The sequence below is a fragment of the Cryptosporangium japonicum genome, from assembly GCF_039524755.1.
GTDB lineage: Bacteria > Actinomycetota > Actinomycetes > Mycobacteriales > Cryptosporangiaceae > Cryptosporangium > Cryptosporangium japonicum.
This window is the reverse complement of record NZ_BAAAGX010000011.1, coordinates 317-55,166: the sequence shown is the minus strand read 5'-3', so window position 1 is coordinate 55,166 and position 54,850 is coordinate 317. Positions and strand designations below refer to the sequence as shown.

Here is a 54,850-nt window from a genome sequence, read left to right as displayed (position 1 = left end):
GCAGCGCCAGGATCACCGTCCCCCCGGCCAGCAGCACCGAGCGGCCCGCGGTGTCCAGCGCCCGTTCGGTCGCCGCGGACCGCGCGGCCCCGGACCGGAGCTCGTGCCGGTAGCGGACGAACACCAGCAGCGCGTAGTCGATGCCGACACCGAGCCCGACCAGGCCCATCATCGCCGTCGCGTAGCTCGGCACGGTCAGCAGGTGCGACAGCAGGATCACCGCGCTCACCGCGCTGCCCACCGCGAGGATCGCGGTCACCAGCGGCAACGTCGCCGCGAGCAGGGACCCGAACAGCGGCACGAGGATGATCAGCGCGGCCAGCAGCCCGAGCCCCTCCGCCGCGCCGCCGGCCTCGTTCGCGGCCCGCACCGAGTCGCCGTTCCACTCGACCCGGTAGCCGTCCAGCGACCGGCCGGTCAGCGCGTCGATCTCGTCGGCCGGGGTCTCGCCGGGCGGGTGGTCCAGCGGCACGGTCGCCAGCACCGTCCGCCCGTCGGCCGAGACCGACCCCGGTGTCGCGAAGGGATCGGCCGCGCCCAGGCCGGCCAGGAAGTCCCCGACCACGGCCCGGTCGAGGGCCCCGGAGCTCCGGTGGACGACCACGGTCACCTCGTCGCGCGCCGGCCGGTCGGCCGCCAGCGCGTCGGCCACCCGCTGCGACTGGCTGCCCGGCAGCGTCGTGTCGTCGGCGAACGCGCTGCCGACCCGCCCGGCGAGCACGGCCAGCGCGCCCACGATCACCACCCACGCGACCAGCGCGGCCCAGTGGTGCCGCAGCGACCACCCGGCGAACCGGCCCAGCACTCTCCGCGTCCGAACCTCGGTCTCCGTCACGACGGCAACGCTAGGTAACCGGCCCGCCGCACCGCATCGCTCCGGGAGCGGCACCCCGATCGCCCGTCGACGTAGCGCCGTACGTCCGGAAGCGACACTTGCCCACCGCGCGCCGGACCGCCGTTACGCTCGGCTGATGACCCCGCGGGAACGACTTCTCGACGCCGCGCTCGCGCTCTTCACGACCGCCGCGGTGACGGTCGCGATCGCCGCCGACCTCGGTTCGCACCGCGGGCCCGACGTCCTCGCGTACGGCACCGCGGTCGCGCTGGGGGCGGTGCTGCTCGTCCGCCGCCGGTTCCCCCGCGAGGTCCTGCTGGTCAGCGCCGCCCTGCTGATCGCGTACTACGTGCGCGACTACCCGCCGATCGGCCTGCCGGTGCCGCTGGGCGCCGCGTTCTACACCGCGGCCGAGGCCGGGTACGCGGGCTGGGCGATCGGCGTCAGTACCGGCCTGCTGTCCATCTCCACGTACGCCCGTCTGCACGACGGTGAGGACCCCGCGTACCTGTTCGGCTACGAGATCCTGGTGACCGGCGCCGCGATGGCCGCCACGATCGCGCTCGGCGACGGCATCCGCTCCCGCCGCCTGCTCCGCGCCGAGCAGCGCGACCGGCTGGCCCGGGAACGCGGCGCCCACGAACAGGCGCTCGCCGGTGCGCTCCAGGCCGAGCGTCTGGAGGTGGCGCGCGACGTCCACGACGCGGTCGGCCACACGCTCACCGTGGTCTCGCTCCACACCGACGTGGCGCTGGAGGCCGTCGACGACGACCCGGCCGCGACCCGGCGCGCGCTGCGGAACGTGCGGGCCGCGTGCGACACCGCGAGCGCGGAGCTCCGGCGCGCGCTCGGCCTGCTCCGGGACGGCACGCCACCGGGCCTGGACGAGCTGCGCGAGCTCGGCGTCGACGTTCCGCCCGACCTCGGACCGCTGCCGCCCACCGTCGAGGCCGCGGTGTTCCGGATCGTCCAGGAGGCGGTGACCAACGCCCGCCGGCACGGCGGTGGGTCGCCGGTCAGCGTCGAGCTGACGACGACCGAGACCAGTGTGGTGGTGGAGGTCCGCGACGGCGGGGACGGGCCGCGGGCGAACCCGGGGTCCGGTTTCGGGCTGGTGGGGCTGCGTGAGCGGGTCGCGCTGCTCGGCGGGCGCACCGAGATCGGTCCGCGGCCCGAGGGCGGGTTCCGGGTGTGGGTGGCGCTGCCGCGATGATCCGGATCGTGCTCGTCGACGACCAGGAGCTGGTGCGTGCCGGGCTGCGTGCGCTGCTCACCCACGACGACGACCTGGTGGTCGTCGGGGAGGCCGCCGACGGCGCGGCCGGCGTCGAGGTGGTGCGCCGGCTGCGCCCGGACGTCGTGCTGATGGACGTGCGGATGCCGGGCGTGGACGGGGTGGCGGCGACCGCGCGGATCACCGCGGAGGTCCCCGGCGTCCGCGTCGTCGTGCTCACCACGTTCGACACCGACGAGCACCTGTTCGACGCGTTGCGCGCGGGCGCCTCCGGGTTCCTGCTCAAGGACATCCGGCCGGGTCCGCTGCGCGAGGCGGTGCGCACGGTCGCCGCCGGGGAGGCGTTGCTGGCTCCGGCGGTGACGCGGCGGGTGATCGCGGCGGCGGCCGTGCACCGGCCCGGCCCGGACACCCGGCTGGACCGGCTCACCGAACGGGAGCGCGAGGTGCTCGCCGAGGTCGCGACCGGGCGGTCGAACGACGAGGTGGCGGCGGTGCTGTTCCTGAGCCCGGCCACCGTGCGCACCTACGTCAGCCGCCTGCTGGCGAAGCTCGGCGCACGGGACCGGGCCGGGCTGGTCGTGCTGGCCTACGAGACCGGCCTCGTGTCCCGCTGACGGCGGTTCTCGATGACCATGGCGGCGGCCCCGAAGATCAGCGCGGCCGCGATCCAGCTCGCGTGCACGCCGAGGATGCCGGCGAGCAACGCCACCTGGGCGACGACGACGAGCAGCACGGCGGCGACCGACGGGCGGCGGCGCGCGGTGCGTCGGCGGGGAATGGCGTAACGGGCAGGGGCGAGTGGCATGGCAACTCCTTCCCAGGGTTGCGTCGGCGACCCGCTCGCGGCGGGGAGGGGGTGGACTGCTGGCCGCGAGCGGGCCGGTCTAGAGGGCGCTCAGCTCGGGCTGGTCGCCGTGGACGGGCAGGATGCGGTCGAGGCGCACGTGCTGCAGCACCCGCCGCACCCGGGGGGTCGGGTGCTGCAGCTCCAGCCGGTTGCCGTCGCGGCGCATCCGCCGGTGGAGGTCGAGCAGGTACGCGATGCCCGCCGCGTCGACCGACGGGCAGTCGCGCAGGTCGAGCGTGAGGACGCTCGGTTCGAGCGCGAGCACCTCCGCCACGGACTCGCGGATGGACGACAGGCCGACGCCGGTGAACGACTCGGCGACGCGTAGCTCGATCACTGGAATACCCATATGACCAGCGTGATCTCCGAGCGTGGAGGTCTCTGGGCAGCCGTGTGACGGTTCTGTGACAATCCCCGCCCGGCTCGGGGAGGCGGGCATTCTGTCGGAGGCTCCGGGGAGGATGGAGCCATGCCGTCAGTGTTGGTGATCGAAGACGACGACCGGATCCGCCTGGCTCTCCTGCTCGCGCTCGAGGAGGAGGGCTTCGAGGCCGACGGCGCCGGCACGGCCGAGGAGGGGCTGCGCCGTCAGCGCCGTTCCCCGGCCGACGTGGTGATCGTCGACCTGATGCTGCCCGGCCTCGACGGGTTCGACGCCATCCGCGAGCTGCGCCGCACCGACGACGTGCCGGTGCTCGTGGTCAGCGCGCGCGACGCCACCCAGGACATCGTCACCGCGCTGGAGGCCGGCGCGGACGACTACGTGGTGAAGCCGGTGCCGATCCTCGAACTCGTCGCCCGGCTGCGTGCGCTGCGCCGGCGGGCCGCGGCCCCGGCGTCCACCGCGGCGGCCTGGACGTTCGGCGAGCTGGCGATCCGCCCCGAGGCCGGCGAGGTGACGCTGGCCGACCGGCCGGTCGCGTTGACCCGCACCGAGTTCCGGCTGCTCTGCGAACTCGCCGAGAACGCCGGGCGGGTGCTCTCCCGCCGCCAGCTGCTGCAGCAGGTCTGGGAGTACGAGATCGGCGACGAGCGGCTGGTGGACGTGCACGTCGGGCGGCTGCGTCAGAAGATCGAGCCGGATCCGCGGCGCCCCCGCCACCTGGTGACGGTGCGGGGCATGGGCTACAAGTTGTCCGGATGACGCTGCGGACGCGGGTCACCGCGGTGTTCGCGGTCGGGGCGCTGCTGCTCTCGGCCGTGATGGCGCTGCTCTCCTACCAGCTGGTGCGGGTGTCGCTCACCGAGGAGCGGGAGCGGGCCGCGGTGCGCGCGGCGTACTACAACGCGTCGGTCGTGCGCGCCGACCTGGCCGCCGACGCGCCCGACGTCGCCGAGATCCTGCGTTCGCTGGAGACCACCGAGAACCGGCAGGTGCTCGTCCAGCGCGACGACGTCTGGTACTCGCGCACCGCCGACGAGGGCCAGACCAGCGCGATCCCGTCCGCGCTGCGCGACCGCGTCCGCGACGGGGAGGCCTCGGTGCAGCGGGTGCGTGCCGGCGGGCGGCCGCTGGTGGTCGTCGGGGTGCCGCTGGCCGACGGCACCGCGTTCTACGAGCTCGATTCGCTGGCCGAGCTGGAGCGCACGTTCTCCACGCTGGCGCTGGTGCTCACCGCGGTGGCGCTGCTGACCGCGCTGGCCGGCGCGGCGCTCGGCCGGTACGCCACCCGGTCGGTGCTGCGGCCGCTCACCCGGGTCGCGGAGGCCTCCGAGCAGATCGCGGCCGGGCAGGTCCGCACCCACCTCGATCCGGCGGCCGAGCCCGACCTGGCCCGCCTCACCGGGTCGTTCAACCGCATGGTCGACGAACTGGCCGACCGGGTGGAACGCGACCGCCGGTTCGCCGCCGACGTCAGCCACGAACTGAAATCCCCGCTGCAGACGCTGGCCGCGGCGGCCTCGGTGCTCCACCGGCGGGCCGCCTCGCTCGACGAGCGCAGCGCCGCCGCGGCCACGCTCGTCGTCGAGGAGGTCGACCGGTTCGGGCGCCTGGTCAACGACCTGCTGGAGCTCGCGCGCGGCGACCGGCCCCTGGAGCGCACCGAGGTCGACGTGGAGGCGATGGCCCGGGAGATCTGCCGTTCCCGCGGCGTCCCGCCGGACGTGGTGCACGCCGACGCGGCCACCTGGTTCGTCGATCGGCGCCGAGTGGAGGGCATCCTGGTGAACCTCGTCGACAACGCGGTCAAGTACGGCGGCGGGCCGGTGGCCGTGCGCATCGGTGACCACGAGCTCGTCGTCGAGGACGAGGGGCCGGGCATCCGCCCCGAGGACCGCGAGACCGTGTTCCACCGGTTCGTGCGCGGTCACACCGCCTCCGACCGTGCCACCGGCAGCGACGGCACCGGCCTCGGGTTGTCGCTGGTCGCCGCGCACGCCGCGGCCCACGGCGGGGCGGCGTCGGTGGAGGACCGCCCCGAGGGCGGCGCGCTGTTCCGGGTGCGGGTGCCATGAGGCGGCTCGTCGTACTTCTCGCGGTGGCGCTCGGCGGCGTGGCCGGCTGCGGCGTCCCGCTCGACTCCGAGCCACGCGCGGCCCAGCCGATGGCCACCGCCGCGGCCACCCCGAGCGGCGGGGCCACCCCCGGCACCGCCACCGAACGCATCTGCCTGGTGCGTGACTCGCAACTCGCGCCGGTACCCCGCCGGGTCACCACCCCGCTCAGCGCCGACGCCCACTTGAAGTTGCTGCTGGCCGGCCCCACCCGGGCCGAACGCAACGAGGGCTACACGAGCGCGTTGACCGGCGCGCCCCTGGTGTCCGGCGCCACCCAGGACGGCGGCCTGGTGACCGTGGAGACCGGCTCCCAGGACCTGGGCCGCGCCGACGATGTCCTGGTGTTCGGCCAGGTCGTCTGCACGTTGTCGTCGAGGCTGCCGGTGGGGGCGGTGGCGTTCGTGCACGACGGGTCGAGGTTGCGGGTCCCACGGGGCGACGGGTCGTTGACGGCGGGTCCACTGACGATCGCCGATTACGCGGGCCTGCTCGCGACGGAGTGAGCTCTCCGGGCGCGGGGCCGCACCACCGCACTAGCCGCACCGCCGCACCCGAGCCCACCGGCTACAACGGCCACATCAACCCCACCGCCGCAACGATGGCCATGGCAGCGGGGCACCACCAGCACCGGCCGCGGAGATGCCATTCGGTCGCGCCAGGGCGCCGACCCAGCGGTCACGCCGACACCATTGGTCACGCCGGAGCCCGCGGCCACGCAGGAGGCACCAGCGGAAACGCGGCCAATAGATCGCCCGTGCACCAGGCGGTGGCGGACCAGGCCCAACCCACCGGGCCTCGGCCCCGGGCGACCCGACCGTGCGGTGGCGACGCCACCCACCCAGCCCCCGCATGAATCGCATTCACTCACCTAAGTGGGCCTTAAACCCGCCAGATCGGTACTTTGACTCCCGATCGGGGTGGTCGTCGAGGGCCTAGCGTCGCTGGTACCCACCGAACGAACCCCAGGAGTCGCGATCGTGCCGTCCGTTCCCGCGCGTGAACAGCGTCCGGCCGGATTTCGTGGTGGCCATCGGCTGCGGCGGTCGCGCCGGCCGGTCAAGCGGCTCGGGGCCGCAGGGGTGCTCGCCACCGTCGCCGCGGTGGCGGTCGCGACGCTGACCGCGGGGCAGGCGCAGGCGGCCGGGTTCGCGGTGGACTACGTGCAGACGGCGCGCTGGGACAGCGGGTACACCGGCACGTACACCCTCACCAACACCAGCGCGGAGGCCGTCGACGGCTGGTCGTTGGAGTTCACGCTGCCGCGGGGGGCGCGTATCACGAGCCTGTGGAACGGTCGCGCGGAGACGACCGGGGCGAAGGTCACGGTGCGCAACGAGACCTGGAACGCCGAGCTGGCGCCGAAGCAGTCGGTGGTGGTCGGGTTCGTCGCCGACGCGGCCGGTGAGCAGCAGGAGCCGCCGGACGGCTGCACGATCAACGGGGTGGCGTGCGGGAACGAGTCGCCGTCGCCGAAGGCGTCCGCCGTGGTCGGGGAGAAGCCCGAGCCGACGCGTCCGCTCGCGACGTCCACCCCGGACGCCCCGGCGGCGGGCGGCACCCCGGAACCGGAGACGGCGGCACCGGAGCCCGCGAACCCGAGCCCGGACCCGGACCCCGGCCCGGACGACCGCGCCACCGAGGCACCGGGCCTGGACGGCACCGAGTTCTCCCCCTACGTCGACGTCCTGCTCCACCCGCCCTTCGACCTGGCCGCGAACGCGGCGACGACCGGCGTGCGGCAGTACACGCTCGCGTTCGTCGTCGGCGCCGGTGGGTGCACGCCCACCTGGGGCGGTGTCCTGCCGGTGGAGGATCCGGGGGTCACCGGCCGGGTCGCCGACCTGCGTGCCGCGGGGGGCGACGTCCGGCTCTCGTTCGGCGGCGCGAACGGCACCGAGCTCGCGACGGTGTGCGACAGCCCCGAGGCGCTGGCCGCCGCCTACCAGCGCGCGATCGACGCCTACGACGCCACCCGGATCGACTTCGACGTCGAGGGCTCCGCGCTCGGCGACACCGCGGCGAACCGGCGGCGGGCCGAGGCCGTGACGATCCTGCGCCGGACGAACCCGACCCTGGACGTCTCGGTCACGCTGCCCGCGCTGCCCCAGGGCCTCACCCAGGGCGGGGTGGACCTGCTCGCCGGCGCCCGCGACGCCGGCGTCGGGTTCGACGCGGTCAACCTGATGGCGATGGACTACGGCGACGCCGCCGCGCCCGACCCGGGCGGGCAGCTGGGGCGCTTCGCGATCGACGCCGTCACCGCGGCCCAGGCCCAGGTCAAGGGCGTCTTCGAGCTCTCCGACGAGGAGGCCTGGGGGCTGCTGGCCGTGACGCCGATGATCGGTGTGAACGACGTCGCCAGCGAGGTGTTCACGGTCGCCGACGCCCGCGAGGTGGGCGCGTTCGCCCGGGAGAAGGGGCTGGCCTCCTACGGGATGTGGTCGGCGACGCGGGACCGGCCGTGCCCCGGCGGGCCGAAGCCCACCGCGGACGCCGCGTGCTCGAGCGTCGAGCAGGAGCCGTTCGACTTCACCCGGGCGTTCACCGGGTGACGCGACGGTCCCCGACCGCGCGGATGTGCGCGTAGCACGTCGCCCTTCGGTCGGGCTGGCTCTACCCCGACGTGATACGTGTCCCCCGTGCCGCGACGGCCCAGGCCTGGTGAGCTGTGCGGTGTGAAACGAATCCTCGGCGCGGTCGCGCTGGCCTCGGCCGGCACCCTGTTCTTCGTCGGCCAATGGGTGGTGCAGTCGGCCTGGACCGAACCGTTCAGCTGGGCCGACAACAACATCAGTGACCTCGGCGAGGTGAGCGCGCCGTGGCACCGGCTGATGAACACCGTGTTCGTGCTCAACGGGGCGCTGGTCGCCACCGGGGCGGTGACGCTGTTCCGGGGCGCCGTCCGGTACCTGCTGCTGGCCGCCGCCGTCGGCTGCGTGCTGGTCGGCCTGGCGCCGGCCGACGTCGACGAGAACACGCACGTCCTCGGGGCCGCGCTGGTGTTCGTGCTCGGCAACCTCGGCCTGATCGCCACCCGGCGCCGGCTGGGCGTCGTCTTCGGGATCGTGGGCCTGATCGCCACCGGGCTGCACGTGACCGGGCACGGGCTCGGGATCGGCGTCGCGGGCATGGAGCGCGTCGCGGTCTACCCGCTGTTCCTCTGGTTCCTGATCGAGGGCGTGGCCCGTCTGCGGAAAAATACCGTTCGTGAGGGATCATGACTGTATGTCCGATGCGCCAGGGATCACGGTGGGTGTCGACGGCTCGGCACCCGCGGCGGCGGCCCTCGACTGGGCGGCGGGGTACGCCCGGGTCCGCGCGCTGCCGCTGGCCGTGGTCACCGGCGTCGGCTGGCCCGGGGAACGGTCGGCATTCGGCGCCCGGCGCATCGCGCAGCTGAAGGACGCGGCCCGGGCCGACGGCGAGCACCTGCTCGCGCGCACGTGCGACGACCTGCGTGCGGAGTTCCCCGAGCTGCCGGTCACCGGGCACGTGAGCGACGAGACCGCCGTCCGGGCCCTGCTCGCGGCGGCGGCGTCGAGCGACACGGTCGTGGTCGGCAGCTGGGGCCTGGATGCGGCGGCGAGCCTGCTGCTCGGGTCGGTGTCGGCCGCGGTCGCGGCCCACGCCCCGGTGCCGGTGGTGGTCGTGCACGACGACCACCGGCCCGGCCCCGACGCGCCGGTCGTCGCCGGCATCGACGGCTCGGCCCAGGACGACGTCACGCTCGGCGCCGCGTTCACCGAAGCCGAACGGTGGGACGCGCCGCTGGTCGTGGCGCACGCGTGGAGCGACGTCAGCGTCGTCGGCATGTTCGGCTCGGCCGCGGTGCCCAGCTGGATCGAGGCACGGCACGAGGCCGACGAGCTGATCGACCACCAGGTCGGCCCGTGGCGCGCGAAGTACCCCGGGGTGCCGGTCGGTGCCGTCGTGGAGCGTGAACAGCCGGCCCGGATGCTGGCCGAACTCTCCGCCACGGCCGGACTGACCGTGGTGGGCGCGCACGGGCGCGGCGGGTTCAGCGGGATGCGGCTCGGGTCGGTGGCCCGGCGGCTCGTGCACCACGCGGACGGCCCGCTGCTCGTGGTCCGCTAGCGCTAGCCGATCACGTCGGTGCGGCGCGGGGTGGCCGGAAGCGCGTCGGTCGTCGACGGCACCCCGATCCGCAGCGCGACCTGGGCCTCACCGAGGTGGTTCAGCACCCGGTGCAGCATCGCCCGGGACGCGGGCACCTCGACCACGTCGGTCATCGGAGACACCGCCAGCCCGGCGGCGGTGGTCTCCAGCAGCGCCGCGCTCATCGCCTCGCCCGCGGCCAGCCAGTCGGCCGGGGTGTCGCCGACCGTCCACAGCACCAGGTACCGGGCGCCGCCGTCGTGGCCGGGGCCGGGGAGCAGACGGTCCGCGCCGTCCGGGAAGAACGACCGGAGCGGCACCGTGCGCGGCGTCGGCACGACCGTGGACTCCGGCCCCACCCCGTCGGCCGACGACGCCGGGCGGTGCGTCCACCGGGCGAGCTCGGCCTGGTAGGCGACGTCGTTCTGGTCGAGTTCCCCGGCGCGCGCCGCGGTCACCTGGAAACGCACGAGCGAGTCGGCGTCGAGCTCGGCGACGTACACGCCCCGGGCTTCGGCGGCGCCGCGCAGCCGGTCGACGAACCCGTCCGGCACCGGCGTGTCGGCGAACGGGCGCCGGTCGGTGTGCCGGTCCGGGATCGCGTTACGCAGCCGGACGTCGGTGGGGTCCGCCGCGCCGGTGAGCGTGATCCGGGCCAGCAGGTCGGGGTCGGCGGCGTCGGGCCGGCGCTCGACGCGCGTCGCGTGGCCCCCGGCGGCCAGCGCCACCAGCGCGTGGTGCAGCGCCAGCCCGCAGCTGACCGTCAGCATCCGGCCCTCGGGGTCGGTCACCGGGAGCAGGCGGGTGCGGTCGGCGCGCAGTTCGAGCACGTCGCCGCGCACCTGCCAGCGCCACGGCTGGGTGTTGAAGATCGACGGGGCGTGCCGGGCGGTCTCCGCCGCGCTCCGCAGGATGGTGCTGGTCATGGCCGGTCCCCTCGGCTGTGGTCGGTCATTCGGTCGGTGTCCCCGGGAGCGCCGGGGCGCAGGTCACCTCGTCGGCCGGGCGGCGCGGGGCCGGCTCGTGGGCCGGTCCGTAGCCGACGCGCAGCACCATCTGCGGGGTGCCGCCCCCGGTCAGCGCGGCGAGCCGGGCCCGTGCGCCGGCCACCTCGATCGGCTGCGAGAACATCGACGCGGTCAGGCCGGACGCGGTGGCGCGCAGCAGCACGTGCTGGAGCGCCCGGCCGGCACGCACGTCGTCGTGGCGGCCGGCCCCGCTGCTGGAGAGCACGGCCAGACACGGGTCGCTCTCGTACCGGCGGCTCGGGGCGCCCAGGCGCGCGCCGTAGTCCCGGCGCCGGAGCCGTTCGCCGGGGTCGGGGCGGCCGGCGACGCGGTCCGCGCGGACCCCGTCGGCCGCCGGACCCCCACGCATCCACCGGCGACGCTCGGCCGCGTACCCCGGGCGGTGTTCGAGCACGTCGTCGGCGGCGGCGATCAGGTCGGCCACCTCGGTCACCGCCGCCGGCCCCAGGACGGTCAACCGGCACGCCTCCGCCGCGGCCGCGTCCACGAGTGCCGCGAGGACGGCGTCGGGCACCGGCTCGTCGCGGTACGGACGCCGGTTGGAGTGCCGCCGCGGGATCGCGTCGATGAGCGCGCGTTCCGCCGGGGTGGCCGGGCGTTCGCCCACCGGACGCACCCGCACCACGACTCCGTCGTCGGGGAACACTTCGGTGACGGCGAGCCGGCCGGACTCGGCGAACCCCAGCCGGACGTTGAACGCCGCCGCGCCCAGGGCCAGCCGGGCGGCCCAGCCGGTCGGGTCGCTCACCGGCGTGGTGCGGGCGGGGTCGGCGAGGATCTCGATTCCGTCGTCACCGGGGCGGAACAGCCAGGGCTGGGAGTTGTGCAGGGAGGGCGCCCGGGTACCGAGTTCGATCAGGTGCCTCATCGTGTTCTCCTCGGATCGATCCCGGCGGGGCGGACGACGGCGACCGGACAGGGCGCGCGCCAGAGCGCCTGGCGGCTCACCGAGCCGTGCAGGATCCCGGCCAGCCCGCCCCGGCCGTGCGCGCCGAGCACCAGCAGGTCCGCGCCCGCGGCCCGGGTGAGCAGCGCGGTCGCCGGGCTCGTCGGCTCGGTGACGGTCCGCACGGCGACGTCCGGGTACTTGTCGGACCAGGTCTCGACCGTGGCCTGGATCGCGGCCTGTTCCGCGCTCCGATGACCCCGGTGCCCGGTCGCGTGCACGACCACGATCTCCGCGGTGCGCCGTGCGGCGGCGTCGAACGCGAAGTCGAGCACGGCCGCGGCCTGCGCGGTGCCGTTCTCCTGGTCGGAGCCGTCGATGCCGACGACGACGCGCCGCACCGGGCCGGGCTCGGCCGGGCCGTCGTTCACGACGACGAGCGGGCACGGCGCCGACGCCGCCAGCTCGACCCCGACCGAACCGACGATCAGCCCGGTGACCGGATCGAGGCGACGGGAACCGATGACCAGCAGTTCGGCGTCGTCGGCCTCGGCCAGCAGCGCCGGCACCGGGGCGCCGAGCGTCAGCGCGGTGCTCACCCGGAGTCCGGGCGCCGCCGTCGCCGCACGGGCCGCCGCGGCGGCGAGCAGCTGCCGGGCGGCCGCCTCGAGCCCGGACCCTTCGAGGCCGGGCACCGGGGCGGTGGAGACGCGCAGCAGCGGCCAGATGAACCCGTGCACGATCCGGAGCTCCCGGTCGCGTCGCGCGGCCTCCGACGCCGCCCACTCCACGGCCCGGTCGGCCCGGCCGGAACCGTCGGTGCCCACCAGCACGTACCTCATCGCGGACCTCCTCTCGCTGCGTCGAGCGTGCCGCCGGGAGGCCGGGGCCGGACAGGGCCGCAGGGCCGCCGCGACCGGGACTTTCGTCCCGGGTGCGGCGCCGGGGAGCCGGTCGGACCGAGGGCCCGGGCGGGCGGGACCTCCGGCCCTGCCGCGGCCCGGCGCGCGGCCCGAACCTGGAGGTGCACCGCTCCACCGACCACCCTCGAAGAGGTGACGTTGCGATGGCCACCACCCACGGACCGGAACGGACCCGGCGGGCGCCGAACCTCCACGCCCCGATCAGGTTTCCCGAGCCGGCCGACGACACCGCGGCGGCGGCTCCGGGCCCGGCCGCCCGGGTCGCGCTGGCCGCCACCCGGATCGTCGTCGGCTGGACGTTCCTCTGGGCGTTCGTCGACAAACTGCTCGGGCTCGGTCACGCCACCCCGGCCGGCCAGGGCTGGCTGGACGGCGGCTCGCCGACGCTGGGCTTCCTGAGCGGCACGACGGGGCCGTTCGCCGGGATCTACCACGACCTCGCCGGCACCGCGTTCGCGAACTGGGCGTTCATGCTGGGTCTGCTGGGGATCGGGGTCGCGATGACCCTCGGGATCGGAATGCGGATCGCCGGGGTCAGCGGCGCGCTGCTCTACGTGCTGATGTGGACCGCGTCGCTGCCGACGACCACGAACCCGGTCACCGACGACCACGTCCTCGGCGCGCTGATCGTGGCGGTGCTGGCGCTGCTGGGCGCCGGCCGGTACTTCGGCCTCGGCGGCTGGTGGCGCGGGACGGCGCTGGTGACGCGGCTCCCCTGGCTCGCCTGACCCTCCCGGGAGAGCGCCCCGGTGCCGTCCGACGGCACCGGGGCGCCGACGTGTGCGCGGCTCAGGTGAGCGGGAGCGTCACCGCCACCGGCCAGGCGACGACGAGCGCACCGACCGGGGCGACGACCCCGAGCGGCGCCCGGTAGCGGCGGAGCACCTCGGTCCAGGCCGCCTGCCACACCATCAGCACCGCGAGCAGCGGCACGACCAGCAGCACGAAGCCGCTGGTCAGACCCCCGACCGCGGCCGCGGTGAGCACCACCGTGACCACCACCGACACGGCGAGCAGCCCGAGCCCGCTGCCCCCGGTGAGGCGCCCGGCGCCGTACGCCAGCACCGTGAAACCCAGCCAGATCAGCCCGAGCAGCCATGGCCGCGGCCCGACCGGCACGGCCTGGACGACACCCACCTGGAGCGGCACCGCGATCGCCGCCCCGGCGTACCCGACGAGCACGACCGCCGCGAGCACCGGCCGCGCCCGCCCGCCCGGTTCCGACGCGACGGAGGAGCCGCGGGTGCGCCACCGGGAGTACCCGGCCAGCGTGAGGCCGACCAGCGTCGTGAACACGATCAGATAGCCCCCGATGGCGAGCGGCACCACGTCCGTCGGCAGCACGGCCGCGATCAGCGCCGCCACCACGGCCGCGGCCCCGCTCACCAGCACGGCGCGCCCCACCCCCGGCGCCCACGCCCGGCCCGGTCCGGACTCCCGGCCCGGTCCGGACTCCCGGGCCGGTCCGGGCTCCCGGGCCGCCGGTTCGTCGCGCGTCGCGGCGTCGCCGAGCACCGACCGGGCCAGCGGCGCGAACCCCAGCAGGAACGCCACCACCAGCAGCCCCGCCCCGGCCAGCCGGCGCAACGGCGACGGCAGCGCGCGGGCACCGTCCACGCCGAACGTCGTGTCCAGCCACCCGACCGTCTCGCGGTGCGTGCGCGGCGACCAGAGGATCGACACGTGCTCCACCCCGGGCACCACCACCTCGCGTCCGCCGCTCACCGCGGCCGCGCGCGCCGACGCGTCGCGGAAGCCCGGGAACTCCGCCGACCCGACCAGCGTCAGCAGCCGCCGCGGCCGGTCGGGACCCACGTCGGACGCCCCGGGCAGCGAGATCGCGACGGTCGCGGCCACGTCGGGATGCGCCGCGCCGTACCGCACGGCGACGCCGGCCCCCATCGAGTGCCCCACCACCGCCACCCGGGACGCGTCGACGTCCGGGCGGCTACGCAGGTGCGCCACCGCCACGTCGAGGTTCCGGGCCAGGCCGGCGTCGTCGCCGAGCGGCCGGGTGTTCGTGCCGTGCCCGGAGAAGTCCAGCAGCACCACGACGTACCCGCGGGCCGCGAGCACGTCCCCGAACTGCGTCATCAGCCGCGCGGACCCGGCGAACCCGTGCGCGACCACCACGCCCGGGTGTCTCCCCTCGGCCGCGGGGTGCACCTCGTCGAGCGGAACACCCCGGACGACGGTGTGCCGCCGCTCCAGGCCGTCGCGGGGCAGCACGCCGATCCCCGCACCGAGAGCCACCAACGCCAGTACCACGAGGACCCGCACGAGAGGCGACCGTAGTGCACGCCACCTAGAGTCAGGACGGTGACGGACCATCGACCACCGGGCATCAGCGCCGGCGAGAAGACCACGCTCCAGGGCTTCCTCGACTACCTGCGCAGCGCGATCGCCGCCAAAGCCGAGGGCGTTCCCGAGCCGCAGGTGCGCACGCCCGGCGTGCCGTCGGGCACGAACCTGCTCGGGCTGATCAAGCACCTCACCGCCGTCGAGCGGTTCTACTTCCTCGGCGAGGAGGTGCGCAGCTGGCCCGCGACCTTCCACCCCACCGCCGACGAGACCGCCGACGCCGTGCTGGCCGGGTACCGGGCCGCGGTGGCCGAGGCGAACGCGGTGATCGACGCGTGCGACGACCTCACCCAGCCGCCGCCCCGGGCCTCCAAGCCCGCGTCGATGCGCTGGCTGCTGACGCACCTGATCGAGGAGACCGGCCGGCACGCCGGTCACGCCGACATCCTCCGCGAGCAGCTGGACGGCGCGACCGGCCGCTAGACCTCCCGATCGGGGTCGCGGTCCTTGACGGTTGATGTCACGATCGGTGAGAACGGCTCGAGCCGTTCACCGAGGAGTGCGATGAGCACGCGATTACGCAGCGACCCCGATCCGGGGAGCGATGACCTGCTGGGACGTGCGGGTCGCTGGGTCTTCGCGAAGGTCTGGCTCGGCTGCCTGCTCTCCGGGTTGTACGCGTTCACCCGTCACATCGGGTGGCCGGAGGCGGTCGTCATCATGTTCGCCGTGTTCGGCGCGATCCTCCTGGCCGTGGCCTCCACGTGGCTGCCGTTCTGGACCCGCGGTCACCTGACCGGCATCGCGCTGCTGGACGTCGCGGCCAGGGTCGTGGTGTGGCTGGGGCTGGTCGTGGCCGTGGTCTGCCTGCTGGTGGGCTCCCCCGCGGTCGGGGCGGTGGCCGGCGCGCTCCTGCTGACCACCGCCTGGCGCACGTTCGGGCCGGCCCAGCCGTCCTCGCCGCGCCCGAGCCGTGACTGACTGGGCGGTCCTCGCCGGGCTCACCGCGGTGGTGGCGGCCGGTGCCTACGCGCAGGCGTCGATCGGGTTCGGGCTCAACCTGCTGCTCGTGCCGTTCGCGCTGCTGCTGGCGCCGCCGCTGGTGCCGCTACCCGCGCTGGTGGTGAACGGCGCGGTGTCCGCGGTCGCCGCCGGGCGGTGGTCGCGGCCAGCGGCGCCGTGCTCACCGTGCTCACGCCGGCCTGCGGCGCGGTGACGGACCCGGCCGCGCTGGCCGCGCTGCGCCGGACCCCGGTGCTCGTGCCCGGCGCCGTGCTCGGCCTGGTGGCCGCCCGGCGCCGGCCCGGCGCGCTCTCCCCGGAGGTCCAACGCCGGGCGACGCTCGCCGTCTCGGCCGCCGCCGCCGTCCTCCTGATCGCCCGCTCCCTGCCCGTCCCGGCCCCGGTCAGGTGGTGATTCGGCCGGTGCTGGAGAACGCGGTGCGGTCGGCCTCGTAGAGCCACATCGTCGGCACGGCGAGGTCGCCGATCTCGTTGAACTTCAGGTGCTTGGTGAGGCCCCGGGCGTCGTACCGGTTGACGAAGTCCAGCATCTGCGCGCGGGTCGTCTTCCCGGCCGCGATGCCGTCGAGCAGGATCGTCGCCGCGTCGTAGGCCTCGGCCGCGTAGCGTCCCGGCTCGGTGCCGAACTTCGCGGTGTAGGCGACGCGGAACTCCGCCGGGATCTCCTTGACCGGCATGTACGGTCCGAACAGCACGGTGCCGGCCGCGGTGTCCCCGGCCGCGGTGAAGAACGCCGGGTCGTCGATCTCGGACGTCCCGATCAGCTTGACGTCCACGCCGCCGGCCTCGGTGAGCGCTTTCCGGAGCTGCCCGGCGAGCGCCGGTGCACCGAGGTAGACCACCGCCGACGACCCGGACCGGGTGATCTTCGCCGCGGTGTCGCCGACCGTGTCCCCGGTGACGCTCTCGGTGCCGACCAGGACGCCCGCCTCCTCCAGGGCGCCGCGGATGTAGCCGGCGAGCTTGCGCCCGTGCCCGGAGCCGTCGTCGGTCAGGTAGACCTTGCCGGCCTTGAGCGTGTCGACCAGGTACCGGCGCGCGAACAGGTTCGGGGAATCCTCGTCGCCGATGACCTGGTGGAAGGACTTCCACTGGGCGAGCGCCTCGGCGTCGCCGACCGGGGTGATCTGCGCGAGGCCGGCCGCGTCGTAGACCTTGCTCGCGGCGGCGAGCTCGGCCGGGCGCAGTGGCCCGATCACGCCGAGCGTGGCGGTGTCACCGGTGACGGTGGTCGCGAACTGCGCGGCCTTCTTCTCGTCGCCGGCGGTGTCGAAGCTGGTCAGCTTCACGTCGCAGTCGGCGCTCCGCTCGTTGTGGTCGGCGACCGCGAGCTCGACGCCGTTGCGGACCCGGAGGCCGAGCTCGGAGCCGTCGCCGGTCGACGCCCCGACGAAGGCCAGCTCGGCGGCGCAGGGTGGCTTGCCGGCGTCGTAGGCGCTGGTGTCGCCGTCGTTCTCGGCCGCGAACAGGCCGCGGAGGAACAGCCCGCCCCCGCAGATCACCAGCACGAGCGTCATCGCCGCGGCGACGATCGCGACGATCCGGCCCGTGCCCAGCCGGTTGCGCGGCCGCGTCGCCCCGGGCGCACCGCCGGCCGCGGCCCCACGCACCCCGGCGCCCGACCCGACCCCGGCCGCACCGCCACCGGCACCGGCACCGGCACCGGGCGAACCGGCACCGGGCGAACCGGCACCGGGCGCGCCCGCACCGGACACCGCCGCGTGGGCCGCGGCACCGTGCGGCCGGGCGATGATCGGCGGCCGCGGCGGCGGAACCACCGGCCCGGAGGCCGCGCCGGGCGGAACCGCACCCGACCCGGCGCCGGAACCAGGTCCGGAAGCGACGCCGGAACCGGGCCCACCGCCGGGCCCACCGCCGGGCGCTCGGCCGGGCGCGCCCGGCACCGGGCCGTGCGCGTCGGAGATCCGGCCCGGGCGAGGCGGCACGCCCCCCGTCCCCGCGCCGGGCGGCGAGACCGGCGTGGCGACCGGCGCGGCGGCGCCGACGATGATCGCGCCCTGCGCCACCACCAGCTCCGGGTTCTCCACCACCGTCGGCGCGATCCCGAGATACTCGCGCAGCAGCGCCGACACCAGCGGGATCCGGCTCGACCCGCCCACCAGCAGCACCGCCGCCAGCCCACCGGCCGGCGTCTCGGCGGCACGCAGCGACTCCAGCGTCGTGCCCACGGTCTGGTTGAGCAGCGGCCGGGCCAGCGCGTCGAGCTGCTCCCGGGAGAGCGGCAGGTCGTCGTCGAGCAGCGGCACGTGGATGTGGACCGACGTGGTGCGCGAGAGCGTCTCCTTGGCCTGGCGCACGTCCTCCCAGAGCAGCCGCGACTCGCGCCGGTCGGACGCGGTCATCGGTGTCTTCAGCCGCTCCCAGACACCGGCGGCCCGGTCCCCGAGCAACGCCCCGAGGTGCTCGAAGATCGCGGCGTCGACGTCGAGCCCGCCGACGTCGTCGAGCCCCTGGTAGGCCACCACGTCGAACCCCATCGGGGTGCGTCGCACGACGGTGGCGTCGAACGTGCCGCCGCCGAAGTCGTAGACGACCATGCTCTGCCCGGGCGCGACCGACACCCGGGGCAGCGCCACGAAGCTGTACGCGGCCGCGACCGGCTCGGGCACCAGGAGCGCCGACGGGATCCCGGCGATCGCGGCCGCCTGGCGCAGCAGGTCGAGCCGGCGGGGTCCCCAGGCCACCGGGTGGGTCAGCACGACCTGCTCGGGCTGGCGCCCCTTGGCCCGGCGCGCCTCGGTCATCACCCGGGAGAGCACCGCGGCCAGCAGCTGCGGCACCGGCACCTCGTGCCCGCCGAGCAGCACCGTGCCGTCGTCGATGCGGCGCTTGGGGTTCGGCTCGAACGCCTCCGGGCGGGTCCGCGCCACGTGGGCGGCGTCCCGGCCGGTGAGGAACTGCCCGTTCTCGTCCAGGCAGACGCCGGAGAGCAGCATCGGGGACCCGTCGAACAGCAGGGATTCGCTCCTGCCGTCGGGATACCGGAGAACACCGACGGTGTTCGACGTTCCGAAGTCGATCCCGATCAAGTATCCGGATAACGGCATACCCGGCAGCTTATCGACTACACGCTGCACTCTTTTCACGGATGCCACAGCAAGTATCAGCCGCGCCTCGTCCGAAAGGGCGCTTGTCCCGGCCGCCCCGAGCACGCACGCTGGACCGGCCACACCCCGACAGTCCGGGCCGTCCAGGGGGAAACGTGCTGGTGCGGGACGTCATGACCAGGTATCCGGCGTGCATCCATCTCGGGGCGGACATCCGACGCGCCGCCGAGCTGGTCAGCGTCTCCCAGATCAGCGAGCTGATGGTGCTCGACCACGACGACGCGTTCGTCGGGGCGCTCAGCGAGGGTGACCTGATCCGGGCGGTGCTGCCGAGCTACGACGAGGCACTGCGCGCGGGCGGGTCGCTCCACGACGCGTTCGGCGACCTCAGCCGCAAGGCGCGCGACCTCGCCGACCGCCCGATCGACCCGCTCGTCGTCCGGGACGCGATCACGCTGCGACCCGACGACGACGTGGCCCGCGCCGCCGTCGTGATGACCGAGAAGCAGATCCGCCGCCTGCCGGTCGTCGAGGGACGCACGCTGCACGGCACGGTGGCCCGCTCGGACATCTGCCGCGCCGTCATCTACCACGCCTGATGACGCGCCTGAGGCTGGTGTTCACGAACCGGCGGACCGGCGCGGTCACCGAGCACACCGGTGACCTGCCGCTCACGGTCGGGCGCGACGCGACGCAGAGCGACGTCGCGCTCGACGACCGGTCGGTGTCGCGCCGCCACGCCCGGTTCGACCTCGACGGCGACGGCCTGGTCGTCACCGACCTGGACAGCTCCAACGGGACGTTCGTCAACGGCGGCTGGATCCGCAGCCACGCGCTGCGCGACGGCGACCGGCTCGGCATCGGCGCCAGCACCGTCGACTGGACGGTGGTCGCCGAACCGGAGCCGCTCAGCGACGAGACGCGCATCGGCGCGGGCATGACGATGCTCGCGCCGTTCCTCCCCCCGGCGCCCACCCGCCGCGTCTCCCCCGCCCGGCGGGTCGTCGAAGCCGCCGAGGCCTACAACCGCGCCCAGGGCCACGAGCTCGACGGCTTCCTCTCGATCGAGCACGGCTTCCTCCCGGTCGAGGAGCCGCTGCGTGCGCTGCCGGAGTCGCACCGGGCCTGGGACGACCTCGTCGACCGGCTCCCCGCGCTCTACGCGGGCCTGGACGTGCGGGCCGAGTTCGACCGGCTGCCGGTCCTGGACGCGGACAGGCTGCCCGACCGGTACCTGCTCCGGGCGTCGGCCCTGCTCGGGGTGTTCGCGCACGCCTACCAGTACGTGCGCACCGACCCGCCGCCCGCGCTGCCGCCGAGCATCCTGCTCCCGTGGCGGCAGGTGTCGCGACGGCTGGGCAAGGACGTCCCGTCGGTCTCCTACATCGACCTGTTCTTCTACAACTGGAAGCTGCGCGACCCGGCCGGGCCCCGGCGCCTGGCCAACCTGGAGCTGCTGGTCCCGGCCTGGCGCAACCGGGCCGAGGAAGTCTTCTACCTGGTCACCACCGAGTTCGCGATGGAACTGACCCCGGTGCTCGACGCGATGCTGCGGGCCCAGGACGCGGTGCTCGCCGACGACGGCGCCGGCCTGGAGGCGGCGCTGCTCACGATGCTCGAACGGCTGCAGCACGTCACGCGCACCATCTACCCGCAGATCGACCCGAACCCGCGGTCGGAGTCCCATCTCGACCTGGTGCTGTGGGCCAAGACCGTCGGCACCTCCGGGGTGCCGATCTTCGAGGGCGCACCGAGCCCGGCCGGCACCGCCCAGCCGCAGATCCACGCCCTCGACGCGTTCTTCGGCCGGGCGTCGTACTCCTCCACCGTCGGGCAGCAGAGCCTCGCGCTGCGCGCGCAGATGCCCCGGCACTGGCGCGAGCTCGTCGAGGCGCTCGGCGCGGTCTCGGTCCGCGACTTCGTGGAGCGGCCCGGCAACACCGCGCTGCGCGGGCTGTACCGGGCGGTGCTCGACGCCTACCTCGGTGACCGCGGCTGGATGGGGCTGCACCGGATCAAGGCCTACGGGTTCCTCGAGGTGGCGTTCAAGGTCGGCCGGTCGGTCACCACCGGCGCGAAGTTCACCGGCCTGTTCCGCGACAAGACGTGGGAGGCGATCGACCGCGAGCTCGCCGAGGTCCGCGACGAGCGCTGGCCGGCCGGCAACCAGCAGGTCTCCTTCGGCCGGGTGCGGCGCGGGGTCACCACGACCGATCCCGGCTCCGCGGCCTGGACCACCCACCTGCGGCTGGACGTCGCCGGTCAGGGCATCCGGTACCAGCCCGGCGACCGCCTCGGCGTGCTGCCGGAGAACGACGACGCGCTGGTGCGCGCCACGTTGCGGGCCCTGCGGGCCACCGGCGACGAACTCGTGCACCTCACCGCCGACTGGCAGGAGGCGGTGCGTTTCCGCGCCGGCTACGAGGACGGCACCGAGGTGCTGCCGCTGCGGACGCTGCTCACGTTCGGCCGCATCCGCCCGGTGGGCCGCACCAGCGCGAAACGTCTGCTCGCGCTGTCCGGCGCCGGCGCGCTGGCGCGGATCGTGTCGGCGCGCATGGAGGACCAGTGGGAGCTCTGGGACGTCCTCGACCTGGTGCGCACGGCCGGGTACGACGTCACCCGGCTCTGGTCGGCCGGCGCGCACGAGGCCGAGAGCATCGGCCGGATCGTCGCGCCCGAGGTGTTCCGGCTGTACTCGATCGCGTCGGCGGCCGACGGGCCCGCGGAGTCGATCGACCTGGTCGTCGGCGGCCTGACCTACACCAGCCCGCACACCACCGTCTCCTACGAGCGGCGCCGCACCGGCAGCGCGTCGCACTTCCTGCGGCGGATGTCCAGCGACGTGCGCTACCGCGAGAAGCGGCTCTCGCTGACGATCGTGCCGACGCCCCGGTTCCGGCTGCCCGCCGACCCGGCCACCCCGGTCGTGATGTTCGCCGCGGGCTCGGGCGTGGCGCCGTTCCACGGGTTCGCGCGGGCCCGCGCGGCGGCGTCCGGTCCGAACTGGCTCTTCCTGGGGCTGCGCCGGCCGGACGACTTCGTGCACCCGGAGGATTTCGCCGCGCTCGCGGCGGCCGGCCGGCTCGAGCTGCGGGCGGCGTTCTCCCGGGCCGACACCGCGCTGCGCTTCGACGTCGGCACCGGGGCGTTCGTGGTGGAGGACGGCACCCGCCAACGCGTGGACCGGTTGATGACCGCCGACGCCGACGCACTGCGCGCGGCCGTCGACGCCGGCGCGCACCTGTACGTGTGCGGCAGCGCCGGGTTCGCCGGGTCGGTACTGGACACCCTGCGGCGGCTGGAGGTCGACGTCCGGCACCTGATCGCGCGGGGACGGCTCGGTCTCGACATCTTCACGACCTACCGCGGTCACGCGCAGCAGGGCACGCGCTACGACATCTCGGCGCTGATCGAGCGGAACAGTGCCGAGGCCGGCTTCTGGATGGCGGTCAGCGGCAAGGTCTACGACGTCTCGGAGTTCATCGACCTGCACGTGGGCGGGCCGCAGATCCTCCAGCACTACGTCGGGATGGACGCCACCTCGGCCTACCGGGGGGTGCTGCACGACCAGAACTCCGAAGTCGACGCCCAGCTCAGCATGTACGAGCTCGGCCATCTGCGCCGGCTGGACTTCGGCGACCGCTGGGGCGTGGTGCTCGACGCCGACGGGCTGCGCTTCGCCGGCCTCGAGGAGCTGTTCACGACCTGGGTGCGCTACGTGTACCTGGTCGTGGCGATGGAGAACGCGCTGGTCAACGACTACGGGTTCGCGGCCACGGCCGCGACGGCCGGGCCGCCGCCCGACGAGCTGACGCCGTTCAAGCTGCAGTTCCTCGTGGAGGCCCACCGCCGGTTCCGGGCGAGCTACCTGGCCGGGCTGGTCGGCGACGACCTGACGTCGCTCTGGCGGATGACCGTGGGGTTCTGCGCGCCCGAGCGCGACGTGCGCGCGCTCCGGACGGTGGAGCCGGTGCCGGACGCCGGCGCGTCCGTGCGGAACCTGCTCACCAGCGACGCCGACCGGTCCCGGGTCATCGACGTCGTGCAGGGGTACGCGGCCGCGGACCAGGCCGTGCTGCGCGCCGTGAAGGGCGCGCTCCGCGACGGGATCCGTGCGTTCGAGGAGCACGAGGCCGACGTGGTCGAGCGGGCCGGGGACCGGCTGATCGCGGCGGTCGAGGGGGTGCTCGACGCGGTCGAGGAGTACTACCGGCGCCTCTCCGCGCTGACCGCGGCGCACGGTTTTACGCCGTCCGCGGACCCGCCGATCCCCCCGGACCGCGGTATCCCCGGCCACGGCACGCCGCCGGCCGCCGGGGCTCAGTCGTCGAGATAGGCCAGATCCTCCGGGTCCACGTAGGCCTCGTCGTCGGCGATGTCCTCGGGGTCGGTGCGCCACACGGACTGGGTGATCATCGTGCTCCTTCTCGTCGACCGGCCTCTGCTTTGTACCCTTCCCGCGCGAACTCACACTCGGTGACCCTCGCCATAAAACAGGAATCTGGGAGTCCTGTTTGGCTACTGTCGGGTCGTGCGCCTCAACCGCTCCACCGACATCGGTCTGCGTGTCCTGATGCTCGGCGCCGCCCGCGACCGGCTGCTGACCATCGACGAACTGGCCGACTCCCTCGACGTACCGCGCCACCACCTCGCCAAGGTGGTCCAGCGGCTACAGCACCTGGATCTGCTGGAGACCGTGCGCGGCCGCAGCGGCGGGGTCCGGCTCGCCGCCGCGGCCCGCTCGGCGTCGGTCGGTCGCATCGTGCGCGACCTGGAAGGTGAGACGGAGGTCGTCGACTGTGACGGCTGTCCGCTCAACTCCGGGTGCCGGCTGCGCCGGGCGCTGCGTACCGCGCAGGAGGCGTTCTACGTCAGCCTCGACCCGATCACGGTCGGGGATCTCACCGGGCCACCGACCGAGCAGATCCTGCTCGCGCTCGGCCGGGCCTGAATCCCACTGGGAGGATCCATGCTCTCCGCTGCCAGCGCCCCGATCGTCGAGGCGACGCTGCCGATCGTCGGCGCGCACCTCGGCGCGATCTCCGGCGTCTTCTACGACACCATGCTGGCCGAGAACCCCGAGCTGCGGAATCTGTTCAGCCGCAGCGCGCAGGCCACCGGCGAGCAGAAGAACGCGCTGGCCGGCGCGGTCGCGGCCTACGCGGCCCACCTGACCGGCGCCGGCCCGGACCCGCGGATGTTCGACCACCTGGTCGAACGGATCGCCCAGCGGCACTGCGCGCTCGGGATCCGGGCCGAGCAGTACACGCTGGTCGGCCGGTACCTGCTCGGCGCGGTGGGCACCGTGCTGGGGAACGCGGTCACGCCGGAGATCGCCGCGGCCTGGGACGAGGTCTACTGGCTGTTCGCGACCCGGCTGATCGGCCGCGAGGCGCGTCTCTACGCCCGGGCCGACGTCGACGCCGGGGCGCCGTGGCAGGAGCACACGGTCGTCACGAAGGTCACCGAGGCCCACGACACCGTGTCGTTCGTGCTCGCGCCCGCCGACGGCGCACCGGCACCGGCGTTCCGCCCCGGCCAGTACGTCACGGTCGCGGCCGACCTGCCCGACGGCACCCGTCAGCTGCGCCAGTATTCGCTCTCCCAGGCGCCCGGGCACACGCTGCGCATCACGGTCCGCCACGTCCCCGGCGGCGCGGTCTCCGGTTACCTGCACGAGCACGTGTCGGCCGGGGACACCCTGCGGCTGAGCCGCCCGTTCGGCGACCTCGTCCTGCGCGACGACGACTCGCCGCTGGTGCTCGTCAGCGCGGGCGTCGGCATCACACCGATGGCCTCGATGCTCGACCACGTGGCCCGCAGCCGGCCCACCCGCGAGGTCGTCGCGGTGCACGCCGACCGCAGCCCCGACCGGCACGCGCTGCGCGCCGAGCTGGCCGCCTCCGGGGCCCGTCTGCGCTCGTTCCGCAGCCTGACCTGGTACGAGGAGTCCGGTGTCCCGGGCTCGCGGACCGGTCTGGTCGATCCCGACGCGATCCCGGTGCCCGACGACGCCGACGTGTACCTCTGCGGGCCGGTGCCGTTCATGGCGGCGGTGCGGGCCGGGCTGCGCGGGCGCGGCGTGTCCGAGGACCGGATCCGCTACGAGGTGTTCGGCTCCGAGCAGTGGAACACCACACCGCGCGCGGTGCCGGCCTGAGCCGGGCGGGTCGGCGCGCGGGGCGGTCCCCCTCCGGCCGCCCCGCGCGGGTCCTTCTCAGGCCACCAGCGCGGCGAGCCGGGGCGCCGCCACGGCGCGGGCGGACAGTTCGTCGCGCAGTTCACGCAGCTCGGTGACGATGCGGGTGCTCGCGACCCGGTCCACCGCGAGGCCGAGCGCGGTCTCGCCGAGCCGCACCGCGCGCTCGGCGTCACCGGCGGCCAGCGCCACCCGCGCGAGGCGCACGGTGTAGAGCGACAGGTTGCGGGTCATGCCGTCGCGCTGTTCGCCGCAGGCCCGGCCGAGCAGCGCCGACGCCCGGGCCAGCCGGCCGAGGTCGTTCTCGCACATGCCCTCGTTGCCGGCCAGTTCGGCGTCGTCGAGGAAGCGCGTCCACTCCGGAGCGGACTCGGCGGTGTCCCCCCGGGCCTCGAACGCCGTCCACGCGCGGTCCATCGCCGCGCGCATCCCGGCCGGGTCGCCCAGCTTGGCGTACGCCCGGGCCTGACGCATCGCGGCGACGGCCGCGAGCAGCGGGTGCGGACGACGGCGGAGCAGGCGCTCGGCCGCCTGGGCCAGGACCAGCGCGTCCCGCGGCCGGTCGGTGGCCACGCACTGCATGCTCATGCTGACCAGCGCGTGGAACTCCAGCCACGGGTCGTCGGCGATGCGCGAGAGGGTCAGCGCCTCGGTGTAGGACCGGCGGGCCTGCGCGTGGCGGGCGGCGTCGAAGGCCAGCCAGCCGGCGCACATGCCCAGCTCGCCGGTGGCGGCGTGCAGGCGGCGCCCGACCCGGTCGGTGTACGTGCCGAAGCGCAGCAGCTGGTGGGCCTGGCGCACGTGGTCCTCGGCGCGGTGCCAGAGCGCGTCGCCGCCGATGTCGTAGTCCAGGTCGTAGAGCTCGCCGGCGAGCGCGGCGATGCGCCGCACCTGTGCGTTCCCGACCCGGGCCATGCCCCGATGGTGGCCTCCGGCCGGGGTGCGCATCCAGGGCCGGGGAACAGGCGCACCACCGGAGCGGCGCGCTCATCGGCCGGGACGCCGCCCGGACGGCTATCCGAACCGAACAACCAGCGACTCCCTGGTCGCTCGGGACCAGGCCGGGTGGTAGCCGGGGTCGCGGGCCTCGATCGTGGTCACCGCACGCGCCAGCCGCGCACGCACCCGGGCCGAGTCGGGCACCCCGGCCCGGACGACGCCGTCGACGAGGCGGCGCGCCTCGTCCAGCTCGCCCCGCTCGGCGAGCAGGCCGGCCAGCAGCGCCTGGTACAGCGTGGCGTTGCGGCGCTGCCCGGCGGGCACGGCGGCGACCGCCTCGCGGGCCGCCCGCTCGGCGCCCGGCCGGTCCCCCAGCGCGGCGAGCGCCTTGGCCCGGTGGCAGGCCAGGTCGGCCGGGCCCCAGAACCGCAGCCAGCTCTCCTCGGCCTGTCCGCGGGCGGCGGCGAGCGCGCTCTCGGCCGCGCGCAACGACACCCGGGTGCCCTCGCCGTCGCGGCGGTGGCCGTGTCCGAGCGCCGCCCGGGCGGCCAGCAGCGAGGCCAGGTGCGCGGGGGCGTCCGGGCACACCGCGCGCGCGGTCCGGACGTGACGCACGGCGGCCACCCCGTCGCCGGTGTCGGCGGCGGCCAGCGCCATCGACGCCCGGGCCCTGGCGGCGTTCGGACGGTCGCGGTGGCGCGCGGCCAGCACGAGCGCGAGGTCCCACCGGCGCAGCGCGAGGCCGGGCAGACCGGCGTCGAACGCGGTCCAGGCGGCGTTCTCGGCCGCGGCGCCGGCGAGCCGCCCGAACCACGGGTCGGCGTCCGCGCGGTCGCGCAGCGCGGCGGCCAGTTCCCGGCTGGTGCCGACCAGCCCGGCCGAGCCGTGCCGCTCGTCGACCGCCTCGAGACGTTCCACCCGTGCCCGCAGCGCCGGCGTGGGGCCGCTCGCGGGGCTCAGCGGCAGCACCGGCGAGGTGGCGAGACCGGCCAGTGCCAGCAGGAATTGTGCGCGCAGCATCCGATGTCACTCCCGTCGGCGTGCGCCCCCGGTCGGGATACGTAACCCGCCTTCACTGTAATGGCCCGCGGGCTAGGAGGCCTGTCGTGCGCTCATCGCCTGACTCATGATGCATCGGAACTGGCTTTCGAAGCGGTCCGACACGGCGCGGCGCAACCGTCCGGACAGGTCGGCACGCAGATCGGCCAGCTCCTCGACCACCCGCGCGCTGAGCACCGACGCGTCGCACATCAGCGTCGCCGCGTCGGCGCCGGCCTCCTCGGCGTCGGCCAGGTCCCCGCACGCCAGGTGGGCGGCGCCGACCCGCACCGCGTACAGGGCGCGGTTGCGGTCGCTGGCCCGCACGCCCCGCGACGCCCGGCGCAGCAGCGGGCGGGCGGCGTCGGCGCGGCCGAGGTCGAGCAGGCACGTGCCCTCCATCCCGTCGAGCTCGCTCTCGTCGAGGTGCGCGAGCCACTCCGGGGACGGCCCGTGGTCGGCGTGCCGTCGCCCCACCGCGGTCCGGGCGCGGTCGAGCGCCAGCCGGCTCCGGCGTTCCTCGCCGAGCATCGCGTGGGCGCGCGCCTCCCGCAGCGCGATCAGCGCGGTGCGGTCGGCGAACGCGCCGGGGTCGGCCCGGCGGGCCGCGGCCGCCGTGCCCAGACCGAGCTGCGGGCTGTGCCGGGTGGTCTCCAGGTAGCTCAGGTCGGTCAGCGCGTGCGCCTCCAGCGGCGCCGAGCCCAGCGTGCGCGCGGTCGTCAGCGCCTCGGTGAACCAGTGCGCCGCGGTCTCCAGGCGCCGGGCGTCGAACGCGGTCCAGCCCGCGCACATGCTCAGGTCCCCGCCGGCCAGGCGCAGCGCCGTCTCCACCGGGCGCGGCAGGTCCTCCTCGGCCAGCCGCCGGTCGAGCACCGCGAGCAGCACCTCGGCCTCCCGGTAGGCGACGTCGCCGCCGACGTCGTAGTCCAGCCGGTAGAGCCGGGCGATAGACCGGCGCACGCCCTCGACCAGCTCGTCCGGCGGCAGCGTCGCCAGCAGCCGGGCGTCGGGCGGCTCGGCCGGGAGCCCGGACGGCTCCGCCGGCGGTTCGGCCGCCTCCCCGTGGCGCAACACCAGGCCGGCCGGGATCCGCAGGCCGCTCACGAACTGCGCCAGCAGCGCGGAGGTCGGGGCGAGGCGTCCGTTCTCCAGCCGCGAGATCGTGCCCTGGGAGACCCCGACCAGGTGGGCCAGCGCGCGCTGGGTCGTCACGGTCGTGCGCGAGCGGTAGAGCCGGGACACCGCGCCGAGGTCGCGCGTGGCCAGTGCCTCGCGCATCGGCGGGGCCCACCAGAACACGAACGGCTGCGACACGGCCACCGGCGCGACCACGGCGGCCCGCGCGGGGACGGGCGGCTCGTCGCCGGGGATCCGGTCCCACAGCGCCAGCCAGGCCGCCCGGTCGACGTCGTCGAGGAACGTGTCGGAGAGCAGGTCGACCAGCAGGTCGCGGCGGAACGGGCGGCGGCCGGTCAGCGCCTGGCTCAGCGTGCTCACCGGGTACCCCAGGCGCGCCGCCCGCGCGCGCAGCGTCACGCCCTCCAGCTCGACGAGCGCGCGCAGGTGCCGGGCGAAGGCGGCCCGGCGGGCGTCGGCGCCGGGCCGGGTGCGCAGGAGCTGGCGGACCGTGATCAGCAGGCGGCGCGCCTCCACGTCGACCGGCGCCGGGAGCATGCCCGCGCGGGCCCGCTCCCAGCGCGAGCGCCACAGCGGCAGGTCCTTCGGCGGCGCGCCGCACGCCCGGACGAACGCCGCGGTGACCTCCCAGGTGGGCAGCTGGTGACCGGCGGCGGCCTCGGAGAGCCGGGAGGGCGCGTAGTGGGCCCGCGCGGCGATCGTCCGGTAGGTCGGTGACCCGGCACCGGTCCGCAGCCGGCGCAACGCCTGCGCGAAGCCGGCCAGCGCACGGTTCCCGGGTGGAATCGGATTCTCCGGTCGGGGCACGGCCTCACCCACTGCAAACAGACACGAGGACTCCCACCTTGTGGTCCGGGCGAGCTATTGATGATGGCGCCTCCGGTCATTCTCGGAAACCACTCCCGGCGATCGCCACTCCGCGTCGGTGCGCGGCACGGTCGGCCGCAAATGCGGCGCGTCGAACAATCGACGTTCGGCCGGTGGGTTGCCGCTGGTCGGCCCCGCGACCCCGGCGGAGGGGACGGATGCGCAGGTGGGATGGGCACCGTCCGGTGGTCACGGGGTGATGCGCTCCGCATCAGCGCGCCGTGCTGCCATCCAGATCAACCCCGGTCGGACGTCGCGCGGCCGGTCCGGGAATGCGGAGCACAAGAATGCGCACGAGCTTCGGCGGTGTAATGCGAAACGCTATTCGGATTCGACGATTCGACGCATGTCATCGGGGTATCAGAGCCATTCGTCCGGCTCCTCATCGGACCGTCGCGATCGACCGCGGGAAACAGCTGGAGGCATTATTTGGACAAATACCCGCGAACCCCGGGCCGCCCGTGATCCACTGCACGCGGCCCCCGTGCACCACCGCCAGCGGCGACCGATGAGGAGGCGACCATGACCAGCACCGACACGATCAACCATCCACATCGTCCGGACCGGGACGACCACCATGGACACAACGGCCGCGAGCGCCCGTCCGCGCCGCCCGACCCCGACGAACCGCCGAGCCCCCGGCCGTCCGTGCCCGAGAAGACGCCCGATCCGGCCACCGAGGGCCGCTAGTGAAGCTCGGACTCGCGCTCGACCTCGGCTCGGCGGCTCCGGTCGCCGACCAAGTCGGCGACGCGCTCCCGGTCCTGCGCACCGCGGAGGACACCGGCGTCGACGCGGTGTGGATCGGCGAGAGCTACCACCGCCGCCCGGAACCGTTCCACCTGCCGGCCGCCCTGCTCGTGCTCGCGCACCTGGCTGCGCGGACGACCCTGCGGCTCGGCACCGGCGTGCTGCTGCTCCGCGCGTACGACCCGCTGCGCCTGGCGTACGAGACCGCGCTGCTCGACCAGCTCTCCGGCGGCCGGCTGACCGTCGGTGTCGGCCTGGGCCCGGCCGAGCTGCGCACGCGGTTCGGCACCGGCACTCCCCCCGACGCCGCGCTCGAGGCCCTGCGGAAGGCCTGGCGCGAGGTGGCGCCCGCCCCGGTGAGCGGGCCCCGGCTGCTCGTCGGCGGCGGGGCCGAGGCGGCGGTGCGGCGCGCGGCCACCCTCGGCGACGGGTACTACGCCGCCACCAACTACACCGACCGGCTGCTGGCGCGGCAGGCGTCGGCGTACCGGGAGCTGGTGCCCGGCGGGGAGGTCGTCGCCAACCGGCTGTGCCTGGTGCACCCGGACGGGCAGCGCGCACGGGAGCTCGCGGAACGGTACTTCGCCCCGGTCGCCGGCTACTACACGTCCCGGGGGCTGTGGGAGTCCGTCCCGGGTGATCCGCCCGCCCCCGCGACGCTCGTCGGCACCCCCGCCGACGTGGGGGCGGCGGTGCGCCGTTACGCCGAGGACGGCGTCACCACGGTGAACCTGCGGGTCAAACCGTTCGGCACCCCGCCGGACGTCGCCCGCCGCACGCTGGAGCTGGTCACCGCCGCCATTCGCTGACCAGCTCGTCGGCGCTCGTCAGCACCGCGACGTTGAGCGCGAGCTGGGCCAGGGCGGCCTCGTTCGTCGCGACGTCGTACGCGGCGACCGCGTCGGTGGGGACGAGCACCGGCCAGCCGAGCTGGAAGGCGTCGGTCGCGGTGGCGGCGACGCAGCAGTCGCTGGTGAGCCCGGCCACGGCCGTCCACCCGACCCCGGCGTGGCGCAGTGCCTCGGCCAGCCCGGTGCCCAGGAAGCCGCTGTAGCCCCGCTTGACCACCCGCGTCTCGTGCTCCGCCGGGGCCAGCCGGTACCAGTCCGCGCCGGGGGTGCCCCGGACGCAGGGTTCGTCCGGCCCGTAGGGCGCGTCCGGGTCACCGGTGCGCAACCACTGGCTGGCGCGCCAGGGTGTGCCCGGGTCGGTGCCGAGCCCGACCCAGACCACCGGGACGTCGGCCGCGCGCGCCGCGTCGACCAGCCGGCCGGTGGTCGTCACCGCCGACGCGACCGCGGCGGACGCCTCCGGGCGCAGGTGGTAGCCGGCCAGGTACGCCGGGTCGGCGAACGAGCGCTGGACGTCGACGACGAGCAACGCCGGCCGCCCGTTCCGCAGCGCCGCCAGTTGCCGTTCGCGCAGGGTCACGTGCCGACCGTGCCATGCGCCGCAGCGAAGGGACAGTGCGCCGCGTCGAAAGATCCGCGCCGCCCGCACCGGAAGAGTGGGCCGGGCCAGCACGACCGACGAAAGGAAACCCGTGAGCGAGAAGGTTCTGTCCGGCAAAGTGGCGATCGTGACCGGTGGCAGCCGGGGCATCGGCGCCGCCACCGCCCGGCGGCTGGCGCGTCTGGGCGCGGACGTCGCCATCACCTACGTCGCGCAGGCCGAGAAGGCCAAGGCGGTCCTCGACGACCTGCGCGCGGAAGCTGTGCGCGCCGAGGCGTTCCAGGCCGACCAGGCCGACCGGGCCGAGGCGACGGCCATGGTCGACGCGGTGGCCCAGGTGTTCGGCCGGATCGACATCCTGGTCAACAGCGCCGGGGTGTTCCGCCCCGGTGAGCTCTCCGGCGACGAGCGGGACGCGCAGGCCGCGGTGAACCTGACCGGCCTGGCCGACACGACCTACCAGGCCCTGCGGTACCTGGGCGACGGCGGCCGCGTCATCAGCCTGTCCTCGGGCCTCGCCACCCGCGCCGGGACGCCCGGCGTGGCGGACTACGCGGCCACCAAGGCCGCCGTCGGCGCGTACACCCGGGCCTGGGCCAACGACGTCGCGCCGCGGCGGATCACGGTCAACGTCATCGAGTGCGGCCTGGTCGACACCGACATGGCGGTGCCGGCCGACTCCGAGCTGGGGCGCGTGTTCGTGCAGATGATCCCGCTGCGCCGGTACGCCAGCGCGGACGAGATCGGCGCCGCGGTCGCGTTCCTCGCCGGGCCCGACGCCGACTACATCACCGGCACCACGCTGCGCGTCGACGGCGGCGCGCTCGCCTGACGGGCCTCCCGGGGCGTCCGGCCGAACTCGCGCCGGTACGCGGTGGCGAACGACGAGTGGCTGGCGAACCCGCAGGCGTAGGCGATCTGCGCGATCGACCGGTGGTGCCAGTCCGGGCTGGTCAGCCGGGTGTGCGCGGCGCGCAGCCGTTCGGTGCGGATGAGGTCGCGCGACGTGGTGCCGGCCGCCTGCAGAACGTCCTGGATGTAGCGGGTCGACCAGCCGAGCGCGCGGGCGATGCCCGCCACCGTGAGGTCGGGGTCGGCGGCGTGACGCCGGACGTAGCGCCGCACCTGCGCCTCGACCTCGTCGCGCTGCGCCGGGGGTGCCGCGTCCACGGCGCCCTCGGCGGCCAGCCCGACCAGGTCGAGCAGCTGATCGCAGGCGACGTCGAACGCCGCGCCGGTCAGCTGCTCGCGTTCCTCCTGCAGGGTGACGACCATGCCCCGGATCAACCGGCCCAGCCCGGCGGTGCCGTCGAACGCCAGCGACCCGCGGGTCGCGGTGCGCCGGTGGACGGCTTCGGTGGGCATCAGCAGGGCGATCGACACGAAGTCCTCGCCGTGGCTGAACGTGACCGGCTCGTCCACATCGCACAGCGCGAGCGTGCCCGGCCGGATCGTCCCGTCGCTGCCGGCCTGGCTCACCTGGGCGCTCCCGGCCACCGGGACCAGGAGCTCGGACACGCCGCGGGCGTCGGCCCGGATGTGCCTGCGCCCGCGGACGAACTCCTCGCGGACGTGGCCGCACAGCGCGACGCCGTAGGACCCCGACCGCTGCCACTCCAGCCGCCCGGCCCAGGGCCCGGCCTCGGTGAGCGTGACCCGGCTCGCCCCGTGCAGGTCGATGAACGCGTCCCGCCAGCTCCGCGCGTCCGGAGTGGAGTCCGGTTCGTTCCAGTGGTACATGCCGACAGGCTATGCGACCGGATCGAGCCCCCGACCGGCCCCGGGACCACCCCGGAACGCGCGGGCTAACGGGGGCGGCGGCAGTGGTAGACGAGGGCGGGGGGCAGGTTGGCCCAGACCGTCCGGCCCACCACGACCTCCTCGAACCGCGTGTCCAGGAGGCGGCGGAAACGCCGGGCCGGGCCCGACCAGCGCGCGTGCACGTACGCGAACGTGGTGAACGCGCCCTCGGGGCGCAGCGCGCCGGCGATCGCACCGAGGATCTCGGTCTGCCGCGCCGGCCGGAACGCCGCCCACGGCAGCCCGCTCACCACGACGTCGGCCCGCTTGATACCCAGGCCGCCGAGCACCTCGACCAGGTTCCGCGCGTCGGCTCCGACCACGTCGACGCCCGGGAAGCGCGCGGCCAGCAGACCGGTGAACTGCGTGTTCACCTCCAGGGCCACGTGCCGGCCGCGGCCGCCGAGCGCCGCCTGGATCGAGCGGGTGAACGCACCGGTGCCGGGCCCGAGCTCGACGACCACCGGCTCGCCCGACGCGGCCACGGGCGCGGTCACCCGCCGGGCCAGCGCTCCCCCGCTCGGCACCACCGAGGCGACACCGAACGGGTCGCGCACGAACTCCCGGACGAAGGGCATCGTGTCGCTGTCGCACTGCGCATGGAGCGTTGTCATGAGACCGAAGTGTGCGGGTGTTCCCGGTGGTGAACCAGGGACCGCCGATCCCCGGATCACCGGTCACAGGCGCGGGTCGGTCGGCTCGGACTCCAGCGCCAGCACCGCGAACACCGCCTCGTGCACCCGCCACAGCGGCTCGCCACGGGCCACCCGCTCGAGCGCCTCGACGCCGAGCGCGTACTCGCGCAGCGCCAGCGACTGTTTGCGCCCGAGCCCGCGCTCACGCAGCCGCGCGAGGTTCGCCGGTTCGGTGTAGTCGGGCCCGTAGATGATGCGCAGGTACTCGCGGCCGCGCACCTTGATGCCCGGCTGGACGCGACGGCCGACCGCCCCGTTGGCCAGCGGCTTCACCACCATCCCCTCGCCGCCGGCGCCGGTCAGCTCCTCCCACCACGCGACCCCGGCCGCGCTGGAGCCCGGGTCCTCCACGTCGACGACGAGCCGCCGGGTGCGCCGCACGAACGCCGGGTCGGCCGCGGCCAGCCGGCCGGCCACGTCCAGGTGCCAGCCGTGGTCGTGGTCGGCCCAGGTGCGGCCCTCCCCCTCGGCCGGGCCCGACGCCAGCAGCTGGAACGGCGCCACCTCGACGCCGGCCAGACCCGCCGTCGGCCACACGTACCGCCGGTAGGCGTCGCTGAACGCCTGGGCGTTGTGCACCCGGGCGGTGGCCCGCCCGAGCAGCTCGCCGACGTCGATGCCCCGGGCCGCCACGGCCGACAGCACGTCGACGGCGGCCGGGGTGGCGGCCCTGGCGGCGGCGCCGACCGCCGCGTACTGCCCGCGGAGCAGCTCGTCGGCCTTCGCCGACCAGGGCAGGATCTCCGCGTCGAACAGCAGCCAGTCGGCGTCGGCCCACAGCCCGGCGGACTCGGCCGCGTTGCGCAGGCGGGCCAGGAACTCCTCGGTCAGCGGCGCGGGGAAGAACGCCCGCCCGGTGCGGGTCCAGACCGCGCCGCTCGCGCCCGGCTCGGCGTCGAACCGGGTGTGGGCCACCTGGGTGTCCCGCGCGAGCAGCACCACCGCGCGGGAGCCCATGTGCTTCTCCTCGCAGATCACCGGCCCGGCGCCGGCCGAACGGTAGGCCGCGAACGCCGCCTCGGGGTGTTCCAGCAGGTCGCCGGTGGACGCGGTGGCGCAGGGCGCCATCGTCGGGGGCAGGTAGAGCAGCCAGCGCGGGTCGAGCGCGAAGCGGCTCATCACCTCGAGCGCGCCGGCGGCGTTCTCCTCCCGGACGGTGACCCGGCCGGCCAGCCGGGTCTCGACGCCGCGGCGCCCGGTGACGTCGGTGATCGCCAGCTCGTCGGGGCGGCGGGCCGCTTCCGGGAAGAGCGGGCGGACCGGCTCGTACCAGACGCGCTCGGCCGGGACGCTCACCAGCTCCTTCTCCGGGTAGCGCAGCGCGGTGAGGCTGCCGCCGAACACGCAGCCGGTGTCGAGGCAGAGCGTGTTGTTGATCCACTGCGGCTTCGGCACCGGGGTGTGCCCGTAGAGCACCATGGCCCGCCCCCGGTACTCCTCGGCCCAGGGGTAGCGGACCGGCAGCCCGTACTCGTCGGTCTCGCCGGTGGTGTCGCCGTAGAGCGCGAAGCCGCGGACCCGCCCCGACGCCCGGCCGTGGTACTCCTCCTTCAGCCCGGCGTGCGCGACGACCAGCTTGCCGTCGTCGAGAACCAGGTGCGAGACGAGCCCGTAGCAGAACTCCTCGACCGCCGCGACGAACTCCGGCGGCTCCCCGGCCAGCTGCTCCAGCGTCTCGGCCAGCCCGTGGGTGCGCTGCACGTCGCGGCCGCGGAGGGCCTTGACCAGCTTGTTCTCGTGGTTGCCGGGGACGCAGCGGGCGTGGCCGGCCGCGACCATGCCCATCGCCAGCCGCAGGACGCCCGGCGCGTCGGGGCCGCGGTCGACCAGGTCGCCGACGAAGACGGCCCGGCGCCCGGCGGGGTGCACGGCGTCGACCGGGCGGCCCTCGTCGTCGCGGACCAGCGTGTAGTCCAGGCGGGTCAGCAGCGTCTCGAGCTCGCGGCGGCACCCGTGGACGTCGCCGATGACGTCGAACGGGCCGTGGTCGTCGCGGAAGTCGTTGAGCAGCCGTTCCCGGACGATCACCGCGTCGGCGATCTCGGCCTCGTCGCGGAGCACGTGGACGGTGCGGAAACCCTCCCGGCGCAGCGACCGCAGCGAGCGGCGCAGCTGCTCGCGCTGGCGGCGGATGACCGGCGCGCCGAAATCGCGGTCGGTGCGGCCGGCGTTGCGGGCCAGGCACACCTTCTCGGGCACGTCGAGGACGATCGCGACCGGCAGGACGTCGTGCGCGCGGGCCAGCTCGACGAGCGACTTCCGGGCCTGGGCCTGGGTGTTGGTGGCGTCCACGACGGTCAGCCGGCCACCGGCCAGGCGCACCCCGGCGATGTGGTGCAGGACGTCGAACGCGGCTGCGGTGGCGCTCTGGTCGTTCTCGTCGTCGGCGACCAGGCCGCGGCAGAAGTCGCTGGAGATCACCTCGAACCGTCCGAAGTGGGCGCGCGCGAACGTCGACTTGCCCGATCCGCTGGCCCCGACCAGGCACACCAGCGACAGCTCGGGAACGGTGAGCGTGCTCATCGGGCCTCCTCGCGCCGGAAGACCGCCAGCTGGGTGGGCGGACCGAGCTCGGGGTCGTCGTCGCCGACCGGGGCGTGGCGCACGGTGTACCCGTGCTCGCCCGCGACCGCGCCGGCCCAGGCCGCGAACTCGGCCCTGGTCCACTCGAACCGGTGGTCGGGGTGGCGGAACGCACCGGCGCGCAGGCCGGCGTAGCGCACGTTGTACTCGGCGTTGGGCGTGGTGACGAGCACGGTCCGCGGCCGGGCGGCGCCGAACAGCGTGCGGGCGAGCGCGGGCAGCCGCGGCGGATCGAGGTGCTCGATCACCTCCATCAGGACCACGGCGTCGTAGTCGCGCAGCCGGTCGTCGCGGTAGGTGAGCGAGGACTGGATCAGCTCGATCCGCGCCCGGACGTGGTCGGACATCCGGTCGAAGTTCAGGCGGCGGGCGGCGGTCTCCAACGCACGGGCCGAGACGTCGACGCCGAGGACACGGGCGAACCGCGGGTCGTTGAGCAGCGCGCGCAGCAGGGCGCCCTCGCCGCAGCCGACGTCGGCGACGCTCGACGCGCCCTCGGCGGCCAGCGCCGCGACGACCGCGTCGATGCGGCGGCGGGCCAGCGGGCGCGGCTCGGCGGCGACCGCGTTGTCGAGCGTCTCCGGCTCGGTGTCGTCGATCTCGGCCAGCCGGCCCACCGCGGAGAGCACCAGGTCGCGCCGGTGACGCAGGTACCGCCGGGTGATCAGGTCGCGCTCGGGGTGGGTGGCCAGCCAGCGCCCACCGGCACGCAGCAGCTTGTCGACCTCCTCCTCGCTGACCCAGTAGTGCTTGCTGTCGTCGAGCACCGGGAGCAGGACGTAGAGCTGGGTGAGCGCGTCGGCCAGCCGGACCTCGCCGGTGAGCTCCAGCGCGACGTAGCGCGAACGACCCCAGGAGGGCACCTGCGGGTCGAGCGCGATCGGCGTGGCGCGCACGCTCCAGCCCAGCGGCGCGAACAGCCGCTCGAGCAGCTCGGGGCCGCCCTGGCTGGGCACCGCGGGCAGCCGGATCTCCAGCGGCAGCGGACGCTCGGCGAGGTCGGGACGGGCGTCGCACCGGCCGTTGAGCGCGGTGCGGAACACCTTGCCCAGCGCGACCGCGAGCATCGACGAGGCCACGTACGGCCGGTCGTTGACGTACTGGCTCAGCGACGCCTGCCCCGCACCGCGCACCAGCGCCACCGGATCGACCTCGACCAGGAGCGCGACCGTGCTGCGCTCGGGCGTCGCCTCCGGCCACACCACGTGGGCGGCGCCGGCGGCGACGTCGAAGCGCAACGCCTTGTCGGGATGCTTGTGCAGCAGGTACCCGAGGTCGGTCGCGGGCCGGTGGGTGGTGGACAGCGTCATCAGCACCGCGACAGTGTCGCGTGCCCCACCGACAATCGCGCCCCAATTACGCGCCGGCCAGCGCGTCGAGCTCCGGCGGCACGGCTCGGACCCTAGCCTCCGGTCAGCTGGTCGCGGCGGCGCGTCAGGTAGGCGATCTCGGCGGCGTTGGTGGCCAGCGCGATCGCCCGGTCGTACGCCTCGCGCGCCGGCGCGCTGCGCCCCAGCCGGCGCAGCAGTTCGGCCCGGGTGGCGTGGAACGTGTGGTAGCCCTCCAGCGGCAGCCCGTCCACCGCGGCCAGCGCGACCTGCGGGCCGTCGACCTCGGCGACCGCGATCGCCCGGTTGAGCCGGACGACCGGCGAGGGATCCAGCCGGGCCAGCTGGTCGTAGAGCGCGACGATCTGCGGCCAGGCGGTGTCCCGGACGTCGGGCGCGTCGGTGTGGACGGCGTTGATCGCGGCCAGCAGCTGGTAGCGCCCCGGCGCCTCACCGGTGGCCAGCCGGGCCCGGACCAGCGCGTGCCCCTCGGCGACGAGCCCGCGGTCCCAGGCGCCGCGGTCCTGCTCGCCGAGCGCGACCAGCTCGCCGCCCGCCGAGACCCGCGCGGCCCGGCGGGCCTGCGTCAGCAGCATCAGCGCCAGCAGCCCGGCGACCTCGCCGTCGGCGGGGAGCAGGGCGTGGACCAGCCGGGTCAGCCGGACCGCCTCGTCGGTCAGGTCGTCGCGCAGCGGTGCGTGGTCCGGCGCCGAGGTCAGGTACCCCTCGTTGAAGATCAGGTAGAGGACGGCGAGGACGCCGGTGACGCGGGCCGGGAGGTCCTCGCGCAGCGGCACCCCGTACGGGATCCGCGCCGCCCGGATCTTCGCCTTCGCGCGGGTGATCCGGCGGGCCATCGCGGATTCCTCGACCAGGAAACCGCGGGCGATCTCGGCCACGGTCAGCCCGCCGACCAGGCGCAGGGTCAGTGCGATGCGTGCCTCCGTGGCCAGCGCCGGGTGGCAGCAGGTGAAGACGAGCCGGAGCCGGTCGTCGTCGATCGCGCCGAGCGGCTCGGGGGTGTCGGTCAGCATCAGCGCCTCCCGGTGCTTCTCGTCGCGTCGGACCTCGCGCCGCAGCCGGTCGACGGCTTGGCGGTAGGCGGTGGTGGTGAGCCAGGCGCCGGGGTTGGCCGGGACGCCCTCGTCCGGCCAGCGTTCGACCGCGGTCGCGAACGCCTCCGCCGCCATCTCCTCGGCGACGTCGAGGTCACCGAGGCGACGGGCCAGCCCGGCGACCACCCGGGCCCACTCCTCCCGGTGGACCCGGGTGATGGTGCCGGCGATGCCGGTCGTGCCGCCCGCGCCGGTCATTCGCCGCGCTTCGGTCATTCGCCGTGCGTCGGTCGGAGCTCGATCCGGCGGTTGCACGCCTTCGACGCCTCGGTGGCCAGCCGCAGCGCGACGTCGAGGTGCGGTGCGGTGATGATCCACAGGCCCACGACGTACTCCTTCGACTCCACGTACGGCCCGTCGGTGAGCACGGGCCCGTCGCCGCGGTTGTCGACGACGGTGGCCGTGTCGGGCCCGCCCAGGCCGTTGGCGAAGACCCAGTGGCCGCCGGCCCGGAGCTCCGCGTTGAAGACGTCGATCGCGGCCTGCTCCTCCGGGGTGCCGGGGTGGGTGCCGTCGTCGAGCACGGACATCAGGTACTGCGCCATCCGGATCATCTCCCGAGGTCGTGGGTGCTGTCGGTGCTGCTACGAACGGCGCCGGCCCGATCGGACGACCGCTACCGCCATTGACGACTGGCACGAACTGCCCTCAAGTCAACCGCGGAACTCCCGATCTACTCCTCGAGCCAGGCTCTCGGCCACCCGACAGAGCCCACCGTAGAAGCGAGAGCTCGAGGACCCGCGATGAAATACCGCCTGGTGACGCGCAGCGACTTCGACGGACTGGTGTGCGCGGTCCTCCTCCGGCACCTGGACCTGATCGACGAGATCGTGTTCGTCCACCCCAAGCCGGTGCAGGACGGGCTGCTCGAGATCACCGAACGCGACATCCTCACGAACCTGCCCTACTCGCCCGACGCGCACCTGGTCTTCGACCACCACCGCTCGGAGACGCTGCGTGTCGGCGCGAACGCGGCCAACCACGTCATCCGGCCGGACGCCCCGTCGGCGGCGCGCGTGGTCTACGACTACTACGGCGGCCGGAAGGCGTTCCCGAAGGTCTCCGACGACATGATGGAGGCCGTCGACGCGGGCGACTCCGGCGCCTACGACCTCGAGGACATCTTCTACCCTGAGGGCTGGACGCTGCTGAACTTCCTGATGGACAGCCGCACCGGTCTCGGACGCTTCCGGCACTTCAAGATCTCGAACTACCAGCTGATGATGAAGCTGATCGGGCTGTGCGCGGAGAGCCCGACGGTCGACGACATCCTCGCCCAGCCCGACGTCGCCGAGCGCGTCGACGTCTACCGCAAGCAGGCGAACGCGTTCACCGAGCAGCTGCGCCGCCTCGGCCACCTGCACGGCGACGTGGTGGTGGTCGACTTCCGGCGCGAGCAGGTCATCCACGCCGGCAACCGGTTCATGGTCTACGCGCTGTTCCCGCAGGCGCGGGTGTCGATCCACGTGCTGCCCGGCCGCGGCGGGACGAACACGGTGCTGGCGGTCGGCAAGTCGATCCTCGACCGCACCTCGCCCACCGACATCGGCGCGGTGATGCTGCGCCACGGCGGCGGCGGTCACCGGGCGGCCGGGAGCTGCCAGGTGGAGAACGAGCGCGCCGACGCGCTGCTGGAGCAGGTCATCACCGAAGTCGCGGCGAACCGGGAGCACGCACTGTCTACATGATGTAGACAGATGGGGTGACCGACTTCCAGTCCGCGTACGACGCGGTGCTGTCCCAGTGGCCGGCCGGAACCGAAGCCCTCGACCGGCCGACGCCGGTGGGCCGCACGCGTGTGCACGTGGCCGGCCGCGGCCGGCCCCTCGTCCTGCTGCACGGCGGCGGCGCCACCTCGACGGCCTGGTTCGCGCTGGCGTCCGCGCTGGCCGGCGAGTTCCGGGTGTCCGCGCCCGACCTCGTCGGCGACGCCGGGCGCAGCGAGCGCACCGCGCTGCGCACCCCGGCCGACCTGCACGCCTGGCTCGACGCCGTGCTCGACGGACTCGACCGCCCGATCCTCGGCGGCCACTCCTACGGCGGCTGGATCGCGCTGACATACGCGCTGGCCCACCCGGACCGGGTCGACCGGCTGGTGCTGCTCGAACCGTCGTCCTGCTTCGCCCCGATGGCGCCGGGCTATCTGCTGCGCGGGCTCCCGGTGCTGCTCGGCAACACACCGCGCCGGCAGCAGCGGCTGTTCGACTGGGAGACCGGCGGCCGCGCCGTCGACCCGGCCTGGATGGCGCTGATGCGCGCCTCGACCACCGAGCGCTGGCACCGCCCGGTGCTCCCCCGGCGTCCCCGGCCGGAGCAGTTGCGTGTCTTCGACCGCCCCACGCTCGTCGTCACCGGTGGCCGCAGCCGCTCGCAGGACCCGGTACGGGTGGCGCGCACGGCCACCGCGCTCCTGCCCGACGTCACGGTGCGCACGCTGGCGCGGGCCAGCCACCAGACGATCCCCACCGAGGACGCCGACGAGCTCGCCGGTCACATCCGCGCGTTCACCGGCTGAACCGGGCGGGCCGGATCAGCACCTCGCTGCCGACCGGGACGAACCCCACCGCGAGGAACGACCGGAGCGACCGCGCGTTGCCCGGCGACACCCCGGCGAACACGGCCTCGTCGCGCGGCACCAGCGACAGCGCCTCCCGGATCAGCGACCGGCCGTTGCCGCGGCCGCGCGCGGTCTGGTGGTGCAGCTCGATCGACATCTCCAGACGCCCGGCGATACCCTCGGCCAGCGTCACCAGCCCCCGCTCGTCGCCGTAGACGCGCACGTTGGACCGGCGTTCCCGGGCGAACGCGACCCGTGGGTGGTCGTCGGCGTCGGTGAGCTTCGGGAGCGCCGCCGCGCCGCCCCGGCCCCGGGCCACGACCGTGACGTCCAGGTCACCGACGTCGCCCGCGGGGCCGGCCAGGAACCGCAGGAAGTCCGGGGACATCGAGCGGCCGAACCCGTCCGGTTTCTCGGCCGCGACCTGCGCCGCGCTCAACGCGGTGGCGACCACCGCGTGCCCGGTGAACGCGACCGCGCACTCCCGGCCACCGTCCAGCGCCGGCACGGTGGTCACCGTCCCGTCGTCATCCGGGAAGCGGCCGTCCGCGGCGTCCAGGAAGTACCGGAGGAGCGGATGTGGGTGAGTCATACCGAAAAGGATGCGCCATCCGCGCGCCCGGCGGGTGCCCGGTGACCCGCTTGTAGGCCGCGCTGAACGCGCTCTCCGACGCGTACCCCCACCGGCCGGCGACCGACGCGACGGTCCGCCCGGCGGCCAGCTCGGCGTCCGCACCGGCGATCCGCCGGCGCAGCAGGTACCGCATCGGCGGCATCCCGACCAGCGCGGTGAAGCGGGTCGCGAAGACCGTGCGGGAGAGCCGGGCGACCGCGGCCAGGCGCGCGACCGTCCACGGCTCGGCCGGCCGCTCGTGCAGCGCCAGCAGCGCGGCGCCGACGCCGGGCTCGCGCAGGGCGTCGGCGAGCGCGCTGGACCGGAACACCTGCAGGTAGAGGGCGTGGCTCAGGTGCCGGCGCAGCGCCTCACCGGCGCGGCCGTCCGCGGTGGCCTCGGCCGCGAGCAACGACAGCGTGGCCGCGACCCCGCCGCGCAGCTTCCGCGCCGGCGGCTGCCCGTCGAGCAGCAGGCGCGCACCGCCGGCGTCGGCGAAGCGCAGCGCGCTGCCGACCATCCGCACCGTGACCGGCCCGGTGCCGGCCTCGTAGCGGGCCGGTCCCCGCGCGGCCGCGGCACCGTCGCCGGGACGCACCGCCGGGTCGCTCGCGGTGACGTAGTCGACGCCGCTGAGCAGGTACGCCTCGCCCGCGCGGAGCAGCACCGGCTCGGCCGGGCCGGGGCGCACCCAGCACGCGCCCTCCTCGACCGCGACGACCTTCACCTGGCCCGACCGGCCGAATCGCAGCGCCCAGTCCCCGCCGCCGGTGAACGTCGACAGGCGGGCCGGGCGCGCACCGGCCATCGCCAGCGCGTCGGGCAGGACGTCGGCCGAACGATCGCGCACACCATCCGAACGTTCGCTCATTGTCGCTCCACGTCCCCATTCCTACCGTCGAGGCATGGGAACAACCAGCAGAGTCGTGGTCATCACCGGGGCGAGCAGCGGGATCGGGGAGGCGACGGCGCGCCTGCTCGCGTCGCGGGGCGCGCACCTGGTGCTGGGTGCGCGCCGGTCCGACCGGCTCGAGGCGCTCGCCTCCTCGCTTCCGGACGCCGTCCACGCCGCGACCGACGTCCGCCGCCGCGACGACGTCGCCGCCCTGGTCGACCTGGCGCTCACCCGCTTCGGCCGCCTCGACGCGTTCGTCGGCAACGCCGGCATCGGCCCGGTCTCGCACCTGGCCGACCTGCGGGTCGACGAGTGGGACGCGATGGTCGACGTCAACATCAAGGGCGTGCTGCACGGGATCGCGGCCGCGTTGCCGGTGTTCCGCGCGCAGGGCCACGGGCACTTCGTCACGACCGCCTCCACCGCCGCGTTCCGCACGCTGCCGACGATGGCCGTGTACGCGGCGACCAAGACCGCGGTGCGCGTGATCGCCGAGGGGCTGCGCCAGGAGTCGGACGGCGCGTACCGGGTCACGACCGTCACCCCCGGTTTCGTCGCGACCGACTTCGCCGGGGCCGCCGCCGACCGTGAGGTGCGCGCCGACCTGCTCGCGCTGCGCGACCGGATCGCGATCCCGCCGTCGGCGATCGCCGAGGCGATCGTGTTCGCGCTCGAACAACCGCCCGAGGTCGACGTCAACGAGCTGGTCATCCGCCCGGCGGCGCAGGCCTAGACGGGTTTGCGGCCCACCGCGCAGTACTGGTCGACCTCGTCGCCGTCGGACCGCCATCGGGTCACCGGCACCACGCCGGGTTCCACCAGGTCGAGGCCGTCGAACAGCGCGGCGATCCGCTCGACGCTACGCAGGTGGTACTGCGGGTTCGCGGAGAGGTTCCAGATCCGGACGGCCTCGGTGTTGGCTGCGCTGGTGTCGCTGCCGTCGTACATCGCGAAGTAGCTGCCGGGGGCCAGCGCGTCGAGGAACCCGTGCACGATCGCCGCGGCCTCGTCGTCGGACTCGACGTGCCCGAGCACGCCCATCAGGAACAGCGCCACCGGCCGGTCGAGGTCGAGCGTGCGCGCGGCCCCGCTCAGGATCGTCGCCGGGTCGCGCATGTCGGCCTCGAGGTAGTCGGTGGCGCCCTCGGGCGTGCTGGTGAGCAGCGTCCGGGCGTGCGCGGCGACCAGCGGGTCGGAGTCGACGTACACGACCCGGGCGGCCGGGTCGACGGCCTGCGCCACCTCGTGGGTGTTGCTGGCCGCCGGGAGACCGGAACCGACGTCGAGAAACTGGCCGACGCCGGCCTCGCCGGCCAGGTACCGGGTCGCGCGGTTGAGGAAGGCGCGGGAGAGCCGGGCGTTCTCCGCCAGTTGCGGCATGCCCTGGACGATCTGGTCGCCCACCGCACGGTCGGCCGGGTAGTTGTCGGTGCCGCCGAGCAGGTAGTTCCAGATCCGGGCGGTCTGCGGCGTATCGGTGTCCATTGTGGTCACTGTACGGGCCTGCTATCACCGGAAGGGTGGATCCTCGTGAGGCCGCCGAGCGCGGCGAGAACCCGGCCGTGCTGGGCCGGATGCGTACCGGCTGGGCGGTCATCGGCGACACCCAGCACCTGCCCGGGTACTGCCTCCTGCTCTACGCCGGCCCGGCCGACCAGCTCACCGACCTGCCACGGGCCCGCCGGGCCGAGTTCCTGTTCGACCTCTCGCTGCTCGGCGAGGTCGTCGCCGCCGAGGCCGGCCCGGGCCTCCGCCGGGTGAACTACGAGGTGCTGGGCAACTCCTGGGAGCACCTGCACGGCCACGTGCACGCGCGGTACCACTGGGAGCCCGACGAGTACCGCGGCGGCCCGGTCTGGCGCTACCCCGACCGCGACGCCCCCGAGCACCGCCTCGGGCCCCGCCACGCCGCGCTCCAGCTGGCCCTGTCGCTCCGGCTGGCCTCCGTCACCGCCGAGGCCTACTCATGACGCTTCCTCGTCGTCAACCCATTCGAGCAGGTCACCGGGTTGGCAGCCGAGCACCCGGCACATCGCCTCCAGGGTGCTGAACCGCACCGCCTTGGCCCGGCCGTTCTTCAGCACCGCCACGTTCGCCGGGGTCAGGCCGACCCGCTCGGCGAACTCCCCCACGCTCATCTTCCGCTTGGCCAGCTCGACGTCGATCCGGACGACGATCGCCATCAGATGACCGCCTCCATGTCCGACCGCAACGTGGTGGCCTGACGCAGCAACGCACGCATCACGACCATCAGCAGCCCCAGCACGGCCAGCCCGACGAGGAGCAGGAACAGCAGCAGCGGCAACCCGGGATCGGTGGCGTTGAAGCCGACGTAGAGGAACACCACCAGCAGCACCACCCACGCCGCCCCGATCGCGCCGACAATCACGTTCACCCAGGTGAACGAATCCTCGCTGAAGATGCGGTCGCGCCGGATCCGGGCCAGCAGCTTCCAGATCGACACGATCACGACCTGGACGCAGAGCACCCAGAACACCGTCACCGCGGTGGCCGGCCACCGCAGGTACGCCATGTCCGGGTCCTCTTTCGCCAGGTGGGCGAACTGGCCCGGCAGCGACATGGTCTGGAACAGCACCAGGACCCCGAACAGCACCACGAGAAAGGCGCGCAGGGCGGCGATCACTCGACTCTCAGTCAGCATGCATCGAAGATCGCTCACTACCTATCGAAAGTCAATAGGAGATGACCCGTCGGGCCGATGCGCGAGCGCACGGCGTCGACACCGCGTGGCGACACGCCCGGGTTGGTAGGACTTAGTGCTACATATCTGACTCGATGTGTCCCGGCGTCGAGGAGGCGGAATGTTCACTTACGCGATCGCAGTGGCGTTAGCAACCGCGGTGGCCGCGCGGACGCGGGTGGAGCCCAGCCGGAACCGGCGTTGGCGGTGGCTGGCGGCGATCACCCTCACCAGTGGATTCGCGACCGTGCTGGCGGTGCGGGCGTTGCAGCACGGGCACCCGGCGGCGTTCGTGGTGGCGCTGACCGGCACGGTCGCCTACGTCACCTGGCCGCTGCTGTGCCGACCGACGACGCGTCCGCACTGGACGGTGGCGGCGGCCGCGGCGGGCGTCGGGGTGATGTTCGTGGGATACGGCGCCACCGTGGTGCTCGCCAGCGGGTGGTTGTGGGGCGACATCGCGCTGGCGCTGGTCGGGCTCACGATCGTCGGGGTGGCGAGCGTCGCGTGGGGCATCGTCGGCAGCCTGTGGTTGCGCCACCGGGCCCACCTGGACGCCGTGACCGGTGCCGTTCCCCTGCCGACCGCCGCCACCGCGGTCGCCGCCCTGCCGCTGGCACCCCCGCCGCTCCCGGCCCCGCCGAGAACCGTCGCACCGAGGGCACTAGCGGCGGCCCCGGCCCTCCCGCGGCCCGCCCGGCGGACCGGTGCTCTCCCCGCCGTCGCCGACGTGTGACCGCTCACCCGCCAGCGCGAGGAAGAGCCCCGTGCAGTGCTCGGTGAGCTCCTCCGCGCCCAGCTCCAGCACACCGTCCAGCCACGACGTCAGCACCTGCGCCACCCCACCGACGAGCAGTTCGGCGGCGACGTCGAGGCGGGGCGTCCGCGAGACGCCGTAGAACCCACGCACCTGGGCGGTGAGCAGATCGACGAACCAGCGCGTCGACTCGGCGCGCCGCGCGGCCACCACCGGGCTCGCCCCCAGCGACCGGGAGAACAGCAGCCGCCCGCGCCGCGGGTCCTCGGCGATGTTCCCGATCAGCGCGGCGAGCCCGGCGCGGGTCTGCTCCCGCGCGGTGCGCGGCGCACCCTCCAGTGCGGCCAGCACGTCCGCGCCGAGGTCGGCGACCACGCCGTCGTAGACCGCGGCGGTGAGCGCGTCCCGGTCGGCGAAGCTCTCGTAGAAGTAGCGGGCGGTGAGCCCGGCGTGCCGGCACACGCCGCGCACGGTCAGCTCACCCGGACCGGTGGGCGACCCGAGCAGCTCCAGCCCGGCCGCGAGCAGCGCCGCACGCCGCTCGGCCGCGCGTTCGGCGCCGGCGACCCCGCCGTACGTGCGCAGCGCACCGTCCTCCATGGCGCCCATCTTGACACGTCTGTCACGCTATCTGAGAACATGCGTTGTCGGATGGAGGGCCCCATGACGACCACCGACTTACGCCGGGTCGTCCACGGCGCCGGGCTCCTGGCCGCCGCGGCGAACGTCATCATGCAGCTGGCCCGCCCGGCCGTCGGGTACGGCGTCCACGAGAGCCGGGTGGAGAGCGGGCGGCTCGCCGACCACCCGGTCAAGCGCACCCGCACCACGCTGTCGTACCTGGCCGTGGCGATGCTCGGCACCGACGCGGAGAAGGACGCCTTCCGGGCGGCGGTCGCGGTCGCGCACCGGCAGGTGTACTCCACGCCGGAGAGCCCGGTGCGCTACTCCGGGATGGACCCACGCCTCCAGCTCTGGGTCGCCGCCTGCCTCTACCGCGGTTTGGAGGACACCTACGCCGCCCTCGGCCACACCCTGACCCCCGCGGAGGCCGAGGACATCTACCGGCGCTCGCACGTCCTCGGCACCACCCTCGAGGTGCGCGCGGACATGTGGCCGCCCGACCGGGAGGCCTTCCAGCGGTACTGGGACGCCGAGCTGACCGCGGTGCACATCGACGACACGATCCGCGAGCACCTGCTGGGCGTGCTGCGCCCGGACCGGCTGCCCCGCCCGCTGCGCGCCCCCGTCGCCCGGCTGAACACGTTCGTGACCACCGGGTTCCTCCCGCCCGAGTTCCGCGACCAGATGCACCTCGACTGGGACGCGCGCCGCCAGCGACGTTTCGCGCTGATGATGCGCACGATCGGGCGGCTCTCCCGGTGGCAGCCCGCGGCCGTGCGCGAGTTCCCGTTCAACTACCTGTTGTGGGACGTCAAGCGCCGCATCCGCCGCGGGGAGCCGCTGATCTGAGCGAGGTGGCTCGCCGTGACGATCGGGGTCCGGGTAGTTTCAGTGCGGCACCGATCAGCACGAGCACCGGAGGACGACACGGACGCGGCCCCGCCGACGCCAACCAAGCGTCCGAAGAACCGGAAGGCCCAGATCGCCCTGGCCGCGGCCGAGCTGTTCTGCGCGCGTGGCTACCACGGTGTCGGCGTCGACGAGATCGCGGGCGCGGTGGGCATCACCGGTCCGGCCATCTACCGGCACTTCCCGAACAAGTACGCGATGCTCGTGCACGCGACGCGTGAACTGACGGTGACGATCCGCGGCACGGTCGACCGGGCCCTGGCCGAGTCGGTCGATCCGCGGGAGAAGCTCGACCACGTGCTGGACGCGCTGGCGACGCTCAGCGTCGAGCAGCGGCGCGTCGGCGGGCTGTACCAGTGGGAGAACCGGTACCTGGAGCCCGAGCACCGGGCCGAGTTCCGCGACGGCCTCAACACGCTGATCGGACGCATCGCCGAGCCGCTGGGCGCCATCCGCCCGGAGCTGCCGCCCCGCTTGGCCCGGCTGCTGACCCGGGCGGCGTTCAGCGCGCTGGCGAGCCCGGCCACGCACCGGGCGCCGATCTCGCGCAGCCGCGCGGTGGACCTGTTGCGCCGGGCCGGCTGGGCACTGCTCACGGCCGACGTCCCCGCCGTGCTCCCGGCCGCCGAACCCGGGGGCTCCCCCGTCGAGGAGCCTCCGGCCGGGGAACCACGCAGCACCCGCCAGCAGGACGTCCGCCGCGAAGCCGTGCTGGCCACCGCGATCCGGCTCTTCCACCAGCATGGGTACCACGCCGTGGGCATGGAGGACATCGGCAAGGCGTCCGGCCTGCACGCCTCCAGCCTGTACCGGTACTTCCCCAGCAAGGCCGACCTGCTCGCCGCCGCGTACCACCGGGCCGCCGACCAGGTCACGTCGAACACCACCGCGTCGCTCCGGGCCGCGGCCACCGACGAGGAGGGGCTGCGCCGGCTGGTCGAGGGCTTCGTCGACCTCACGTTCGGCCAGCGGGACCTGGTCGCGGTGTACCTGGCCGAGAACAACAACCTGCCCGACCGCGACCGGCACGAACTGCGCAAGATCCAACGGCTCCAGGTCGACGAGTGGGTGCGCCTGCTCGTCGGCGTGCGTCCCGGCCTGGCCGCGTCCGAGGCGCGGATCCTCGTGCACGCGGCGCTCAACCTCGTCACCGACCTGGGTGCCGCGACCGACCCGTCGCCGCCGGACACGTTGCGTCCCCTGGTGGCCGCACTGGCCCTGGAGTGCATGCGTCGGGCCTGACGCGTGGACGAACTCCGTTTTCGTGCGCGGAGAAGTTAACCGTGGTTTACAGTCTCGTCAGCCCCTTGTCCCCACCCTGGCCAGCGCCGGCCCGCGGGGCCGGTGAAGGGAGACCACGGATGTCCCTCGCCGACGAATGCGCGGCGGCTACCGCCGAGCTGACCATCCCGTTACTGCTGCGCTCCAACGCGGGCGAGTTCGCCGACCACCCGGCCCTGACCCACCTGGGCGACGACGACTCGACGCTCACCTGGGGCCGGCTGCGCCGCCGGGTCGCCGCGGTCGCGCTCGGCCTCGCCGACGCCGGGCTCGCCTCGGGTGAGGTGATGCTGATCTCGGCCGCCGGCCGGATCGAGCACTGGCTCGTGGACCTCGCCGCCGTCCACCTCGGCGCGGTGCCGTGCAGTGCCTACGCCACGCTCTCGACGCCGCAACTGCGGTACCTGGCCGGGCACAGCCGGGCCACGGTGCTGATCGTCGAGAACGCCGAGCAGCTCAGCCGCTGGGCACCGGTGCTGGGTGAGCTCACCGAGGTCAGGGCGATCGTCCTGATCGACCCCACCGGCGTCGAGTTCACCGATCCCCGCCTGACCGACCTGAGCACCGTCGAGGCCGCCGGCGCCGACCGGTACGCGAGCGACCCGTCGGCGTTCGAGGACCGCTGGCCGCGGATCACCCCCGACGACCCGGTGACGCTGCTCTACACCTCGGGCACCACCGGCGACCCGAAGGGCGTCGTCCTGAGCCACCGCAACGTGCTGCACCAGGCCGTCGCGCTGGAACTGCTGGTGGACCTGCCCGCGCACGCGCCGACGGTCGCGTACCTGCCGCTGGCCCACATCGCCGAGCGGGTGCTGGGGATCTACATCCCGGTCTACCGCGCCGGGCACGTCCACATCGTCGCCGACCCCGCGCAGGCCGTCGCCGCGCTGCTCGCGGTGAAGCCGTCCACCTTCTTCGGCGTCCCGCGGGTCTGGGAGAAGATGGTCGCCGCGCTGCAGGGCTTCCTCGCCGGCGCCGAGGAGGCCGTGCGCGACGCCGTCGCCGGTGCCACGAAGGTCGCGCTCGAGGTGCACGCTCTGCGCGAGAAACACCAGGAGGTGCCGGCCGGACTCACCGAGCAGCTCGCGTCGCTGGACGCGCTGATCCTCGAGCCGATCCGCGCCAAGCTCGGCCTCGACCGCATCATCCACGCCGGCAGCGGCGCCGCCCCGATCCCGGTCGACGTCCTGACGTTCCTGGCCGGCATCGGCGTCGAGGTGTACGAGGTCTGGGGCATGACCGAGACCACCGGCACCGCGACGATCAACACCCCGGGGCACTTCCGCACCGGCACGGTCGGCGTGCCCAACGTCGGGATGGACGTGACGCTGGCCGACGACGGCGAGATCCTGGTCCGCGGACCGCTGGTCTGTCAGGGCTACCTGCAGGCCGACGGCAGCGTCGCGCCGGTCACCGACGCCGACGGCTGGCTGGCCACCGGCGACATCGGCACGATCGACGACGACGGGTTCCTCACGATCACCGACCGCAAGAAGGAACTGCTGATCACCGCGAGCGGCAAGAACGTCGCCCCGGCGCAGATCGAGAACCTTCTGCGCACCCACCCGCTGATCGGGTACGCGGTGGCGATCGGCGACCGGCGTCCCTACGTCACGGCCCTGATCAGCCTGGACGAGGAGGCCGCACCGGTCTGGGCGGCCGCCCGGGGCATCGATGCGTCCGACCCGAAGGCGCTGGCGTCGCACCCGGCGGTGCTGGCCGAGCTCCAGGCCGCGGTCGACGCCGCGAACGCCCGGCTGGCCCGGCCCGAGCAGGTCAAGAAGTTCCAGGTGCTGCCGGCCGCGCTGAGCCCGGAGGGCGGGGAGTTGACCCCGACGTTGAAGCTCAAGCGCCGCACGATCTCCGATCGCTACGCCGACGCGATCGACGACCTCTACCGCTAGGAGTCTCCGTACCATCGGCGTCATCAGGAGCTACGAGCCCGAGCGGTGAGGCGATGCTGAGCGCGACCGAGGCGGACTTCGTCAAGCCCTTCTACCTGAGGATGAAGGGATTGGCGGCCGTTCGCCTCCCGGACGAGCTCCGCGTACGCGTGCTCACCGCCGCGGGGCTGGTCACGGTCGGCGAGGTCACCGGGATGCTCCGGGCGGAGAACTGGCGACCGGTCGTCATGGGGGCCTGGTTCAGCCTGACCGTTCCGGCGGAGTCCGTCCGCGCCACCCTGCTCGAGGCGATGTCACGCTCCCGGGGGTCACTGACCGCACCTCCGCTGGCCGCGGCCGCGACTCTCCTCGGTGGCCCGGCCGCCGTCCCGTCCATGGTGTCGTACCTCGACCACATCCTGACGTCCCGCCGAGACGGCTCGGAACACGTCGTGGCCGCCGCCGTGGAGTACCTGGACGCGGACCCGCCCATCACTCCGACCGACGAGGGTCGCCGAGCGTTCCGCTCCCTCCTGAACGTGGCGACGACCCTGCGCGACGATGCCCGGACGCCCTGATCGCGCGGATCGGCGGCGGCGGCCGGTACCGCACGGCTTTCTGGTGGCGAGGCCGAAGTCCTACGCCCGGCTCCACCGCCGCCAGGAGTTGAGATAGAAGGCCGAGAGCACGCTCCACAGGACAGCCAGGACGAACCACCACCAGGCCGGCTCGCCGAGGAGGATCAGAACCCAGGTCGCGACCGCGAGAAGGGCGTACACCAGGCCCAGGTTCCGGGACTGCCGCTTCGAAGGGGTCGCTTTCCAGCGCGACGCGGTGCTCATGGAGTCACCGTGGCCTACCGCCCGGCGGCTCGCTCGCCGTCTTTCTATATTTGATATCTTCGCGGCGTAGAGGACGATCGGGGAGGAACCGCATGACTTACGCCGCCGTCCGGCGTCGGCGTCCCCAACTCTCCGACGAGGTCGTGGCCTACCTGCGCGACCAGATCATGTCCGGCGAGCTCCGCCCGGGCGTCTTCATCCGGCTCGACGAGGTGGCCGCGGCGCTGGGCGTCAGCATCACCCCGGTGCGCGAGGCGCTGCTGACGTTGCGCGGCGAGGACATGGTCGAGCTGGAACCGCGCCGGGGCTACCGGGTGGCGCCGCTGTCGCGTCAGGACATCGTCGACGTGTTCGCGTTGCAGGGGCACGTCGCGGGTCAGCTGGTGGCGCGCGCGGCCGCGAGCATCACCACCGAGCAGCTCGACGATCTGCGCGCGCAGCAGGAGGGCCTGCGTACCGCGGTGGCCGGCGACGCCGGGGCGGACGAGCTCGAGGAGCGGGAGTTCGAGTTCCACCGCACCCTCAACCGGGTCGCGGACGCCCGCAAGCTGTCGTGGTTCCTGCACACCGCGCTGCGCTACACGCCGGTGCGCTTCTACTCCTCCGACGCCGGGTGGCGCGCCTCGATGCTGGCGGCGCACGACGAGGTGCTCGACGCGCTGGCCGCGCGGGACGCCGAGCGGGCCACCGCGCAGATGGCCCGCCACTTCACCGACGGCGCCGAGCGCCTGCTCGCCCACCTCGACGCCCAGGGCCTCTGGGAGTCCTGACTCGGCGGCCAGGCCGGCGGCGGAAGGTCCGCCACGGGTTTCTCCGAGCCGTCGCGCCGGTGCGCAACCGCACGCGCACAGGGGCGACGGATCGCTCGACCACCGGCCGCTCGACGTGGACCCCTGGACGCGGCGCCGGGTCCGGCCCGCGTTGCCCATGCCGTCGCACACCGCCTTGCGCGCACGCCGTCATCACGGATCTGGCGGTGGCCGTCGCCCCGGCGGAGGCGAGCTGGTCTTCACCGGCCCGATCGACGGGCGGCGCGGCCTCCCACCCCGGCACCGCCGCTTCGCGCTGAATATATTTGGTATTTTACATTGGCGCCGACGAACCTTGGAGCCCCGGAGGGTGCAGTGACTCCTGATCTCACCGACGAGCAACGCGCGTTCGCCAGCGCGGTCGCGGACTTCTGCCGGCGCGAGGCCGGCACGCGCGAGCAACGGGACGCGCTGGTCACCGACGGCGAGCGGCACAGCGACGTGCTCTACCGCAAGATGGCCGCGCTGGGCTACCTCGGCGCCGGGCTCCCCGAGGCGTACGGCGGCGCCGGCGGTGGCGCCGTCGACCTGTGCCTGTTCCTGGAGGAGACGGCCAGGGCGCTGGCTCCGATCGGCGGGTTCGCGACGTCGATCATCGTCGCCGGCGCGTACGAGCGGTTCGGGAGCGAGGAGCAGAAGAAGCAGATCCTCGGCGGCATCGCGAACGGGGCGGTCGAGTCGATCTCGATGTCCGAGCCGGGCGCCGGGTCCGACGTGGCCGCGCTCACGTGCCGCGCTACCCGCCGTGACGACGGCTCGTGGGTGATCAACGGGCAGAAGACGTGGTGCTCGAACGCCCACATCGCCGACCACGTCCTGCTGGTGGCGCGCACGTCCGGCTCCGGGCACGAGGGCCTGACGATGTTCAACGTCCCCACGGACACCGCGGGCCTCACCATCCACGGCATCGACACGATGGGCGGCACAGAGGTCAACGACCTCTACTTCACCGACGCCGTGCTGCCCGCCTCGGCCGTGGTGGGCGAGGTCGGCAACGGGTGGCGTCAGCTGATGGCGGGCCTGAACTTCGAGCGGCTGGTGCTGGCCGCGCTGATGCTGGGCACGGCGGAACGCGCGTTCGACGACGCGGTGGCGTACGTCACCGAGCGGACGCAGTTCGGCCGCCCGATCGGAACTTTCCAAGCTTTGCGGCACCGGATCGCCGACCTGGCGACCGAGCTGACCTGCGTCAAACTCCTCGTGTACCACACCGCGGAACTCGTCGACGCGAACCCCGGCACACTGTTCCCACGCGAGGCGTCGATGGCGAAGCTCAAAGCCACCGAGTTCGCCAAGACGATGGCGCTGGAAGGCATGCAGATGATGGGCGGATACGGCTACGCGACCGAGTACGAGATGGAGCGGATCCTGCGGGCGTCGGTGATCTCGACGGTCTACGGAGGCACGTCGGAGATCCAGCGCGACATCATCGGCAAGACCTACGGTCTGTAAGTTTTCACAGCTATCCGGGCTGCTCACGCTTGCACGGGCTCCCTAGACTTCCCCTGCGATGGTCTGGGGAGAAGTGATGCACGCGCAGGGGCGCTTGATCGGTGGCCGCTACCGGCTGTCAGCGGAGATCGGCCGCGGAGGCAGCGGCGTGGTGTGGCGTGCCTACGACGAGAGGCTCGGCCGCGAGGTCGCGGTGAAGGAACTCGCCGTCCCGCCGCTGTCCACCGACGAAGAGCGCCACGCGATGGTCGGGCGCGCGATGCAGGAGGCACGCACCGCCGGCGCGCTCGACCACCCGAACATCGTCGCGGTGTACGACGTGGTCGAGGACGCCGGTCATCCGTGCATCGTGATGCGGCTGATCCGCGGCTACCAGCTCGACCAGGTGGTGGCGGCCGTCGGTCCGTTGCCGCCGGACGTCGTCGCGCGGATCGGGTTGACCGTGCTGGACGCGCTCGACGCCGCGCACCGGGCCGGCGTCGTGCACCGGGACGTGAAACCGGCGAACGTGCTCGTGCAGCCGGACGGCGCGGTGCTGCTCACCGACTTCTCGATCGCGTCGGTGCTGGGCACCGGGTCGCGGACCGCGGCCGGGGTGTTGCTCGGCACGCCCGGGTACATCGCGCCCGAACGGCTCACCAAGGGCACGGCCGGGCCACCCGCCGACCTGTTCGCGCTGGGCGCCACGCTGTACCTCGCGGTGGAGGGCGCCGAGGCGTTCGACATCGGCGACGCGCTCTCCGGCCTCTTCGCGGTCGCGACCGCGCCGCACCGGCCGGCCGAGCGGGCCGAGGCGCTCGGGCCGATCCTCGACCAGCTGCTGGCCAAGGAACCGGAGGAACGTCCGGACGCGGCG

Annotated in this window: 55 protein-coding genes and 2 pseudogenes (1 of these 57 only partly in view); 32 read left to right on the top strand and 25 right to left on the bottom strand. The window is 74.4% G+C overall.

Translation table 11 applies throughout. The features are described 5' to 3' along the window. Nucleotides 1-835, bottom strand: the beginning of a protein-coding gene (locus ABD437_RS15400; RefSeq protein WP_344649521.1) for an MMPL family transporter. It extends 1,178 nt beyond the left edge of the window; 835 of the gene's 2,013 nt are visible here — the first part of the coding sequence; it begins with the start codon at nt 833-835; its stop codon lies beyond the left edge, outside the window. A 136-nt stretch (nt 836-971) separates the two neighbouring features. Here ABD437_RS15400 and ABD437_RS15395 point away from each other — a divergent pair, with 136 nt between their 5' ends. Then, entirely contained in the window at nt 972-2,048 is a 1,077-nt protein-coding gene (locus ABD437_RS15395) for a sensor histidine kinase (RefSeq protein ID WP_344649520.1), read from the top strand. Next, entirely contained in the window at nt 2,045-2,686 is a 642-nt protein-coding gene (locus ABD437_RS15390) for a response regulator (RefSeq protein WP_344649532.1), read from the top strand. Before ABD437_RS15395 ends, ABD437_RS15390 begins: the two co-directional genes overlap by 4 nt. Here ABD437_RS15390 and ABD437_RS15385 read toward each other — a convergent pair. Beyond that, nucleotides 2,659-2,877: a hypothetical protein gene (locus ABD437_RS15385; RefSeq protein WP_344649519.1), complete on the bottom strand. Its 219-nt coding sequence runs from the start codon at nt 2,875-2,877 to the stop codon at nt 2,659-2,661. The genes ABD437_RS15390 and ABD437_RS15385 overlap by 28 nt on opposite strands. A gap of 79 nt (nt 2,878-2,956) precedes the next feature. Beyond that, on the bottom strand, nt 2,957-3,268 hold the full coding sequence (locus ABD437_RS15380) for an STAS domain-containing protein (protein WP_344649518.1): 312 nt from the start codon (nt 3,266-3,268) through the stop codon (nt 2,957-2,959). 120 nt (nt 3,269-3,388) lie between these two features. Between ABD437_RS15380 and ABD437_RS15375 the strand changes: the two genes are divergently transcribed. The 6 genes from ABD437_RS15375 to ABD437_RS15350 all read left to right on the top strand — a co-directional run bounded on the left by ABD437_RS15375 (nt 3,389) and on the right by ABD437_RS15350 (nt 9,513). After that, the gene (locus ABD437_RS15375; protein ID WP_344649517.1) at nt 3,389-4,063 is read left to right on the top strand and encodes a response regulator transcription factor; all 675 of its coding nucleotides are present in this window, start codon (nt 3,389-3,391) and stop codon (nt 4,061-4,063) included. Continuing rightward, nucleotides 4,060-5,376, top strand: coding sequence for a sensor histidine kinase (locus ABD437_RS15370; RefSeq protein WP_344649516.1), 1,317 nt, complete (start codon nt 4,060-4,062; stop codon nt 5,374-5,376). Before ABD437_RS15375 ends, ABD437_RS15370 begins: the two co-directional genes overlap by 4 nt. After that, nucleotides 5,373-5,921, top strand: a complete 549-nt coding sequence (locus ABD437_RS15365) for a GerMN domain-containing protein (protein WP_344649515.1) — start codon at nt 5,373-5,375, stop codon at nt 5,919-5,921. The genes ABD437_RS15370 and ABD437_RS15365 overlap by 4 nt, the downstream gene beginning before the upstream one ends. A 474-nt stretch (nt 5,922-6,395) precedes the next feature. Continuing rightward, nucleotides 6,396-7,970 (top strand): cellulose binding domain-containing protein, encoded by a 1,575-nt coding sequence (locus ABD437_RS15360; protein WP_344649514.1) that lies wholly within the window; start codon nt 6,396-6,398, stop codon nt 7,968-7,970. A 123-nt stretch (nt 7,971-8,093) separates the two neighbouring features. Further along, entirely contained in the window at nt 8,094-8,639 is a 546-nt protein-coding gene (locus ABD437_RS15355; protein ID WP_344649513.1) for a DUF998 domain-containing protein, read from the top strand. Nucleotides 8,640-8,643: 4 nt separating this feature from the next. Beyond that, a complete protein-coding gene (locus ABD437_RS15350; RefSeq protein WP_344649512.1) occupies nt 8,644-9,513 on the top strand; it encodes a universal stress protein in 870 nt (289 codons plus the stop codon). A 2-nt stretch (nt 9,514-9,515) separates the two neighbouring features. Here ABD437_RS15350 and ABD437_RS15345 read toward each other — a convergent pair whose 3' ends face one another. From ABD437_RS15345 to ABD437_RS15335, 3 genes are read right to left on the bottom strand one after another with little or no spacing between them, the layout of a single operon-like run. Then, a complete protein-coding gene (locus ABD437_RS15345; RefSeq protein ID WP_344649511.1) occupies nt 9,516-10,460 on the bottom strand; it encodes an Acg family FMN-binding oxidoreductase in 945 nt (314 codons plus the stop codon). A 25-nt stretch (nt 10,461-10,485) separates the two neighbouring features. Next, nucleotides 10,486-11,430, bottom strand: a complete 945-nt coding sequence (locus tag ABD437_RS15340) for an Acg family FMN-binding oxidoreductase (protein WP_344649510.1) — start codon at nt 11,428-11,430, stop codon at nt 10,486-10,488. Next, on the bottom strand, nt 11,427-12,290 hold the full coding sequence (locus tag ABD437_RS15335) for a universal stress protein (protein ID WP_344649509.1): 864 nt from the start codon (nt 12,288-12,290) through the stop codon (nt 11,427-11,429). Before ABD437_RS15335 ends, ABD437_RS15340 begins: the two co-directional genes overlap by 4 nt. A gap of 224 nt (nt 12,291-12,514) precedes the next feature. Between ABD437_RS15335 and ABD437_RS15330 the strand changes: the two genes are divergently transcribed. After that, on the top strand, nt 12,515-13,099 hold the full coding sequence (locus ABD437_RS15330; RefSeq protein ID WP_344649508.1) for a hypothetical protein: 585 nt from the start codon (nt 12,515-12,517) through the stop codon (nt 13,097-13,099). A gap of 61 nt (nt 13,100-13,160) precedes the next feature. Here the strand turns inward: ABD437_RS15330 and ABD437_RS15325 are convergent, their stop codons facing one another. Beyond that, complete coding sequence (locus ABD437_RS15325; protein WP_344649507.1) at nt 13,161-14,651, bottom strand: dienelactone hydrolase family protein; 1,491 nt, start codon at nt 14,649-14,651, stop codon at nt 13,161-13,163. A gap of 39 nt (nt 14,652-14,690) precedes the next feature. Here ABD437_RS15325 and ABD437_RS15320 point away from each other — a divergent pair, with 39 nt between their 5' ends. From ABD437_RS15320 to ABD437_RS15305, 4 genes are all read left to right on the top strand, one after another. After that, nucleotides 14,691-15,155: a DinB family protein gene (locus ABD437_RS15320; protein WP_344649506.1), complete on the top strand. Its 465-nt coding sequence runs from the start codon at nt 14,691-14,693 to the stop codon at nt 15,153-15,155. An 81-nt stretch (nt 15,156-15,236) separates the two neighbouring features. After that, nucleotides 15,237-15,653: a hypothetical protein gene (locus ABD437_RS15315; RefSeq protein ID WP_344649505.1), complete on the top strand. Its 417-nt coding sequence runs from the start codon at nt 15,237-15,239 to the stop codon at nt 15,651-15,653. Further along, nucleotides 15,646-15,888, top strand: coding sequence for a hypothetical protein (locus ABD437_RS15310; RefSeq protein ID WP_344649504.1), 243 nt, complete (start codon nt 15,646-15,648; stop codon nt 15,886-15,888). The genes ABD437_RS15315 and ABD437_RS15310 overlap by 8 nt, the downstream gene beginning before the upstream one ends. Beyond that, the gene (locus ABD437_RS15305; protein WP_344649503.1) at nt 15,831-16,088 is read left to right on the top strand and encodes a hypothetical protein; all 258 of its coding nucleotides are present in this window, start codon (nt 15,831-15,833) and stop codon (nt 16,086-16,088) included. Before ABD437_RS15310 ends, ABD437_RS15305 begins: the two co-directional genes overlap by 58 nt. On the opposite strand, the gene ABD437_RS15300 is transcribed toward ABD437_RS15305, so the two are convergent. Beyond that, nucleotides 16,078-18,762, bottom strand: coding sequence for an Hsp70 family protein (locus tag ABD437_RS15300; protein WP_344649502.1), 2,685 nt, complete (start codon nt 18,760-18,762; stop codon nt 16,078-16,080). The two genes, ABD437_RS15305 and ABD437_RS15300, sit on opposite strands and share 11 nt — an antisense overlap. Nucleotides 18,763-18,935: 173 nt before the next feature. On the opposite strand from ABD437_RS15300, the gene ABD437_RS15295 reads away from it, so the two are divergent. The 4 genes from ABD437_RS15295 to ABD437_RS15280 all read left to right on the top strand — a co-directional run bounded on the left by ABD437_RS15295 (nt 18,936) and on the right by ABD437_RS15280 (nt 24,925). Further along, nucleotides 18,936-19,361 carry a CBS domain-containing protein gene (locus ABD437_RS15295; protein WP_344649501.1) on the top strand — a complete coding sequence of 142 codons (426 nt, stop codon included), beginning with the start codon at nt 18,936-18,938 and terminating at the stop codon, nt 19,359-19,361. Further along, entirely contained in the window at nt 19,361-23,101 is a 3,741-nt protein-coding gene (locus tag ABD437_RS15290) for an FHA domain-containing protein (protein WP_344649500.1), read from the top strand. The genes ABD437_RS15295 and ABD437_RS15290 overlap by 1 nt, the downstream gene beginning before the upstream one ends. A 195-nt stretch (nt 23,102-23,296) precedes the next feature. After that, entirely contained in the window at nt 23,297-23,716 is a 420-nt protein-coding gene (locus tag ABD437_RS15285) for an RrF2 family transcriptional regulator (RefSeq protein ID WP_344649499.1), read from the top strand. A gap of 18 nt (nt 23,717-23,734) precedes the next feature. Further along, a complete protein-coding gene (locus ABD437_RS15280; RefSeq protein WP_344649498.1) occupies nt 23,735-24,925 on the top strand; it encodes a globin domain-containing protein in 1,191 nt (396 codons plus the stop codon). Nucleotides 24,926-24,982: 57 nt separating this feature from the next. Here the strand turns inward: ABD437_RS15280 and ABD437_RS15275 are convergent. The 3 genes and pseudogenes from ABD437_RS15275 to ABD437_RS15265 all read right to left on the bottom strand — a co-directional run. Next, nucleotides 24,983-25,918, bottom strand: a pseudogene (locus tag ABD437_RS15275) (NsdA family TPR-like regulatory protein); the annotation flags it as partial. A 60-nt stretch (nt 25,919-25,978) separates the two neighbouring features. Then, nucleotides 25,979-26,923, bottom strand: a complete 945-nt coding sequence (locus ABD437_RS15270) for an NsdA family TPR-like regulatory protein (RefSeq protein ID WP_344649496.1) — start codon at nt 26,921-26,923, stop codon at nt 25,979-25,981. Between the two features lie 72 nt (nt 26,924-26,995). Continuing rightward, nucleotides 26,996-28,885, bottom strand: coding sequence for an NsdA family TPR-like regulatory protein (locus ABD437_RS15265; RefSeq protein WP_344649495.1), 1,890 nt, complete (start codon nt 28,883-28,885; stop codon nt 26,996-26,998). A 582-nt stretch (nt 28,886-29,467) separates the two neighbouring features. On the opposite strand from ABD437_RS15265, the gene ABD437_RS15260 reads away from it, so the two are divergent. Together ABD437_RS15260 and ABD437_RS15255 are read left to right on the top strand one after the other, a co-directional pair. Beyond that, entirely contained in the window at nt 29,468-29,635 is a 168-nt protein-coding gene (locus ABD437_RS15260; protein WP_344649494.1) for a hypothetical protein, read from the top strand. Continuing rightward, the gene (locus ABD437_RS15255; protein ID WP_344649493.1) at nt 29,635-30,504 is read left to right on the top strand and encodes an LLM class flavin-dependent oxidoreductase; all 870 of its coding nucleotides are present in this window, start codon (nt 29,635-29,637) and stop codon (nt 30,502-30,504) included. The genes ABD437_RS15260 and ABD437_RS15255 overlap by 1 nt, the downstream gene beginning before the upstream one ends. Here ABD437_RS15255 and ABD437_RS15250 read toward each other — a convergent pair. Next, on the bottom strand, nt 30,485-31,126 hold the full coding sequence (locus ABD437_RS15250) for a cysteine hydrolase family protein (RefSeq protein WP_344649492.1): 642 nt from the start codon (nt 31,124-31,126) through the stop codon (nt 30,485-30,487). The genes ABD437_RS15255 and ABD437_RS15250 overlap by 20 nt on opposite strands. Nucleotides 31,127-31,238: 112 nt before the next feature. Between ABD437_RS15250 and ABD437_RS15245 the strand changes: the two genes are divergently transcribed. Continuing rightward, nucleotides 31,239-31,979, top strand: coding sequence for an SDR family NAD(P)-dependent oxidoreductase (locus tag ABD437_RS15245; RefSeq protein ID WP_344649491.1), 741 nt, complete (start codon nt 31,239-31,241; stop codon nt 31,977-31,979). Here ABD437_RS15245 and ABD437_RS15240 read toward each other — a convergent pair. The 6 genes from ABD437_RS15240 to ABD437_RS15215 form a co-directional block, all read right to left on the bottom strand. Further along, nucleotides 31,931-32,887: an AraC family transcriptional regulator gene (locus ABD437_RS15240; protein ID WP_344649490.1), complete on the bottom strand. Its 957-nt coding sequence runs from the start codon at nt 32,885-32,887 to the stop codon at nt 31,931-31,933. The genes ABD437_RS15245 and ABD437_RS15240 overlap by 49 nt on opposite strands. Nucleotides 32,888-32,952: 65 nt before the next feature. After that, the gene (locus ABD437_RS15235; protein WP_344649489.1) at nt 32,953-33,561 is read right to left on the bottom strand and encodes a class I SAM-dependent methyltransferase; all 609 of its coding nucleotides are present in this window, start codon (nt 33,559-33,561) and stop codon (nt 32,953-32,955) included. Between the two features lie 63 nt (nt 33,562-33,624). Next, complete coding sequence (locus ABD437_RS15230; protein ID WP_344649488.1) at nt 33,625-36,165, bottom strand: polynucleotide kinase-phosphatase; 2,541 nt, start codon at nt 36,163-36,165, stop codon at nt 33,625-33,627. Then, nucleotides 36,162-37,541 carry a 3' terminal RNA ribose 2'-O-methyltransferase Hen1 gene (locus ABD437_RS15225; RefSeq protein ID WP_344649487.1) on the bottom strand — a complete coding sequence of 460 codons (1,380 nt, stop codon included), beginning with the start codon at nt 37,539-37,541 and terminating at the stop codon, nt 36,162-36,164. The genes ABD437_RS15230 and ABD437_RS15225 overlap by 4 nt, the downstream gene beginning before the upstream one ends. An 86-nt stretch (nt 37,542-37,627) precedes the next feature. Further along, the gene (locus ABD437_RS15220) at nt 37,628-38,866 is read right to left on the bottom strand and encodes an RNA polymerase sigma factor (protein WP_425558156.1); all 1,239 of its coding nucleotides are present in this window, start codon (nt 38,864-38,866) and stop codon (nt 37,628-37,630) included. 14 nt (nt 38,867-38,880) lie between these two features. After that, the gene (locus ABD437_RS15215; protein ID WP_344649485.1) at nt 38,881-39,213 is read right to left on the bottom strand and encodes a YciI family protein; all 333 of its coding nucleotides are present in this window, start codon (nt 39,211-39,213) and stop codon (nt 38,881-38,883) included. Between the two features lie 198 nt (nt 39,214-39,411). Here ABD437_RS15215 and ABD437_RS15210 point away from each other — a divergent pair, with 198 nt between their 5' ends. Next, nucleotides 39,412-40,356 (top strand): exopolyphosphatase, encoded by a 945-nt coding sequence (locus tag ABD437_RS15210; protein WP_344649484.1) that lies wholly within the window; start codon nt 39,412-39,414, stop codon nt 40,354-40,356. A 14-nt stretch (nt 40,357-40,370) separates the two neighbouring features. Then, entirely contained in the window at nt 40,371-41,183 is an 813-nt protein-coding gene (locus ABD437_RS15205) for an alpha/beta fold hydrolase (RefSeq protein WP_344649483.1), read from the top strand. Here ABD437_RS15205 and ABD437_RS15200 read toward each other — a convergent pair. Both ABD437_RS15200 and ABD437_RS15195 read right to left on the bottom strand, forming a co-directional pair. Then, the gene (locus tag ABD437_RS15200) at nt 41,173-41,817 is read right to left on the bottom strand and encodes a hypothetical protein (RefSeq protein WP_344649482.1); all 645 of its coding nucleotides are present in this window, start codon (nt 41,815-41,817) and stop codon (nt 41,173-41,175) included. The genes ABD437_RS15205 and ABD437_RS15200 overlap by 11 nt on opposite strands. Continuing rightward, on the bottom strand, nt 41,753-42,709 hold the full coding sequence (locus tag ABD437_RS15195; protein WP_344649481.1) for an AraC family transcriptional regulator: 957 nt from the start codon (nt 42,707-42,709) through the stop codon (nt 41,753-41,755). The genes ABD437_RS15200 and ABD437_RS15195 overlap by 65 nt, the downstream gene beginning before the upstream one ends. A 34-nt stretch (nt 42,710-42,743) precedes the next feature. Here ABD437_RS15195 and ABD437_RS15190 point away from each other — a divergent pair, with 34 nt between their 5' ends. Further along, nucleotides 42,744-43,466 carry an SDR family oxidoreductase gene (locus ABD437_RS15190; protein ID WP_344649480.1) on the top strand — a complete coding sequence of 241 codons (723 nt, stop codon included), beginning with the start codon at nt 42,744-42,746 and terminating at the stop codon, nt 43,464-43,466. Here the strand turns inward: ABD437_RS15190 and ABD437_RS15185 are convergent. Next, nucleotides 43,463-44,218, bottom strand: a complete 756-nt coding sequence (locus ABD437_RS15185; RefSeq protein WP_344649479.1) for an SAM-dependent methyltransferase — start codon at nt 44,216-44,218, stop codon at nt 43,463-43,465. The genes ABD437_RS15190 and ABD437_RS15185 overlap by 4 nt on opposite strands. A gap of 89 nt (nt 44,219-44,307) precedes the next feature. On the opposite strand from ABD437_RS15185, the gene ABD437_RS15180 reads away from it, so the two are divergent. Then, complete coding sequence (locus ABD437_RS15180; RefSeq protein WP_344649531.1) at nt 44,308-44,703, top strand: HIT family protein; 396 nt, start codon at nt 44,308-44,310, stop codon at nt 44,701-44,703. Here ABD437_RS15180 and ABD437_RS15175 read toward each other — a convergent pair. Both ABD437_RS15175 and ABD437_RS15170 read right to left on the bottom strand, forming a co-directional pair. Beyond that, complete coding sequence (locus ABD437_RS15175; RefSeq protein ID WP_344649478.1) at nt 44,698-44,916, bottom strand: helix-turn-helix domain-containing protein; 219 nt, start codon at nt 44,914-44,916, stop codon at nt 44,698-44,700. The two genes, ABD437_RS15180 and ABD437_RS15175, sit on opposite strands and share 6 nt — an antisense overlap. Then, complete coding sequence (locus ABD437_RS15170; protein WP_344649477.1) at nt 44,916-45,395, bottom strand: DUF2975 domain-containing protein; 480 nt, start codon at nt 45,393-45,395, stop codon at nt 44,916-44,918. Before ABD437_RS15170 ends, ABD437_RS15175 begins: the two co-directional genes overlap by 1 nt. A 160-nt stretch (nt 45,396-45,555) precedes the next feature. Between ABD437_RS15170 and ABD437_RS15165 the strand changes: the two genes are divergently transcribed. After that, the gene (locus ABD437_RS15165; protein ID WP_344649476.1) at nt 45,556-46,170 is read left to right on the top strand and encodes a hypothetical protein; all 615 of its coding nucleotides are present in this window, start codon (nt 45,556-45,558) and stop codon (nt 46,168-46,170) included. Here the strand turns inward: ABD437_RS15165 and ABD437_RS15160 are convergent. Beyond that, complete coding sequence (locus ABD437_RS15160) at nt 46,099-46,800, bottom strand: TetR/AcrR family transcriptional regulator (RefSeq protein WP_344649475.1); 702 nt, start codon at nt 46,798-46,800, stop codon at nt 46,099-46,101. The two genes, ABD437_RS15165 and ABD437_RS15160, sit on opposite strands and share 72 nt — an antisense overlap. 54 nt (nt 46,801-46,854) lie before the next feature. On the opposite strand from ABD437_RS15160, the gene ABD437_RS15155 reads away from it, so the two are divergent. The 4 genes from ABD437_RS15155 to ABD437_RS15140 all read left to right on the top strand — a co-directional run bounded on the left by ABD437_RS15155 (nt 46,855) and on the right by ABD437_RS15140 (nt 51,469). Beyond that, nucleotides 46,855-47,664, top strand: a complete 810-nt coding sequence (locus ABD437_RS15155; protein WP_344649474.1) for an oxygenase MpaB family protein — start codon at nt 46,855-46,857, stop codon at nt 47,662-47,664. A 15-nt stretch (nt 47,665-47,679) separates the two neighbouring features. Further along, nucleotides 47,680-48,966 carry a TetR/AcrR family transcriptional regulator gene (locus tag ABD437_RS15150; RefSeq protein WP_344649473.1) on the top strand — a complete coding sequence of 429 codons (1,287 nt, stop codon included), beginning with the start codon at nt 47,680-47,682 and terminating at the stop codon, nt 48,964-48,966. 119 nt (nt 48,967-49,085) lie between these two features. Continuing rightward, on the top strand, nt 49,086-50,912 hold the full coding sequence (locus ABD437_RS15145) for an AMP-dependent synthetase/ligase (protein ID WP_344649472.1): 1,827 nt from the start codon (nt 49,086-49,088) through the stop codon (nt 50,910-50,912). A 53-nt stretch (nt 50,913-50,965) separates the two neighbouring features. Further along, nucleotides 50,966-51,469 carry a DUF6000 family protein gene (locus ABD437_RS15140; protein WP_344649471.1) on the top strand — a complete coding sequence of 168 codons (504 nt, stop codon included), beginning with the start codon at nt 50,966-50,968 and terminating at the stop codon, nt 51,467-51,469. 60 nt (nt 51,470-51,529) lie between these two features. On the opposite strand, the gene ABD437_RS15135 is transcribed toward ABD437_RS15140, so the two are convergent. Then, complete coding sequence (locus tag ABD437_RS15135) at nt 51,530-51,733, bottom strand: hypothetical protein (RefSeq protein ID WP_344649470.1); 204 nt, start codon at nt 51,731-51,733, stop codon at nt 51,530-51,532. 92 nt (nt 51,734-51,825) lie between these two features. Here ABD437_RS15135 and ABD437_RS15130 point away from each other — a divergent pair, with 92 nt between their 5' ends. The 3 genes and pseudogenes from ABD437_RS15130 to ABD437_RS43020 all read left to right on the top strand — a co-directional run. Then, nucleotides 51,826-52,503, top strand: coding sequence for a GntR family transcriptional regulator (locus ABD437_RS15130; RefSeq protein ID WP_344649469.1), 678 nt, complete (start codon nt 51,826-51,828; stop codon nt 52,501-52,503). A gap of 354 nt (nt 52,504-52,857) precedes the next feature. Beyond that, the gene (locus tag ABD437_RS15125) at nt 52,858-53,994 is read left to right on the top strand and encodes an acyl-CoA dehydrogenase family protein (protein WP_344649468.1); all 1,137 of its coding nucleotides are present in this window, start codon (nt 52,858-52,860) and stop codon (nt 53,992-53,994) included. A 58-nt stretch (nt 53,995-54,052) separates the two neighbouring features. Next, nucleotides 54,053-54,850, top strand: a pseudogene (locus ABD437_RS43020) (serine/threonine-protein kinase); the annotation flags it as partial.

What these genes read in the sequence shown, in the direction of transcription:
- ABD437_RS15165 (WP_344649476.1), top strand. Translation starts at nt 45,556, where the DNA reads ATGTTCACTTACGCGATCGCAGTGGCGTTAGCAACCGCGGTGGCCGCG.
- ABD437_RS15340 (WP_344649510.1), bottom strand. Translation starts at nt 11,430, where the DNA reads ATGAGGCACCTGATCGAACTCGGTACCCGGGCGCCCTCCCTGCACAAC.
- ABD437_RS15260 (WP_344649494.1), top strand. Translation starts at nt 29,468, where the DNA reads ATGACCAGCACCGACACGATCAACCATCCACATCGTCCGGACCGGGAC.
- ABD437_RS15185 (WP_344649479.1), bottom strand. Translation starts at nt 44,218, where the DNA reads ATGGACACCGATACGCCGCAGACCGCCCGGATCTGGAACTACCTGCTC.
- ABD437_RS15160 (WP_344649475.1), bottom strand. Translation starts at nt 46,800, where the DNA reads ATGGGCGCCATGGAGGACGGTGCGCTGCGCACGTACGGCGGGGTCGCC.
- ABD437_RS15220 (WP_425558156.1), bottom strand. Translation starts at nt 38,866, where the DNA reads ATGACCGGCGCGGGCGGCACGACCGGCATCGCCGGCACCATCACCCGG.
- ABD437_RS15135 (WP_344649470.1), bottom strand. Translation starts at nt 51,733, where the DNA reads ATGAGCACCGCGTCGCGCTGGAAAGCGACCCCTTCGAAGCGGCAGTCC.
- ABD437_RS15130 (WP_344649469.1), top strand. Translation starts at nt 51,826, where the DNA reads ATGACTTACGCCGCCGTCCGGCGTCGGCGTCCCCAACTCTCCGACGAG.
- ABD437_RS15240 (WP_344649490.1), bottom strand. Translation starts at nt 32,887, where the DNA reads ATGTACCACTGGAACGAACCGGACTCCACTCCGGACGCGCGGAGCTGG.
- ABD437_RS15395 (WP_344649520.1), top strand. Translation starts at nt 972, where the DNA reads ATGACCCCGCGGGAACGACTTCTCGACGCCGCGCTCGCGCTCTTCACG.
- ABD437_RS15195 (WP_344649481.1), bottom strand. Translation starts at nt 42,709, where the DNA reads ATGAGCGAACGTTCGGATGGTGTGCGCGATCGTTCGGCCGACGTCCTG.
- ABD437_RS15145 (WP_344649472.1), top strand. Translation starts at nt 49,086, where the DNA reads ATGTCCCTCGCCGACGAATGCGCGGCGGCTACCGCCGAGCTGACCATC.
- ABD437_RS15175 (WP_344649478.1), bottom strand. Translation starts at nt 44,916, where the DNA reads ATGGCGATCGTCGTCCGGATCGACGTCGAGCTGGCCAAGCGGAAGATG.
- ABD437_RS15190 (WP_344649480.1), top strand. Translation starts at nt 42,744, where the DNA reads ATGGGAACAACCAGCAGAGTCGTGGTCATCACCGGGGCGAGCAGCGGG.
- ABD437_RS15315 (WP_344649505.1), top strand. Translation starts at nt 15,237, where the DNA reads ATGAGCACGCGATTACGCAGCGACCCCGATCCGGGGAGCGATGACCTG.
- ABD437_RS15215 (WP_344649485.1), bottom strand. Translation starts at nt 39,213, where the DNA reads ATGGCGCAGTACCTGATGTCCGTGCTCGACGACGGCACCCACCCCGGC.
- ABD437_RS15380 (WP_344649518.1), bottom strand. Translation starts at nt 3,268, where the DNA reads ATGGGTATTCCAGTGATCGAGCTACGCGTCGCCGAGTCGTTCACCGGC.
- ABD437_RS15300 (WP_344649502.1), bottom strand. Translation starts at nt 18,762, where the DNA reads ATGCCGTTATCCGGATACTTGATCGGGATCGACTTCGGAACGTCGAAC.
- ABD437_RS15290 (WP_344649500.1), top strand. Translation starts at nt 19,361, where the DNA reads ATGACGCGCCTGAGGCTGGTGTTCACGAACCGGCGGACCGGCGCGGTC.
- ABD437_RS15350 (WP_344649512.1), top strand. Translation starts at nt 8,644, where the DNA reads ATGTCCGATGCGCCAGGGATCACGGTGGGTGTCGACGGCTCGGCACCC.
- ABD437_RS15370 (WP_344649516.1), top strand. Translation starts at nt 4,060, where the DNA reads ATGACGCTGCGGACGCGGGTCACCGCGGTGTTCGCGGTCGGGGCGCTG.
- ABD437_RS15390 (WP_344649532.1), top strand. Translation starts at nt 2,045, where the DNA reads ATGATCCGGATCGTGCTCGTCGACGACCAGGAGCTGGTGCGTGCCGGG.
- ABD437_RS15210 (WP_344649484.1), top strand. Translation starts at nt 39,412, where the DNA reads ATGAAATACCGCCTGGTGACGCGCAGCGACTTCGACGGACTGGTGTGC.
- ABD437_RS15295 (WP_344649501.1), top strand. Translation starts at nt 18,936, where the DNA reads ATGACCAGGTATCCGGCGTGCATCCATCTCGGGGCGGACATCCGACGC.
- ABD437_RS15280 (WP_344649498.1), top strand. Translation starts at nt 23,735, where the DNA reads ATGCTCTCCGCTGCCAGCGCCCCGATCGTCGAGGCGACGCTGCCGATC.
- ABD437_RS15375 (WP_344649517.1), top strand. Translation starts at nt 3,389, where the DNA reads ATGCCGTCAGTGTTGGTGATCGAAGACGACGACCGGATCCGCCTGGCT.
- ABD437_RS15345 (WP_344649511.1), bottom strand. Translation starts at nt 10,460, where the DNA reads ATGACCAGCACCATCCTGCGGAGCGCGGCGGAGACCGCCCGGCACGCC.
- ABD437_RS15230 (WP_344649488.1), bottom strand. Translation starts at nt 36,165, where the DNA reads ATGAGCACGCTCACCGTTCCCGAGCTGTCGCTGGTGTGCCTGGTCGGG.
- ABD437_RS15235 (WP_344649489.1), bottom strand. Translation starts at nt 33,561, where the DNA reads ATGACAACGCTCCATGCGCAGTGCGACAGCGACACGATGCCCTTCGTC.
- ABD437_RS15180 (WP_344649531.1), top strand. Translation starts at nt 44,308, where the DNA reads ATGCGTACCGGCTGGGCGGTCATCGGCGACACCCAGCACCTGCCCGGG.
- ABD437_RS15200 (WP_344649482.1), bottom strand. Translation starts at nt 41,817, where the DNA reads ATGACTCACCCACATCCGCTCCTCCGGTACTTCCTGGACGCCGCGGAC.
- ABD437_RS15335 (WP_344649509.1), bottom strand. Translation starts at nt 12,290, where the DNA reads ATGAGGTACGTGCTGGTGGGCACCGACGGTTCCGGCCGGGCCGACCGG.
- ABD437_RS15270 (WP_344649496.1), bottom strand. Translation starts at nt 26,923, where the DNA reads ATGCTGCGCGCACAATTCCTGCTGGCACTGGCCGGTCTCGCCACCTCG.
- ABD437_RS15330 (WP_344649508.1), top strand. Translation starts at nt 12,515, where the DNA reads ATGGCCACCACCCACGGACCGGAACGGACCCGGCGGGCGCCGAACCTC.
- ABD437_RS15385 (WP_344649519.1), bottom strand. Translation starts at nt 2,877, where the DNA reads ATGCCACTCGCCCCTGCCCGTTACGCCATTCCCCGCCGACGCACCGCG.
- ABD437_RS15365 (WP_344649515.1), top strand. Translation starts at nt 5,373, where the DNA reads ATGAGGCGGCTCGTCGTACTTCTCGCGGTGGCGCTCGGCGGCGTGGCC.
- ABD437_RS15170 (WP_344649477.1), bottom strand. Translation starts at nt 45,395, where the DNA reads ATGCTGACTGAGAGTCGAGTGATCGCCGCCCTGCGCGCCTTTCTCGTG.
- ABD437_RS15155 (WP_344649474.1), top strand. Translation starts at nt 46,855, where the DNA reads ATGACGACCACCGACTTACGCCGGGTCGTCCACGGCGCCGGGCTCCTG.
- ABD437_RS15140 (WP_344649471.1), top strand. Translation starts at nt 50,966, where the DNA reads ATGCTGAGCGCGACCGAGGCGGACTTCGTCAAGCCCTTCTACCTGAGG.